The 55,812-nt window shown below is 70.1% G+C and carries 51 protein-coding genes; 21 read left to right on the top strand and 30 right to left on the bottom strand.

The features are described 5' to 3' along the window. The 16 genes from VF647_07340 to VF647_07265 all read right to left on the bottom strand — a co-directional run. The coding region (locus tag VF647_07340) for a hypothetical protein (GenBank protein ID HEX8451892.1) at positions 1-691 on the bottom strand (691 nt) is incomplete at its 3' end. Further along, on the bottom strand, positions 688-1,605 hold the full coding sequence (gnd, locus tag VF647_07335; protein ID HEX8451891.1) for a decarboxylating 6-phosphogluconate dehydrogenase: 918 nt from the start codon (positions 1,603-1,605) through the stop codon (positions 688-690). The genes gnd and VF647_07340, both read right to left, overlap by 4 nt. Before the next feature lie 688 nt (positions 1,606-2,293). Then, positions 2,294-2,482 (bottom strand): hypothetical protein, encoded by a 189-nt coding sequence (locus VF647_07330; protein ID HEX8451890.1) that lies wholly within the window; start codon positions 2,480-2,482, stop codon positions 2,294-2,296. After that, the gene (locus VF647_07325; GenBank protein ID HEX8451889.1) at positions 2,482-3,843 is read right to left on the bottom strand and encodes a sigma-54 dependent transcriptional regulator; all 1,362 of its coding nucleotides are present in this window, start codon (positions 3,841-3,843) and stop codon (positions 2,482-2,484) included. The genes VF647_07330 and VF647_07325 overlap by 1 nt, the downstream gene beginning before the upstream one ends. Before the next feature lie 4 nt (positions 3,844-3,847). Beyond that, positions 3,848-4,471 (bottom strand): hypothetical protein, encoded by a 624-nt coding sequence (locus tag VF647_07320; GenBank protein ID HEX8451888.1) that lies wholly within the window; start codon positions 4,469-4,471, stop codon positions 3,848-3,850. Positions 4,472-4,520: 49 nt separating this feature from the next. Continuing rightward, positions 4,521-5,690: an aminotransferase class V-fold PLP-dependent enzyme gene (locus tag VF647_07315; protein ID HEX8451887.1), complete on the bottom strand. Its 1,170-nt coding sequence runs from the start codon at positions 5,688-5,690 to the stop codon at positions 4,521-4,523. 9 nt (positions 5,691-5,699) lie between these two features. Next, positions 5,700-5,921 carry a hypothetical protein gene (locus VF647_07310; protein ID HEX8451886.1) on the bottom strand — a complete coding sequence of 74 codons (222 nt, stop codon included), beginning with the start codon at positions 5,919-5,921 and terminating at the stop codon, positions 5,700-5,702. Continuing rightward, positions 5,918-6,763: an ATP-dependent sacrificial sulfur transferase LarE gene (larE, locus tag VF647_07305; protein ID HEX8451885.1), complete on the bottom strand. Its 846-nt coding sequence runs from the start codon at positions 6,761-6,763 to the stop codon at positions 5,918-5,920. Before larE ends, VF647_07310 begins: the two co-directional genes overlap by 4 nt. Before the next feature lie 63 nt (positions 6,764-6,826). Beyond that, the gene (locus VF647_07300; GenBank protein HEX8451884.1) at positions 6,827-7,483 is read right to left on the bottom strand and encodes a signal peptidase II; all 657 of its coding nucleotides are present in this window, start codon (positions 7,481-7,483) and stop codon (positions 6,827-6,829) included. Between the two features lie 230 nt (positions 7,484-7,713). Beyond that, positions 7,714-8,190, bottom strand: a complete 477-nt coding sequence (locus VF647_07295) for a hypothetical protein (GenBank protein ID HEX8451883.1) — start codon at positions 8,188-8,190, stop codon at positions 7,714-7,716. A gap of 20 nt (positions 8,191-8,210) precedes the next feature. Continuing rightward, entirely contained in the window at positions 8,211-8,951 is a 741-nt protein-coding gene (locus tag VF647_07290) for a hypothetical protein (protein HEX8451882.1), read from the bottom strand. Positions 8,952-9,038: 87 nt separating this feature from the next. Next, positions 9,039-9,326, bottom strand: a complete 288-nt coding sequence (locus VF647_07285) for a hypothetical protein (GenBank protein HEX8451881.1) — start codon at positions 9,324-9,326, stop codon at positions 9,039-9,041. Between the two features lie 615 nt (positions 9,327-9,941). After that, positions 9,942-10,277 (bottom strand): hypothetical protein, encoded by a 336-nt coding sequence (locus tag VF647_07280; protein ID HEX8451880.1) that lies wholly within the window; start codon positions 10,275-10,277, stop codon positions 9,942-9,944. After that, entirely contained in the window at positions 10,274-10,621 is a 348-nt protein-coding gene (locus VF647_07275; protein ID HEX8451879.1) for a hypothetical protein, read from the bottom strand. The genes VF647_07280 and VF647_07275 overlap by 4 nt, the downstream gene beginning before the upstream one ends. A gap of 335 nt (positions 10,622-10,956) precedes the next feature. Further along, the gene (locus tag VF647_07270) at positions 10,957-11,808 is read right to left on the bottom strand and encodes an RNA-binding domain-containing protein (GenBank protein ID HEX8451878.1); all 852 of its coding nucleotides are present in this window, start codon (positions 11,806-11,808) and stop codon (positions 10,957-10,959) included. Positions 11,809-12,865: 1,057 nt separating this feature from the next. Continuing rightward, entirely contained in the window at positions 12,866-14,458 is a 1,593-nt protein-coding gene (locus VF647_07265) for a YifB family Mg chelatase-like AAA ATPase (protein HEX8451877.1), read from the bottom strand. 310 nt (positions 14,459-14,768) lie between these two features. On the opposite strand from VF647_07265, the gene VF647_07260 reads away from it, so the two are divergent. The 5 genes from VF647_07260 to VF647_07240 are packed head-to-tail and all read left to right on the top strand — an operon-like array spanning position 14,769 to position 22,402. Then, on the top strand, positions 14,769-15,641 hold the full coding sequence (locus VF647_07260) for an ABC transporter ATP-binding protein (protein ID HEX8451876.1): 873 nt from the start codon (positions 14,769-14,771) through the stop codon (positions 15,639-15,641). 7 nt (positions 15,642-15,648) lie between these two features. After that, the gene (locus VF647_07255; GenBank protein ID HEX8451875.1) at positions 15,649-19,182 is read left to right on the top strand and encodes a M1 family aminopeptidase; all 3,534 of its coding nucleotides are present in this window, start codon (positions 15,649-15,651) and stop codon (positions 19,180-19,182) included. 4 nt (positions 19,183-19,186) lie between these two features. After that, complete coding sequence (locus tag VF647_07250) at positions 19,187-21,400, top strand: histidine kinase (protein ID HEX8451874.1); 2,214 nt, start codon at positions 19,187-19,189, stop codon at positions 21,398-21,400. Beyond that, positions 21,397-22,176: a LytTR family DNA-binding domain-containing protein gene (locus VF647_07245; GenBank protein ID HEX8451873.1), complete on the top strand. Its 780-nt coding sequence runs from the start codon at positions 21,397-21,399 to the stop codon at positions 22,174-22,176. The genes VF647_07250 and VF647_07245 overlap by 4 nt, the downstream gene beginning before the upstream one ends. A gap of 52 nt (positions 22,177-22,228) precedes the next feature. Then, complete coding sequence (locus VF647_07240; GenBank protein HEX8451872.1) at positions 22,229-22,402, top strand: hypothetical protein; 174 nt, start codon at positions 22,229-22,231, stop codon at positions 22,400-22,402. 141 nt (positions 22,403-22,543) lie between these two features. On the opposite strand, the gene VF647_07235 is transcribed toward VF647_07240, so the two are convergent. The 3 genes from VF647_07235 to VF647_07225 form a co-directional block, all read right to left on the bottom strand. After that, entirely contained in the window at positions 22,544-23,215 is a 672-nt protein-coding gene (locus VF647_07235; protein ID HEX8451871.1) for a DUF2182 domain-containing protein, read from the bottom strand. A 23-nt stretch (positions 23,216-23,238) separates the two neighbouring features. Beyond that, complete coding sequence (locus tag VF647_07230; protein HEX8451870.1) at positions 23,239-24,678, bottom strand: tyrosinase family protein; 1,440 nt, start codon at positions 24,676-24,678, stop codon at positions 23,239-23,241. A 96-nt stretch (positions 24,679-24,774) separates the two neighbouring features. Then, positions 24,775-25,656, bottom strand: coding sequence for a phosphatase PAP2 family protein (locus VF647_07225; protein HEX8451869.1), 882 nt, complete (start codon positions 25,654-25,656; stop codon positions 24,775-24,777). A 342-nt stretch (positions 25,657-25,998) separates the two neighbouring features. Between VF647_07225 and VF647_07220 the strand changes: the two genes are divergently transcribed. Continuing rightward, complete coding sequence (locus VF647_07220; protein HEX8451868.1) at positions 25,999-26,277, top strand: hypothetical protein; 279 nt, start codon at positions 25,999-26,001, stop codon at positions 26,275-26,277. 555 nt (positions 26,278-26,832) lie between these two features. Here the strand turns inward: VF647_07220 and VF647_07215 are convergent. Further along, positions 26,833-28,119 (bottom strand): aminotransferase class I/II-fold pyridoxal phosphate-dependent enzyme, encoded by a 1,287-nt coding sequence (locus VF647_07215; GenBank protein ID HEX8451867.1) that lies wholly within the window; start codon positions 28,117-28,119, stop codon positions 26,833-26,835. Between the two features lie 341 nt (positions 28,120-28,460). On the opposite strand from VF647_07215, the gene VF647_07210 reads away from it, so the two are divergent. Continuing rightward, complete coding sequence (locus VF647_07210) at positions 28,461-28,775, top strand: hypothetical protein (protein ID HEX8451866.1); 315 nt, start codon at positions 28,461-28,463, stop codon at positions 28,773-28,775. A gap of 159 nt (positions 28,776-28,934) precedes the next feature. Then, complete coding sequence (locus tag VF647_07205; protein ID HEX8451865.1) at positions 28,935-30,155, top strand: ROK family transcriptional regulator; 1,221 nt, start codon at positions 28,935-28,937, stop codon at positions 30,153-30,155. A 232-nt stretch (positions 30,156-30,387) separates the two neighbouring features. On the opposite strand, the gene VF647_07200 is transcribed toward VF647_07205, so the two are convergent. Next, positions 30,388-34,452, bottom strand: coding sequence for an ATP-binding protein (locus VF647_07200; protein HEX8451864.1), 4,065 nt, complete (start codon positions 34,450-34,452; stop codon positions 30,388-30,390). Between VF647_07200 and VF647_07195 the strand changes: the two genes are divergently transcribed. The 11 genes from VF647_07195 to bshB1 all read left to right on the top strand — a co-directional run bounded on the left by VF647_07195 (position 34,451) and on the right by bshB1 (position 46,020). Then, the gene (locus VF647_07195) at positions 34,451-35,203 is read left to right on the top strand and encodes a creatininase family protein (protein ID HEX8451863.1); all 753 of its coding nucleotides are present in this window, start codon (positions 34,451-34,453) and stop codon (positions 35,201-35,203) included. The genes VF647_07200 and VF647_07195 overlap by 2 nt on opposite strands. A gap of 534 nt (positions 35,204-35,737) precedes the next feature. Beyond that, positions 35,738-36,445: a hypothetical protein gene (locus tag VF647_07190; protein HEX8451862.1), complete on the top strand. Its 708-nt coding sequence runs from the start codon at positions 35,738-35,740 to the stop codon at positions 36,443-36,445. Positions 36,446-36,595: 150 nt separating this feature from the next. Next, positions 36,596-37,426 carry a hypothetical protein gene (locus VF647_07185; GenBank protein HEX8451861.1) on the top strand — a complete coding sequence of 277 codons (831 nt, stop codon included), beginning with the start codon at positions 36,596-36,598 and terminating at the stop codon, positions 37,424-37,426. Beyond that, positions 37,426-37,998 carry an RES family NAD+ phosphorylase gene (locus VF647_07180; GenBank protein ID HEX8451860.1) on the top strand — a complete coding sequence of 191 codons (573 nt, stop codon included), beginning with the start codon at positions 37,426-37,428 and terminating at the stop codon, positions 37,996-37,998. The genes VF647_07185 and VF647_07180 overlap by 1 nt, the downstream gene beginning before the upstream one ends. Before the next feature lie 142 nt (positions 37,999-38,140). Further along, positions 38,141-38,860: a YIP1 family protein gene (locus VF647_07175; GenBank protein HEX8451859.1), complete on the top strand. Its 720-nt coding sequence runs from the start codon at positions 38,141-38,143 to the stop codon at positions 38,858-38,860. A gap of 185 nt (positions 38,861-39,045) precedes the next feature. After that, the gene (locus VF647_07170; protein ID HEX8451858.1) at positions 39,046-40,563 is read left to right on the top strand and encodes a TolC family protein; all 1,518 of its coding nucleotides are present in this window, start codon (positions 39,046-39,048) and stop codon (positions 40,561-40,563) included. 38 nt (positions 40,564-40,601) lie between these two features. Beyond that, positions 40,602-41,915 carry an efflux RND transporter periplasmic adaptor subunit gene (locus VF647_07165; protein ID HEX8451857.1) on the top strand — a complete coding sequence of 438 codons (1,314 nt, stop codon included), beginning with the start codon at positions 40,602-40,604 and terminating at the stop codon, positions 41,913-41,915. Beyond that, on the top strand, positions 41,912-42,655 hold the full coding sequence (locus tag VF647_07160) for an ABC transporter ATP-binding protein (GenBank protein HEX8451856.1): 744 nt from the start codon (positions 41,912-41,914) through the stop codon (positions 42,653-42,655). The genes VF647_07165 and VF647_07160 overlap by 4 nt, the downstream gene beginning before the upstream one ends. Continuing rightward, on the top strand, positions 42,655-43,899 hold the full coding sequence (locus tag VF647_07155; protein ID HEX8451855.1) for an ABC transporter permease: 1,245 nt from the start codon (positions 42,655-42,657) through the stop codon (positions 43,897-43,899). The genes VF647_07160 and VF647_07155 overlap by 1 nt, the downstream gene beginning before the upstream one ends. Positions 43,900-43,905: 6 nt before the next feature. Further along, positions 43,906-45,141, top strand: a complete 1,236-nt coding sequence (locus VF647_07150) for an ABC transporter permease (protein ID HEX8451854.1) — start codon at positions 43,906-43,908, stop codon at positions 45,139-45,141. Between the two features lie 138 nt (positions 45,142-45,279). Continuing rightward, a complete protein-coding gene (gene bshB1 / locus VF647_07145) occupies positions 45,280-46,020 on the top strand; it encodes a bacillithiol biosynthesis deacetylase BshB1 (protein ID HEX8451853.1) in 741 nt (246 codons plus the stop codon). 146 nt (positions 46,021-46,166) lie between these two features. Here the strand turns inward: bshB1 and VF647_07140 are convergent, their stop codons facing one another. Together VF647_07140 and VF647_07135 are read right to left on the bottom strand one after the other, a co-directional pair. Further along, on the bottom strand, positions 46,167-46,988 hold the full coding sequence (locus VF647_07140; GenBank protein ID HEX8451852.1) for an alpha/beta hydrolase: 822 nt from the start codon (positions 46,986-46,988) through the stop codon (positions 46,167-46,169). Beyond that, positions 46,985-47,326 (bottom strand): hypothetical protein, encoded by a 342-nt coding sequence (locus VF647_07135; protein HEX8451851.1) that lies wholly within the window; start codon positions 47,324-47,326, stop codon positions 46,985-46,987. Before VF647_07135 ends, VF647_07140 begins: the two co-directional genes overlap by 4 nt. A 132-nt stretch (positions 47,327-47,458) precedes the next feature. On the opposite strand from VF647_07135, the gene VF647_07130 reads away from it, so the two are divergent. Continuing rightward, positions 47,459-48,586 carry a cysteine desulfurase family protein gene (locus VF647_07130; protein HEX8451850.1) on the top strand — a complete coding sequence of 376 codons (1,128 nt, stop codon included), beginning with the start codon at positions 47,459-47,461 and terminating at the stop codon, positions 48,584-48,586. A 4-nt stretch (positions 48,587-48,590) separates the two neighbouring features. On the opposite strand, the gene VF647_07125 is transcribed toward VF647_07130, so the two are convergent. Both VF647_07125 and VF647_07120 read right to left on the bottom strand, forming a co-directional pair. After that, entirely contained in the window at positions 48,591-48,887 is a 297-nt protein-coding gene (locus VF647_07125; protein ID HEX8451849.1) for a type II toxin-antitoxin system RelE/ParE family toxin, read from the bottom strand. Next, on the bottom strand, positions 48,884-49,105 hold the full coding sequence (locus VF647_07120) for an addiction module protein (GenBank protein ID HEX8451848.1): 222 nt from the start codon (positions 49,103-49,105) through the stop codon (positions 48,884-48,886). Before VF647_07120 ends, VF647_07125 begins: the two co-directional genes overlap by 4 nt. Before the next feature lie 148 nt (positions 49,106-49,253). On the opposite strand from VF647_07120, the gene mnmA reads away from it, so the two are divergent. Continuing rightward, positions 49,254-50,339: a tRNA 2-thiouridine(34) synthase MnmA gene (gene mnmA / locus VF647_07115; GenBank protein HEX8451847.1), complete on the top strand. Its 1,086-nt coding sequence runs from the start codon at positions 49,254-49,256 to the stop codon at positions 50,337-50,339. A gap of 27 nt (positions 50,340-50,366) precedes the next feature. Here mnmA and VF647_07110 read toward each other — a convergent pair whose 3' ends face one another. From VF647_07110 to VF647_07090, 5 genes are all read right to left on the bottom strand, one after another. Then, positions 50,367-51,347 (bottom strand): hypothetical protein, encoded by a 981-nt coding sequence (locus VF647_07110; protein HEX8451846.1) that lies wholly within the window; start codon positions 51,345-51,347, stop codon positions 50,367-50,369. Between the two features lie 91 nt (positions 51,348-51,438). Beyond that, positions 51,439-53,178, bottom strand: coding sequence for a glycoside hydrolase family 3 protein (locus VF647_07105; protein ID HEX8451845.1), 1,740 nt, complete (start codon positions 53,176-53,178; stop codon positions 51,439-51,441). 157 nt (positions 53,179-53,335) lie between these two features. After that, entirely contained in the window at positions 53,336-53,572 is a 237-nt protein-coding gene (locus tag VF647_07100) for a hypothetical protein (protein ID HEX8451844.1), read from the bottom strand. Between the two features lie 11 nt (positions 53,573-53,583). After that, entirely contained in the window at positions 53,584-54,714 is a 1,131-nt protein-coding gene (locus VF647_07095) for a J domain-containing protein (GenBank protein HEX8451843.1), read from the bottom strand. 13 nt (positions 54,715-54,727) lie between these two features. Next, positions 54,728-55,270 carry a nucleotide exchange factor GrpE gene (locus VF647_07090; GenBank protein HEX8451842.1) on the bottom strand — a complete coding sequence of 181 codons (543 nt, stop codon included), beginning with the start codon at positions 55,268-55,270 and terminating at the stop codon, positions 54,728-54,730. Positions 55,271-55,812 lie beyond the last annotated feature (542 nt).

Genomic DNA, 55,812 nt, shown 5'->3' with positions numbered 1-55,812 from the left:
GCTCCCACACCGAGTTGCCGAAGCGGAAGACCATCAGGTTCTGCAGCGTCTCCTTCCCCAGATAGTGGTCGATGCGAAAGATCTGCCGCTCGTCGTAGACCTCCAGCAGCGCCTGGTTCAGCTCCTTCGCGGAGGCGAGGTCGCGGCCGAAGGGCTTCTCCACGATGGCTCGCGTCCAGCACGGGCAGCTCGGGGGGCAGATGAGCCCCGCCTTTCCCAGGTCGCGCGAGATCTCGTCCACCACCTGCGGCGGCACGGCGTAATAGAAGAGGCGGTTGCCGGGGATGCCGAACTGCTGATCCACATCCTGGAGCTGCGTCTTGAGACGCTCGAAGCCTTCGTCGTCGTCGAAGACGTGGCTTCCAAAGAAGAGCCGCCGCCCGAAGTCCGCCCACTCCTCCTCCGTCGCGGCCGTGGCGAACTCACCCAGCGCTTCGCGGGCACGGCGGCGGTACTCCTCGTCGTCCATCTGCTCGCGCGCCACGCCGACCACCGCGAACGCCTCGGGCAGAAGCTGCTGCTGCCAGAGGCGAAAGAGCGCGGGGATGAGCTTGCGGCGGGCCAGGTCGCCGGTGCCGCCAAAGATCACCAGCACCAGCGGCTGCGGCACGCGCACACTCGACAGCGCCTTGCGCAGCGGCGACGCGGAGGCGGCGCGCGCGCCCGCCGCGGCGGGAAGTGCGGTGCTCACTTGGACTCTCCGGGCTCAGCGGCCTTGATCGCATGCCCGCCGAACTGGTTTCGGAGCGCGGCCAGCACCTGCGCGCCGTAGCTCTCGTCCTGGCGGCTGGCGAAGCGGGCCATCAGCGACAGGGTGATGACGGGCGCGGGCACGTCCAGGTCGATGGCGGCCTGCACCGTCCAGCGCCCCTCGCCCGAGTCTGCCACCCACCCGCGGATGCGCTCCAGCTCCTGCCCCTCGGCTGCGTAGGCGCGCTCCAGCAGCTCCAGCAGCCACGACCTCACCACGCTTCCGTGCTGCCACAGCCCCGCGATGCGCTGCAGGTCGAGCGGGAACTCGGACTTCTTGAGGATCTCGAAGCCCTCGGCGTACGCCTGCATCAGGCCGTACTCGATGCCGTTGTGCACCATCTTGGTGAAGTGCCCCGCCCCGCTCGGCCCCACGTGCTCGTAGCCGTTCTCCGGCGCCAGCGTGCGAAACGCCGGCTCGCAGATCCTCACCGCCTCGTCCGGACCGCCCACCATCAGGCAGTAGCCGTTCTCCAGCCCCCACACGCCGCCGCTCGTCCCCGCGTCGATCAGGTGGATGCCCCGCGCGCCCAGCTCCGCCGCGCGCCGCTTGGTGTCGTGGAAGTTGGAGTTGCCTCCGTCGATCAGCACGTCGCCGGGCTGCACGAGGTCGGCGAGCGAGCGCAGCGTCTGCTCCGTGGGATCGCCCGCGGGCACCATCACCCACACCACGCGCGGCGCCTGGAGCGCGCCCGCGAGCTCCGCGAGCGAGCCCGCGGGGCTGGCGCCGGCCTCGGCCACCTTTTGCACCGCCTCGGCATTGAGGTCGAACACCGCCACCTCGTGCCCGCCGCGGATGAGGCGCTGCACCATGTTGCCGCCCATCTTCCCGAGCCCCACCATCCCGAGCCGCATCCGCCCCTCCGCGTGTGCTGGTGTACGCCGGCCGCTCGTCGTCGCGCGGCATCGCTGCAAATACGCACCCGCGGCCGGGCGCGGCAAGCTCCGGGCACAAAAACGCCGCCGGGCCGCTCCTGGTGGGGAGGCGGCCCGGCGGGGAGGCGATGTCCGGAGGGGTCCTGGCGGGGAGCGGCGGGGAGCCGCTTCGTCTTGGGTCCGGGGCGCGCCGCCATCCGAGGCGGTCCCGGGGTGCTGCTGTGATTGGGCGGTGCGGAGAGGTGGCGAGCAGGGGACATTCGATGGCATACCCCAGGGCAACCGGTGTGCCGGTCGCGGTCCGTCGGAGCGTCGCGCCGTGATGTCGTTGGGCAGAAACATCTTAGCCCACGTGGAACATTTTCGCCGAGGTAAACAAGTGCGGCACGATTGGGACAGCCGGGGCACACCAGTCGCAGGCAGGTGTCCCAAACCGGATGGGCAGAGGTCGTCGCGACGGCGGGCACGGGCAGCCACATGGGGCGGCCCCTACGAGGTTCGGGTGCGTGAGGCGGAGGTCGGCGCGGGAAAGGGCGGGCGCGATGAATCGCGCCCGTACGGGATGTGGGCACGATGGAGAGAATCTGCGCCACCGCCCCTCCCAAAGGCAGTTTTGCAGCAGTTCGCGAGGAACGAGCGGGGGAGGGGACCCCGCACCGCCCCCGCCTCACACGAACGCCAGCACCAGCACCGCCGCGCCCGAGAGCACGGCGGACCAGAGCGCCCAGAGCTTGTAGAACGCGAGCTCCGGGTGGAGGCGCTTGTAGAGCCAGGCCAGCGCCGCGCCCCCTCCGAACGTCCCGATCATCCAAACCACCGCGATGAGCAGCCAGCCGAGCGCACCCAGACCGCGCATCAGCCTTCGCGCACCAGCTCGTAGCGCTCGATCTTCTTGTAGAGGTTCGAGCGGGGCATGTCCAGGATGCGCGCCGTTTCCGAGACGTTCCAATCGTTCTCGCGCAGCTTCTGGATGATGAATGCGCGCTCGGCCGCTTCCTTGAACTCCGCAAAGGTGTTGCAGGAGAGGAGGTCGCTGGAGAGGCCGCCCCCCTTCATATGGCCGGACACCAGCAGGTCCACGTCGTCCGCGCCGACGGCGGGGCCGGAGCTGAGGATAAGGAGGCGCTCGACGGTGTTGCGCAGCTCGCGCACGTTGCCGGGCCAGTCCATGCGCTGCATGCGGTCCAGCGCGTCGTCGGTGAAGCGGCGCGGCTTGACGGCGCCCTCCTGCGCGTAGCTCTCCGCGAAGTGCTGCACCAGCATGGGGATGTCTTCGCGGCGCTCGCGCAGGGGCGGCACGTGCAGCGGGATCACGTTGAGCCGGTAGAAGAGGTCCTCGCGGAAGCGCCCGCCGCGGATCTCCTCTTCCAGGTCCTTGTTGGTGGCCGCCAGCACCCGTACGTCCACGCGGATCGGCTTGGCGCCGCCCACCCGCGTGACGATCCCCTCTTGCAACGCGCGCAGCACCTTGGCCTGCGCGTTCAGGCTCATGTCGCCGATCTCGTCCAGGAAGAGCGTCCCGCCGTCGGCCACCTCGAACTTGCCGGCGCGGTCCTCGTGGGCGCCGGTGAACGAGCCCTTCATGTGCCCAAAGAGCTCGCTCTCGATCAGTTCGGAAGGGATCGCGGCGCAGTTCAGCTCCACGAACGTCTTCTCCGCGCGCGGCGAAAGGCGGTGGACGGCGCGCGCGATCAGCTCCTTCCCGGTGCCGTTCTCGCCGGTAATGAGGACGCGGGCGTCGGTCGGGGCCACCTTTTCCACGCGGTCCAGCACCTGGCGCAGGGCGAAGGAGCGGCCCACGATGGCGTGCCGGCTCTCCACCTCGCCGCGCAGGCGGGCGTTCTCGGCCATTAGACCGTTCTGCTGCAGCGCGTTGCGCAGCACCAGCAGGGTGCGGTCGGTGTCCAGCGGCTTCTCCAGGAAGTCGAAGGCGCCACGGCGCGTGGCTTCCACGGCGGTGTCGATGGTGCCGTGGCCGCTGATCATCACCACCACGGCCGCCGGGTCCATCTCGCGCAGGTGGGTGAGCGCCTCCAGCCCGTCGGTGCGCGCCATCTTCACGTCCATGAAGGTGACGTCCGGGCGGAATTCGCCGTAGATGCCGTACGCCTCCTGCGCCCCGGCGGCGGTGCGGACCTCGTGGTCCTCGTACTCGAAGAGCTGCGCGAGGACGCGGCGGATCCCGTCCTCGTCGTCTACCACCATGATGCGGGCCATGGATCTACTGGTTGGTCGGCGAAAGGATCAGCTCTCCGCCCTCCACCCGTGCGGATGCCACTCCGGGCGGAAGCGTGAAGGGGTACTCGTTGGGCTCGGTTCCGGGCTCGTTCCTGCGCCCCAGCCGCTCCAGCGCCATCGGATAGTAGCTCGCCGGCACGGGGAAGCGCGCGATCGCCACGTCCTGCACGTTGAGCGCGCCATGGCCGGATCGCAGCGAGCGTAGCGACCCGCTCACCATCACCTCCACCGTGTCCGGCAGGAAGCGGCGCGCCTGCGCCAGCTCGGGCGAGTTGGGGAGGAGGTCCTTGGGGACGCTCCCGGTGAGCTTGAGCGTGTTGTCCACGAAGTCCACCGCGGGCTGCTGGAGCGGCCCGGTGAGTCCCGCCAGGTCGTAGCGCAGCAGCGAGGTGAACTCGACGTCGGTGAGGTGCACCGTGTCCTGGTCCTTGCGCATGCGCGCGAGCTTGGCCTGCGCCTGCGCCGCCGCCTCGGGCGAGACCTTGGTGGCCGCCACGCTTCCGCCGCCGCCCAGCCCCGGAATGCGGTCGCGAAAGAACCAGATCCCCACGCCCAGGAGCGCCACGACCAACAGCAGCCTCAGCGCCCCGCCCCGTCGTCTCGCCATCGTCGCCCTTTCGTGGAGGTGCCGCGCGCTGCCGTTCAGCCTCGCTAACCTACCCCGCGCGAGCGGCCATTGTTTCCGCCGCCAGCGCCGCCACGGCCCCGGCCGCGCGGTCCACCTCCGCCTCCGTCGTCGCCCAGCCGACGGAGAAGCGGACGGCGCCGGTCGCCTCGGTGCCCAGGATGCGGTGCGCCTCGGGGGCACAGTGCAGCCCCGCGCGCGTCATCACCCCGAAGTCGCGGTCCAGCCTCGCCGCCATCCGTGACGGATCGATCCCATCGACAGTCACCGTGACGATCCCCGCCCCCTCCGGCGCCGCCGGGGAGAGGAGACGCAGACCGGGGACGATCGAGAGCCGCTCGCGCAGCCGCGACTTGAGCGCGCTCTGCCGGACGTGGATCGACTCCACCCCGCGCTCCAGCACCCACTCCACGCCAGCCAGCAGCCCCGCGATGCCGGGCCCGTTCTGCGTCCCCGCCTCCAGACGGTCGGGCATCGACTCGGGCATCCCGATCGGGCCGGACTCGCCGCCGGTGCCGCCCGCGAAGATGGGCTCGATCTCGATGCCCTCGCGCACGTACAGGCCGCCGGTGCCCTGCGGCCCCAGCAGCCCCTTGTGCCCGGTGAAGGCGAGGAGGTCGATCCCCATCGCCTCCACGTCCACGGGGATGTGGCCGGCGCTCTGGGATGCATCCACCAGCACCAGCGCGCCGTGCGCGTGTGCCCGCGCCGCGAGCTCGGCCACGGGCGCCACGGTGCCCAGCACGTTGGATGCGTGCGAGAGGACGAGGAGGCGGGCGCCGGCCAGCGCGCGCTCCGCCTCGTTCAGGTCGAAACTCCCATCCGCATCACCGCCAAGCACCGTCTCCGCCACGCCGATGCGCGCCAGGGCGGCCACGGGACGGCGGACGGCGTTGTGGTCGTACGACGTGCGCACCACCCGGTCGCCGGGGCGGAGGACGCCCTGGAGCGCGACGTTGAGCGCGTGGGTGGCGTTGAGCTGGAAGGCGATGCGCCCCGGATCGCCGCGCACGCCGAAGAGGCGCGCCAGGGCCCGGCGGCAGCGGAACGCGACGCGCCCCGCCTCCACCGCGCGGCTGTGCCCCGCGCGCCCGGGTGTAGCGCCCACGTCGCGCAGGTACGCCATCATCGCATCCGCCACCTCGGGCGGGCGGATCGCCGCGGTGGCGGCGTAGTCCAGGTAGATGGGCGCGTCCGCCATCCGGCCGGGCTACGCCGGCGCCAGGTCGAGCGCCACGTAGCGGAAGCCGAGCGCCTTCACCTCGTCAGACACCCGCGCGCCCTCGTCGCCCGCCAGCCGCTCCCACGCGTTCGCCGGCACGCGCACCGCCGCGATCTCGTCCTCGTGCCCCTCCACGGAGACGCGCGCTCCCGCGAAGCCGCGCGCGGCCAGCAGGCGCTCGGCGTGTAGCACCCGCTCGTCCGCGCTCACGCCGCGCTCCCGATCTGCACCAGGCGCACCATCTCGCCCTCGCCGAGCCCCTCATTGAGGGCGCCGCGGCGGTACCCCTGCAGGTCGAGCAACGCCCGCCGGAACCCCGCGTCTCGCACCGCCTCGTCGATCCTCGCGCGCTCCGCGGCCACGCGTCCGGCCTCGGCGGGGTGCACCTCCAGCCGCGCGACCTCGCCGTGGTGCCGCACGCGGAAGTCGCGGAAGCCGAGCGCGCGCAGCGCCACCTCCGCCTCCTCCACCTGGTGGAGGCGGCGGGGCGTGACGGCCAGGCCGTACGGAAGGCGCGACGCCAGGCAGGGCGCGGCGGGCTGGTCCCAGGTGGGGAGCCCCAGCTCGCGCGACCAGGCGCGGATCTCGTCCTTGGTGAGACCCGCCTCCAGCAGCGGCGAGCGCACGGCATTCTCGCCCGCGGCGACGGCGCCGGGACGGTGGTCGCCCACGTCGTCGGCGTTGGAGCCGTCCAGCACCGTCGCGAAGCCGCGCTCCCGGGCAACCTCCCCAAGCCGGCCCCACAGCTCGCTCTTGCAGAAGTAGCAGCGGTTGCTGGGGTTGGCGGCGTAGCGGGGGTCGTCCATCTCCCGCGTCTCCACCTCCAGCCAGGGGATGCCGAAGCGCCCGGCGACCTCGCGCGCGGTGTCCTCCATCCACGACGCGATGCTGTCGCTCTTTCCCGTGACCGCCAGCACGCGATCGGGGCCGAGCAGCTCCACCGCCACCGTGGCGAGGAAGACCGAATCGACCCCTCCGCTGTACCCGATCACCACCGAGCCGCACTCGCGGAGGATCTCCGCCAGCCGCTCGCGCTTCGCACTCGCGATCATCCCTCTTCCCGTGAACCCTGTGGATGGCACCAAGATAGGGCCCACGCGGCACCCGCCGCCAGCTTACTGCCGGGAGAGCACGGCCTCGTGGCGCGCCGGGTGGGCGGACGCGGCACCGCGCCGCGCCCGCCCTTGCAGTTCGAACACGATTACCGGCACCGCCATCGGGATCGCGAGAAAGAGCGCCACGTCCGCCACGTTGCCGGGCGGAAGCCAGTACGGCGCCCAGTGGAACGACAGGTAGTCCGTGACGCCCCAGTGCACCACCCGCTCGCCCAGGTTCCCCAGCATCCCGCCCAGCACCGTCCCCACGAACACCGACGCGTACGTCCGCTGCGCCCTGGGAAGCCGGTGCCCGCGCCCGAGGATCTGGAGGATGACCAGCGTCGCGACGAGCGACGCCACCAGCGCGATCGACTTGCGCGTGCCGAGCGCGAGGTTGTCGTACAGCCCCAGGATCATCGCCTCGTTGCGGACGTGCCAGACGGCCAGGCGGCCAGGAATGACCTCGCGGAACGCCCCCACCGGCACCATCCACGCGATCGCGGCCTTGGTGCCCCAATCCAGCAGCGCGATCGCCGCGGCCACGGCCAGCGCGGGGCGCCATCCGCGCACCGGCTCGTGGTCGGACGCGCGCCGCCCCGGCGCCGCATCAGGACGCCGGACGACGCGGCGGAAGCCCATCATGCGGAGCAGCCAGGGTGCGAGACGTTCTTTCATTTCGCGCGCGGAGACGGTGCGGGTGACGGGAAGGGCACTGCGAGGCGGCGGTGTCCGCTGCCCCAATCTAACGCCGCTTCTTCAAAATGCAGGCCCGCCGGATCGGGGGCAAAAACGGAACATTCTGTTCCACCCAACAACGCCCGATTCGTCCGTCTCTGGTGCCAATCGACACGAGGCCGGCGGAACGTTCCGCCGGCCTCTTCCACGCCGTACGATGGCAGGATTGCTCAGGTGCGAGGAGCGGCCCGGCCCCGGCCCTGCCGCGGAAGCCAGATCTCCACGGCGCGAACTCGGCCGACTCCGTGGATCTCGCGCGGCGATGCGCGGCGGAGGTCGTTCAGAACGCGCTGCGCCCAGGGAAATGCCGGCCGCGCAACCGCTGCCGTGCGCGACTGCGGGCGAACCCTGAACGTCGCCGCCGCATCCGGGAAGTCGCCGTTGGCCTGCCGTGCGGTGAGCAGCCCGCGTATCGCGTCCGAGAGCTCGGCGGCGCTGATGCCGGAACGCACCAGGATCAGGTCCGCCGGCGTGGCGCCGGGGCGGCGGACGACCACGAACGGCGCACCCGGCTGTGCGATCGAGTCCAGGAGCACGATCGTGGCGGCGACACGGCGGGCCTGCCCGGCGCCGGGCTGCTGTGCAATCGTGGCCGGCGCGCTGGAGCCGAGCGCGACCAGGCATAGAATAAAAGTTGCCAGTTTCATCGGATTGGATTGGTTGGAGTTCAGCAGGTTGTCGCGTAGCCGCAGTCCCACTCGACCCAGCCGGCCTCCTCGTCCCACACGTCGATGCAGACGTACTCGACCACCGCGAGCGAACCGCAGACGCTCGTTCCCCCGTTCCCCACGCCGCCGCTCCACGTCACCGTTTCGCCACCCGTCGCTTGGCCGGGCTGGAACTGTGTTCCGCTGGCCTGCCCTCCCGTGCCGTCACCGCAGCCATCTCCGTTCGGATCGCTGGGATCGTAGCCGGGGTCGGACGGTCCCGTGACGACCGAGTTTCCGCCGGTGCCGCCCTCGCAGGCGGCGTTTACGTCTTCCACGGTTCCCAGGTGCCCTTCCCACCTGGCCCACCAGATGTGGATCGGTCCCACGCTCGAGTCCCAGCACGAGGCATTCGCTCTCGCGTCGGTCCACACCTTGGTGCCCGACATGTCTACAACCCGACGCCCCCTGGTGGAAGAGTAGATCCCTGTATGTTGGCTCGTCCACCTGGACAGGGTGAAGGGATTCGCGTCAAAGAAGTATCCGTCGACATCGACGTTTCCGATGGACCTGTAGTCCCACCAGAAGGCCTGGCCGGGGCATGCCGCCGGCTTCTGGCCCTCCACGTTTCCGGGATCTACGACGATCTGCTGAGCGCTCAGCGAGTGGACGGTCAGTTGTGGGATGAGCAGCGCGAACATGAAGAACAACAACTTCCAGTGACGTCGCCTCGGCCGTGGCAGAAAAGGCGTTCTGAGCATGGTGCGCTCCTCCGAATCAAGGGGTGGGAAATCATTGTCGTGTAGCAGGTATAAAGCTTTTGCGAAGCTTCTATGTGGAGCGACGACTCAGGGATTGACGTCCCGCTGCGTCGTGCTGTCGGGCGCCACCGGACGATCCGCCCGCTTCCAGAGACGGCGGGCGATCTGAGCCAGCTCGGGATGTGAAGCGTCGACGGAGATGATCGGCACGGAATTGCCTCGCTTCCCCACCTCCTGGAGGAGTGCGATGGTCGGCGCCCGGTGCTCGGGCCGTACCCACGACAGGAGCTCCTGTACCGCGTCACCGTCGAGCGCTGCGGGGAGCGCCCGCAGCTCCGCGCCGGACATCCGGAAGTTCGCTTCCGCTCTGGGCAACAGGAGCTCGCTGGGTGTCGGAGTGGATCGCATCTTACCCGCTTCCGTTGTGGTTTCACACGCCGCGGTGAGGCCCAGCAGTAGAACCATCAGGAACGATCTGCGCATGATTCCTCCTGTCAGTATCAAGTAAAAGGTCCCTGCTTTTTCGTGCTACGTGGTACTCCGCGCGATCCAGAGTTTGGACTCGCGGCCCCGCATCGTTGGCGTATCACTATTTTCCGGCCCGCTGCGGCCAGGACTCGCCGAAAAAGAGTATTTGTCTCCGTGGCTTTCCCCCTCCTTTGCTCTGCGGGTGAGTTAGGAACACCCTGCGGCCCAGTGTAGGGCACCGCAGGAGACGAGCAGGCACGCCGCTGCCGCGCCAGAACCTATCTTCGATAATGTCGCGTGTGGATCGGTGTCAATGGGTTTCACGATGAAAAGAGTCCCAAAATTTGAGCCCCGCCCATCTGCGGCCTCCGCGTCGTGCATTTTAGAGTGTCGGACCCGCGTCCATGTTTTCGCAGGTTACCAGGCGATCGCGCGCGGGTTGTTGGACAACACTGGTCCTTCAATGCGGAAGTGCGTCTATTTGGATCGCATGTTCGCTCCCCGATGCGGTGGAACTACTCATCAGTGCGATAGGCGCTTCCCGGACCAGGGTGTTTGAGGGTCCGCTGCTTGGGCGCGGACCCGCAGCACCCACACCATGTCGGCGTGGATCTCGTACAGCAACCGGTACCCGCGCGCGAACAGGGTGACTCGAACCTTTCGGCCCCAGATCTTGTGTTCGGGCGCGAGAGGATGGATCAGCGCGTCCTGTCGCAGAGCCAAGATTGCCACTTCGGCTTCCGCGAACCAGATGTCGTGGCGGCGTGGGGATGCGATGTGCCGGGAAGCGAGGTGCTTCAGTCTCTCGTAGTGACGCTCGACGTCGCGGTTCGCGGATGGCGAGGTGAGGACGATCACCGTACTACTGGACGGACGCCTAGCTTCTCGCGCAGCCGTGCGAACGCCTCCGGCGCGGGCGTGCCCTCCCCTCGCTCCATCTCCGCTACCGCCTCCATGACCCCATCGAAATCGTTTTCCGGCTCGCCGGCATCCTGATCGTCAGTCAGGAGGTCGATCGTTGCCTGAAGCCCGGCCACCAGATCTAACAGCGCCCTGTACGCGGGCGCGCTCTGCACGACAACCGCGGCATCGCCGTCGAGGGTGAGGATCTCTGGCTCGCCCGACTCGCACAGGTGCCGTGCATGTTCCTCCGGATGTCGCACGAACTCGCTGAGCGGACGCTCGTCCAGGATCTTGCTCATCGGGGAGATCTCCACGCGTGCGGCGTTCGTGCTGGGCCGTATCAAACCACCCGTCATATCGAACCGCTCCGACGCGGTGGCCCGACTCTTCTCGCGATGTGCCGGGTGTATGAATGTATTCTATAGTCAGATCGCAATCGGCGATCAGGTCCCTAGCATTCCGCACGCAGCAAGGTCGGGGAGGACCTGTTTCCAGTTCTGCCTTACGAGGGGCACCCTCTGATTTTTGTTCCCTCCCGGCCTTGGGCATAACATCTAAATCGCTCCTTCTACCCTCGATTGGGGCTTGAGTGGGGGCGGGTGGCACACATTGCCCAGCGTTGATATATCGGCGGTCACATGGCAGGTCCAAGCTGCTGGTTGGCGTCAACGGTATAGCCAGCCGTAAAGCTTTGCCCACCGCTGGTGGGGCTCGTCCACGTTACAACCGCTAAAAAAGCGGCGTTGTACATGGAATCGAAAGTGCCGAGCGGGACCACGAACGGGTATTGCCGGTCCACCAACGGAACACGCTTTGGAAAGCCGCTCGGGTTGAATCCCAATTCACGCCCGCCCACCGGGTGCACCTCGATGGTCACATCTATCGCGGGTACCTCATTTGTCGCGACAAGGTGGAGGTCCACCGCCCACCCCGTTGAGCGTTCTCGTGGGCGCATCCGAAGTAGACACGTGAGGTGTGCCGCAATGGGCGCGGCTCGATTTGCCCGGATCGCTTCAATGATGAAATGGGCAGCGGGAACCGTATGGGCGCCAGCGCGGAAGTAATACTTGTGGTCCGGCGCCATGTGCGGGCCAAGGCGGCTTTCGCCAAACGCGACGAGGAGAATCCCCGTGCCAACGGTTCGTTCAGACCCACCTCGGCGCCCATCCTCGATAACCCGCACAGCGTACCTCCCAGGAGGCACTACCCGGTGAAGGCGAGCGTCCACCCAATCGCGCAAGCTCTGCTTCCCGACCTTCACCGGGATACCCACATCAGGCCGGCCGCGATCGCCCACTCCCACCACAAAGAGCCCGCCGCCGCTGTTCCAGAACGCGGACGCGGCACGCTCTAGCTTTTCCGCCAAGTGTGCGAACGGCGTACTCCCTGACTTGTACTCGAAAATTTCGGATTCTTCGCTCGGAAGACCGTGGAGATCGTCTAGCGTCCAGGCTTCAATCGCGGCGGGGTTTGTCGGGTCGTACATAAGGGCTCGCCTGTTTACTGGAAGGGGGAAACCACGTGTCGGTTCTCGACTGCGAGCGGAAACCGCTGATGACGTGAATCTTCACGAGGCCCGTTTCGGCCGCACATACGCGTCCGGCAGCACTCGATCCACGAACGCCCAAAACGTTCGGAAGGTTGGATAAACGGCTCATGTAAGACGATGCCCGGCCTGGGCGTGGCGCTGCTCGCGACGGTGGGGCCTGCGACTCGGGCCGGCAGGAGATCTCGGCCTTCGGGTCCAGCCTTCCCGCGGTTTCACCCTCTGAGAACGTGGTGACCATCCGTGTGTTCCCAAACGGGAAGTACGGCGTCAATGAGGCCAGGAACCTGGGCGTGAACGACCTGAAGGGCGTGTTCGCGAAGCTCTATGGGCAAAGGTCTGGAACGCGCGTTGTGCGCGTGCTCGGCTCCCCGGAGTGACTGGTACGACGTGGTCACGGCGGTGAACGCGGCGCGTGCCGCCGCGACGGTGTCGCGAACTACTCCGAGGACAGGTCAAGACGTATGGATCGAGCCGCTCAAGCCGCTTCCCGCCTCGGAGGCCACGGACACCGCCCGGCACTGAGACCCGCGTGGCTAGACGGGGGCAGAGACACAGTAGCGGAATCCGAGGCCACAGGGAACATCATCATTCCCTGTGGCTTTCCCGTGGAATCGCGCGGCTCCAAGCTCCGCCCGGGACCTCGCGCCGCCGGCTGCGGGACTTCCCGTTTCCCTTGTGTGCCCGCAGGCGCTGGCGCGGCTGCGGGGCGGCGCTCGACCTCCACCCTGCCTTCCTCGTCCCCTCAGTCAACGAGGTCACGAACACCGGAGCGTGCCCACTCCAGGGGAGGTCCGACCGGGCGCCATGTCATGGAAGAGTGCGCACCCCGGCTGCTCCACGACCGAGCGGGAATGCAACTTGTGTGATGTACCCACCATCAATCCTGGCCTGACTCTCCTCGCCTCGCGGCTTGCCGTTTCCCGTGGATGCGGGGTCATTCCTCGTGTTGGCGAATGAGGGAGAGCTAACTTCCGCCCGCGGGAGTGGGAGATTGTTATCCCGCAGCCCCGCGATCCAGCGACCGGTACTGGATCGCCTCCGACACGTGCGCGGTGCCGATCTCGGCCGCGCCTTCGAGGTCGGCGATGGTGCGGGCGATCTTGAGGACGCGGTGATAGGCGCGGGCGGAGAGGCCCAGCTTGGCGATGGCCGTGCGCAGGAGCGCGTCGCCCGCGTCGCCGATGCGGCAGAACTGGCGCAGGTCGCGCGGGGTCATGTGAGCGTTGGCGTGCACGTCCAACCGCTTCGTGAAGCGCTCGAGCTGGATCTGGCGCGCACGCCGCACCCGCTCACGGATCGCTTCGGAGGGCTCGCCCGCGCGGCCGTCGACCATGTCCTTGTAGCGCACGGCGGGGACCTCCACGTGCAGGTCGATGCGGTCCAGCAGCGGCCCGCTCACCCGCGCCATGTACCGTTGCACCGCCTGCGGTGAGCAGGTGCAGCGGTGCTGCATGTCGCCATGGTGGCCACAGGGACAGGGATTCATCGCGGCCGCGAGCATGAACGTGGCAGGATACGTGAGCGAGATGGCGGCGCGGGCGAGCGTGATCTCTCGATCCTCAAGCGGCTGGCGGAGAACTTCCAGCACGTTGCGGCGGAACTCGGGAAGCTCGTCCATGAAGAGGACGCCGTGATGGGCCAGCGACACCTCGCCGGGGCGCGGGTTGGAGCCGCCGCCGATCAGCCCCGCGTCGGAGATGGTGTGGTGCGGCGCGCGGAACGGTCGCGTCGCCACGAGCGAGCGCCCGGAGCCGAGCAGCCCGGCGACGGAGTGGATCTTCGTGGTCTCCAGCGCCTCGTCCAGCGTCAGCGGGGGGAGGATGCCGGGGATGCGGCGGGCCAGCATCGTCTTGCCCGAGCCGGGCGGCCCAACCATCAAGATGTTGTGCGCGCCCGCCGCGGCCACTTCCAGCGCGCGCTTGACGTGCTCCTGGCCCCTGACGTCCGCGAAGTCCGTGTCGTAGGTGGAGGCGGTGCGAAAGAGCGCTTCGCGGTCGAGGGTCGCGGGAGGGAGCTGGCCCTCGCCTTCGAGGAAGCGCACGACCTGGAGGAGGGTGCGGGCACCGCGCACTTCCACGCCCTCCACCACCGCCGCCTCGGCCACGTTCTCGTCGGGCAGGATCAGGCCCATGAGCCCCGCCTCCCGCGCGGCGATGGCGATGGGGAGGGCGCCGCGCACCGGCCGCAATCCGCCGTCCAGCCCCAGCTCGCCCACGAGCATGAAGTGCTTCAGGCGGTGCCGGGAGCGCATCTGGCCGGTGCTGGCCAGGATGCCCATCGCGATGGGAAGATCGAAGGCGCTGCCGTCCTTTTTTATGTCGGCCGGCGCAAGGTTGATGGTGATACGCCTCGGGGGGACGACGTGGCCGCTGTTCTGGACGGCGGCGATCACGCGCTCGCGGCCCTCCTTGACCGCACCCTGCGGCAGCCCGACGGTGTTGAACGAGGGGATGCCGCTCGCCACGTCCGCCTCGACGGTGACGAGGTAGGCGTGGATGCCGAGGACGGCGCCGGACAGGGCACGAGCGAGCACGGTTTGGGGCAGCAGGAGGAAGGTCGCCGCGGGGTGCGGTGGAGCAACCTTCACGGCGCTCGCGAACAGTGTCAAGCCACGGCCTGAAAAGGGTTTGCGAGCTGGCGCGTTCCGCTCTTTGACCGATCTTTGGCGGACAGCCGCGGGGCAGCCGACCCGCGGCTTTGGCGCGTTCCGGCTGGTCTGGCGGCGCACTTCCCCGCCCCTCTCCGATCGCTGAATCCTCTCCGGACTGCCACACGCGGCGCCGTTTACACCAGGAAGAATCCCGCTCACAAGGCAAGGCCTTCCAGCCTCGGCGCGGGGACGGGTAGCTTCGTCCGCCGGCAAGGATTCGCGCTGGGGACCACGCACCCGATCAATTATGCTCACGATCCGCGCACTGACGAAGACCTACCCGAACGGCGTACATGCGTTGCGGGGGATCGACCTCGACATCGGGCGGGGGCTCTTTGGGCTGCTGGGGCCGAACGGCGCCGGGAAGAGCTCGCTGATGCGGACGCTGGCGACGCTCCAGGAGCCGGACGCGGGGAGCATCGAGTTCGACGGGCTGGATGTGCTCGCGCAACCGGAGGCGCACCGCAGGCAGCTCGGCTATTTGCCGCAGCAGTTTGGGGTGTATCCAAGGGTGCCGGCGCTGGAGCTGCTGGACCACCTGGCGGTGCTCAAGGGGCTCGCGGAGCGGCGGTCGCGGAAGGAGCAGGTGGAGGCGCTCCTGCACCAGGTCAACCTGTGGGAGCACCGGAAGAAAGCGGTGAGCGGGTTCAGCGGGGGGATGCGCCAGCGCTTCGGGATCGCGCAGGCGCTGCTCGGCGACCCGCGCCTCATCATCGTCGACGAGCCGACCGCGGGGCTCGATCCCGAGGAGCGAAACCGCTTCCACAACCTGCTGGCGGAGGTGGCGGAGCAGGTCATCGTCATCCTCTCGACCCACATCGTGGAAGACGTGCGCCAGCTCTGCCCGCGGATGGCGATCCTGGCGGAGGGGCGCATCCTGCGCGAAGGGGCGCCGCGCGAGCTGGTGGCGGAGCTGGATGGGCGCGTGTGGGCCACGGTCGCCACCCAGGCCGCGGTGGAGGAGTACCGGGCGTCGATGCGGGTGCTCTCCACCCAGCTGTTCGAGGGGAAGACGCGGGTGCACGTGCTCGCGGACCATCGTCCCGAGCAGGGATTCGAGGCGGTGCAGCCGGGGCTGGAGGACGTGTACTTCAGCGTCCTCCAGGCGCGTGCGGCGTAGGGGGACGATGTTTCCGCTCCTGCGCTTCGAGTGGCGCCTCCAGACGCGCCAGCCCGCGTTCGCCGTCGCCGCGCTCCTCTTCCTGCTCCTGGGCGTCGGGCTGGTCGCTAGCGGCTACGGGCCAGAATCCGCCAACGTCAACTCGCCCTTCGTCGCCGCCCAGGTGATGGGCCTCCTCTCGCTGCCGGCCATTTTCCTGGCGACGGTCTTCTGCACCGCGGCCGCGCTGCGCGATGCGGAGCACGGGATGGAGGAGATCGTGCGCGGCACTCCGGTCGGGCGGTCGCGCTACCTACTCGGGCGCTTCGGGGGCGCGGTGCTGGCGGGCGCGTCGGTATTGGGGCTGGCGGCGCTCGGGATGTCACTGGCGCCCGTGCTGGCCGTCATCGAACCGGAGCGGCTGGGCCCCGCCGACCCCGCCGCGCCGTTCTGGGCGCTGGCGGTGATCGGCATCCCGAACCTGCTCCTCCTGGCCGCGACCGTCTTCACCGTGGCGGTGCTGACGCGGAGCGCGCTCGCCGGCTACGTGGGAGCCCTGGCGCTGTATGCGGGGTATTTCCTTGTAGCCTATCTGCTCGCGTCGCCGCTCATCGCCGGCGCGGCGCCCGCGTCGGCGGAGACGCTGGCGCGGGCGGCGATCCTGGACCCGTTCGGGATCTCGGCGGTGTTCGAGCAGGCGCGCTCGTGGACGCCACACGACCAGAACTCGCGCTACGTCGCGCTCCGGGGGGCGCTACTCGCCAACCGGCTCCTGTGGCTGGCCGTCGCGGCCGGGGCGCTGGCGCTCGCGCGGTGGCGCAACGACGGCTTGCGGGCGCCCCGGCAGCGCGCGGTCCGAGCGCCCGCGGAGGTGAGGCCGGCCGTGATCCCCGCGTACCGGCCCGTGGCGGCCAGCGCGCGGGGCACGGGGCGGGCGGCGTTCCTGTCGACGGTGCGCGCGCAGACGGCGTACGTGCTGACCAGCCGGCCCTTTCTGGCGCTGATGGCGCTCTGGGTGATCGTGCTGTGGGCGAACCTCTCGGGCGGAGAGGCGGCGGAGTACGGGTCGCGCGCCTATCCCACGACGGGGCTGCTGCTCGGCATCGCCGCGCGGCTCCTGTCGGATCTCGGGATGGCGGTGGTCGTCTTCTTCAGCGCGGAGCTGGTCTGGCGGGAGCGCTCGGCGGGGATCGCGGAGCTGGTGGACGCGACGCCGGCCCGGAGCGCGGTCTTCTACCTGGCGCGGCTGGGGACGCTGTTGGTGGTGATCGCGGTGCTCTGCGCGGCAACGGGGGTGACGGTCGTGGCGATGCAGGGATCGCGCGGCTACACGCACTTCGAGCCGATGCTGCACCGGCGGCTGCTGGCGGCGGCGGGCGTCCCGCTCGTCCTCTTCGCCGTGGCGGCGCTTCTGGCGCAGACTCTGAGCCCCAACCGCTCCGCGGGGATCCTGCTGGCGGCGCTCACCGCCATGATCACGCTGCACGGCGAGGCGCTCGGGCTCGGCCCGCTCCTCCGCTACGGCGCCATCCCGCCCGTCCCGCACTCGGACATGGCGGGTGATGGGCAGCCGGGCGCGGCGGCGCGGTGGTTCATGCTGTACTGGGGGTTGTGCGCGGCGCTGCTCGCCCAGGTCACGTACGGACTCTGGCGGCGCGGCACCGCGGGGTCGCTGCGGGCGCGAATCCGGGCGCTTCCGGCGCGGCTTGGGCGGCGAGGGGTGGCCGGCGCGCTGTCGTGTGCCGTCCTCGTGCTGGTCACGGCGGGGTTCCTCTTCCACAACACGCACCGGCTGAACTCCTCCGAAACGGAGGACGAGGCCGCGCGCTGGAGGGCGGGCTACGAGCGCGCGTACAAGCGCGTGGAGTCAGCGCCGATGCCGAGCATCGTGGCGGTGCGAGCGGACGTGGAGATCTTCCCCGAGCAGCGGCGTTTCGCGGCGCGCGGCGTCTACCGGCTGCGCAACGAAACTGCGCGGACGATCGACACCGTATGGGTCACGGTCGGGCGGCAGACGGACGGGGTGCGGCTGTGGGTGGAGGGCGCGGACCCGGTGGTGCGCGATGCGCGGTTCGGGATGTACGCGTTCCGGTTGCGGCGCCCGCTCATGCCCGGCGCGGAGGCGCGCATGGGCTATCACCTGGAAGAAGCGCAGCGGGGAATCCGGGCGTCGGGGTTCGACCTGTCCATCGCCGACAACGGCACCATGCTCGCCCACCACGCCGCCTTCCCGACGCTCGGCTACCGCGGCAGCCAGGAGCTCACCCGGCCCGCGGACCGTCGCGAGTACGGCCTGCCGCCGCGGCCCGAGCAGACAGTGGAGGAGGAGGACGGGCCGGCGCTCGACCGCGCGTCATTCGAGACGACGGTCTCCACGAGCGCGGACCAGATCGCGGTGGCGCCGGGGGAGCTGACCGGAGAATGGCGTCGGGGAGGGCGGCGCTTCTTCCGCTACCGCACGGCTGGCCCCGTCAACGCGCGCTTCGGCTACGTCTCGGCGCGCTACGAGGTGCGGCGCGTGGTGCGCAACGGCGTGGCGATCGAGGTCTACTTCCACCCGGCGCACGCCACCAACGTGGACCGTATGCTGCGCACGGCCGCGGCGTCGATGGAGCTGTTCACGCGCGCCTTCGGCCCCTATCCGCATCGCACGCTGCGCATCGTGGAGGTGCCCGGCTACTGGAACTTCGGTGCGTACGCGCTGCCGGGGATGGTCTACTTCCCCGAGAATCGCGGCTTCCTGACCGACGCGCGCGACCCGCGGCAGATCGACCTGATCGGGCGGCGTGTGGCGCACGAGGTGTCGCACCAGTGGTGGGGGCACCAGGTGAACGCCGGCGCGGGGCCGGGCGCCGCCACCCTCACCGAGTCGCTCGCCAAGTACTCGGAGCAGATCGTGCTGGAGCGGCTCCATGGCCGCGCGCACGTCGCCAGGATCGTGGAGGCCGATCTGGAGCGGTACGCGCAGGGCCGAACCCGCGAGCGCGACCCGGAGCCGCCGCTCTCGCGGATCGTGGACCAGTCGCACCTCTACTATGGAAAGGGCGCGGTCGTCATGAACGGTCTTCGCGATCTGGTGGGGGAGGATCCGATGAACCGCGCGCTGCGGCGTCTGGTGGCGGATCACGGCGGCGCTCGCTCGCGGCCGCAGGTACGCGACCTTGTCCGGCTGCTCCAGGATGGCGCGGGCCCGGAGCGGAGCGCCCTGATCGCCGAATGGCTGGAGGGGGTGGTGCTGTACGACATGTCGGCCGATTCCGCCCGCTACCGTCCGCTCGGCGACGGGCGGTACGAGGTGACCGCCATCATCCAGGCCCGCAAGCGCGCACTCCGCGCGGACGGTGAGGCCGAGGTGCCGCTCGACGAGCTGATCGACCTCGGGATTGCGCCGGCGGAGGGTGGTTCGCCTGCAGTCTCCCGGCACCGGCTGCGCTCGGGCCGCAACCTCGTGCGGGTGGTCGTGCGCGGGCGTCCCGGCGATGTCACCGTCGACCCCCACGTGCTGCGGGTGGAGGTTGAGCGGCGCGACAACAGGGTGGTCGCGACCGAGGCACCTTTGTGAGCCAATGCTCGTTCCCGCCGCGGTGATGGCGAGCACCGGTTCGCGCACGCTGCGTCTGGCCGCGTGGATGGCGTTCGGGTTCGCGGCCGGGTTGGTCCTTCAGCAGGTCCGGGGCGGCAGCGACTGGATGGCCGCCGTCCCGTTCGCGCTGGTGCTGGCGGTTGCAAGCGGCGTGAGCTCCTGGCGCGCGGGCGTCTCCGTCCCTGGGCGCGCCTGGCACGAGCTGCCGTGGTTCGCGTGCGTGGTGCTCGGCTCGGGGTTGCTGGCCGTCACCTCGCACCGGTTCGTCCGAGCTGGGACGTCAGCTTTCGACGGGGGCGGCGACTTGTTGGCGTTCGCGTGGATGGCGGCGGCATCGGCGGCGGTCGCGCTGCTGGCGCATGCGGTGGAGTACGCGCGGCGGCACCGGGAACGGCAGATGGTGGAGCTGCGGCTTCAGGCGGAGCTTGCGCGCGCCGAGCTGGAGCGCACCTCCGCAGAGCTGCGCGCGCTCACGATGCAGCTCGACCCCCGGTTCCTCTTCGACGCTCTTCACACGGCGGCCGGCCTCCTTCGCGGCGCCCCCGCGAAGGCCGAGCAGATGATCGTGCGCCTGGCGGACCTGCTTCGCCACGCCATGACCGGCGCGGCACGCCCGGAGGTCGCGCTCGAAGAGGAGATCCGCACGCTGCAGCACTTCGTGGAGATCGAACGGCTGCGGGGCCGGCTGCAAGTCGAGTGGGCGGTGGATGAGGATGCGCTCGACGCCTTCCTCCCCTGCATGACGCTGCAGCCGTTGGTGGAGAGCGCGATGATGCACGGCATCGCGCCCGCCGGAGAGAGACGGCTGCGCATCGCGGCACGCCGAGCGGAGAGCTGGCTCGAGGTGGAGGTCAGCGACGGCGGCGCGGTCGGCGCAGTGGCGGGCGGGGCGCTCGGGGCTGGCGACGGCAGGGACTTCGGCAACATACGGCAGCGGCTGGCGCAGCTCTACGGCTCGGAACAGGCCTTGGATGTTCTCCCCCACGCCACGGGTGGCATCACGGCGCGCCTCCGCATTCCGTGGCACGAGGAGGAGACGGTCCCGACGCCCGCGCCGGGGCCGACGGAGCGCCAGATCGCGGAGCAGGTGGGGGGCGCACGGACGCCGCCACTGCTCGTCTGGCTGCTGCTGACGGGCGGGCTCGTGTTCCTCTGGTGGGGCGAGTACGCCGATCTGGTCGGCGCCCGGCGGGCGGGGGGCGGCATCGTCACGGCCACGGAGGCGTTCGGTTGCCTGCTGATGACCACGGCCGTCATCGTCCACCTGGTGTACCGCGCGTTCCGGGCGAGCGCCGCGCGTACCTTTCCGGACGGCGGCTGGCGCTCGAGAGTGCGGCCGCACCTCCTGCCGGGGCTGGGCTCCGCGGCGCTGCTCCTGGCCAGCGACGTGGTCTCGGGCGCCGTGCTGCGCGGGTGGAACCGTACCGTGCCCGAAGTGGCGGGGCCGATTTTCCTCGCATCTCTCGTCGCCTACGTCGCGCTGTACGCCGCCATCGCCGTCGCCGCCGACGCGATGGAGTACGCGAGGCGGCACCGGGAGCGGCAGAGGGTGGAGCTGCGGCTGCAGGCCGAGCTCGCGCGCGCCGAGCTGGAGCGCACTTCGGCCGAGCTGCGTGCGCTGACGATGCAGCTCAACCCGCACTTCCTCTTCAACGCCCTTCACGCCGCTACCGGCCTGCTGCGAGGCGCGCCCGCCACGGCCGAGATGATGATCGCGCGCCTGGCCGGCCTCCTACACCACGCCATGAGCGGCGCCGGACGCCAGGAGGTCACTTTGAGCGAAGAAATCGAGACGCTGCGGCACTTCGTCGATGTCGAGCGGCTGCGGCTGCAGGAGCGGCTCCAGGTGGAGTGGGCCCTGGACGACGACGCGCTCGGCGCCTTCCTCCCGCACATGTCGCTGCAGCCGCTGGTGGAGAACGCGGTGAAGCACGCCATCGCTCCCGCCGGCGAGGGGCGGCTGCGGATCGCGGCGCGGCGGGCGGGGCGCTGGCTGGAGGTGGAGGTCAGCGACGATGGCCCGGGCGCGGCGGCGGGAGATGCGCCGGGCGCCGGAATCGGCCTAAGCAACACGCGGGCGCGGCTGGCGCAGCTCTACGGCGCCGACCAGTCGCTCGACCTGTTGCCGCGCGCCGCGGGCGGCACCACCGCGCGCCTCCGCGTTCCCTGGCACGAAGCGACGATCATGGACCGATGAGCACCCCCATCCGCACGCTGATCGTGGACGACGACGCCATCGCGCGGGGCCGCATCGCCGCGCTCGTCGCCGCCGACGCCGAGCTGACGGTGGCTGGAGAGTGCGCCAACGGGGCGGACGCGATCCGCCAGCTCCGCGACTCGCCGCCCGACCTGGTCTTCCTCGACGTGCAGATGCCCGGCGTGGACGGCTTCGGCGTGGTGGAGGCGATCGGCGCGGCGAGCATGCCGGTGACGGTCTTCGTCTCCGCGCACGTGGAGTTCGCGCTCCGCGCCTTCGAGGCGTACGCCCTCGACTACCTGCTCAAGCCGTTCGACGAGGAGCGCTTCCGCACCGCGGTGGAGCGGGCCAAGGAGGCCGTCCGTTCCAGGCGCACCCTGGAGGACCCGCGCATCGCGGCACTCATCTCCTTCATGCACGCCCCCGAGAGCCCGCGCTACCCGGAGACGCTCGCCATCAAGGTCGGCTCCCAGCACCGGTTCATCCCCGTGGCGGAGATCGACTACCTGGAGGCGGACGGCAACCACATCGTCATCCACAGCGGCACCACGCGGCGCACGCTGCACAAGTCGCTCACCGCCCTCGAGCAGCGCGTCCTCGATCCCGACCGCTTCGTGCGCATCCACCGCTCCACAATCGTCAACCTCGCCCGGATCGCGTTCGTGGAGCCGCTCCTCCACGGCGACCTGACCGTCACCCTGAAAGACGGTACCCGCCTCCCCTGCAGCCGCCGCTTCCGCGCGCGTCTGCAGGAAAAGGTGCACTTCGCGAGCTAAAGTCTCCGCCGCCATCGCCACCGCCGAGCCCCTCGCGTCTGGCGGCTGGCGCGTGACGCTCGACGTGCAGGCCCGCAAAGTCGTCCACACTGCGGGCGCGGAGACCGGGGTGCCGATGAACCTCCAGATCGGCGTCTTCGCCCGCGGCGCGCCGCTCTACGTGCGCATGCACCGCATCCCGCAGGCCGGCAGCGCATCACCGTCATCGATTCGCGCAACCCGCTGATCGACACCACGCCGGATGACAACGTGGCGCAGGCGAAGTAACACAAGGCCTCACACAGAGCCACAGAGGGGACAGCAAGAACAGAAAAGGGTTTCCGTTCTCCTTTCCGTCTACCTCTGTGGCTCTGTGTGAGGCCAGCAGTTAGGCCGCCAGCGACGCCACGCAGACCCCCAGCACGGCCAACGCCGTCATCGCGGGGGATGGGTCGTGACGGTAGCGGCCGGTGAGCTGCACGCCAAAGAGCACGGCCATCACGGGCAGGCTGTGCGCGAATACGACGCACACGGCCATCAGCGCCCAGCAGACCGAGACGCAGCTCGCGCCCGCCATCGCGCCGAAGCGTGCGCAGTCCGCGTCCGCGCGCCAGCCGCGCGGCGCGAGCGGCATCGTGCGCCCGCAGCGGCGCAGCATCCGCCTGCGGAAGGGCGCGACCTCCCACAACACCGCCGCCGCCGTCGCGACGCCCGCCACCACCGTCGACCCCGCGACGCGGCCACCGATGCCGAGTGCAGCCACGATCGCCGTCATCGCGAGCATCCACACCGCGAGGTAGCCGGCCAGGAACCCCGCGACGCCGCGATGCCGCCGCCGCCTCAGGCTCGATCGCGCGACGTGCCGCACGTGCGGGATGGTCAGCGGCAGCATCATCGCGGCCACCATCGTCATCGTCCAGCGCAGGTCCGCGCCCGACGCGGCCTGCGCGTGCGCGTGTGGATGCGGCACGGCGAGCATCCACGCCCACGCACCCGCGGCGGCCGCGAGCACCCACCACTCCGGGTGCCGCCATCCGAAGCGGCGCGCGCGGTGCAGCACGCCAGGCGCAGCAGCAGACGCCCTCATGTGTAGAAGAGGCTCACGCGCCCCGCGCTGACGCCGCCCTCGCGCGGGTCCGCATCGGCGTCCAAAGAGCGTCGCACGGGAGTGAACGTCACCCGCAGCCGCGCGGGGTCCCAATCGCCGGCGTCCTCCAGCCCGCGCGCGATGGCGGTGATCTCGAACGAAAAGGTGAGCCCGCCGCCGCCGTGCCGCTCGTCGCCGCGGGACGCCTCCGCCACGCCAAACATGGAGATCTGGCCGGCGCGGCGCTCGGGGTGGTCGGCGGCAGCGGCGCCTGGCGGCAGGTTGACGTGCACCATGTACGACGACGCCGCGAGCTCGCTCCCCTCCACGTTCTCGATCTTGAGGTACACGCGCCGCAGTTCCTCCTCGATGTCCGACAGGAACTTGAGCGCGGGCCCGGTGGGTGCCGACACGACAACGACGGCATCACTGGGACCGGCGCCGAGCGGGGTGCGCTTCTCCGTCGCGCCCACCATCTCCGGCTGCACGTCTTCGACGATCGGCTTCAGCGGCCGCCGGGCGGACTTCAGCGAGGGGTGCGCCCCCGGCAGCGAGAGGCTCTCGTAGCGATAGCCCAGCGGCTGCGCCCTCGTGTCGACCACGTCCCCCACCTCCAGCGTCACCGCCGCGTCGCCGCTCCCGATGGTGAACCGCATCGCGCGCCACTTCGCGCCGGTGGGGTTCGCCCGCCGGACGTCCGTCTGCGCGAGCCACGCATCCCAGAGCCGGTCCAGGTTGCAGTGGTGCAGCCAGAAGACGGGATCGAGGCCGGCGGTCCGGAACCGGCTCATCCACCCGAGCGGGTTCCTCCCCCCGACCCCCATGTGGACGCCGCCGTGCGGAACGTTCTCCAGGCTCCCCACCACCCCGCCCGCATCGTTCCACCCCGTCACCGCGCCGCCGAATCCCCCTGTGTTCGGATCGGCGAACACCTTTTCGCGCATGGCGTCGTCCACCAGCACCGCGCTGGCCGGCAGCTTCGCGCCATCGTTCATCCCGGGCGCGCGCTGGTCCGTGTACAGCGGGTTGGGCTCGCCGGAGGGCATCGTCGGCTGACGGAAGGCGGGCGGCAGCATGCGCACGTCGCTCCGCGTGGGATCGCTGTAGTCCCAGTACGGCAGCGCCCAGTCGCCCGGCCCGCCGAGCCCGGCAACCGCGGCGCGCACGACGGTTTCGAAGTAGTGCAGGTAGATGCGGTGCCAGGGAAGGAAGTACCAGCTCGCGTGCTGGCACGCGTTCCACGTGGCGCCCCGGGGCCAGCGGCTGCGCGGGATGTCGGTGCCGTGCACCGCGGCCAGGTAGCCCCAGCTCGTGGGATCAGCGAAGTGCTCCCCGTTCCGCGACCGCAGCTCGTCGACTGCCCGCGCGTACCACTGGAGGGTGGGGTGCCAGGGATCTTCCCCGCTCAGCTTCCAGACGTCGCGCCGCTCGAACATTCGGTGGTCCCATGGGAAGCGTGATGGAGAACGCCTGCACCATAGGACGGACTGCGCCCGCGGAATTCCCTGCGCCGAGGAGTCAACCCACCTCGGTCACGCCGATGCGCGCGCGGCGACGGGCCCACGAACCCCGCGCAGGATCAGGGAAACGACGAGCACCGACCACAGCATCGCGGCCGCGATCAGCACCAGCCCCGCCCAGTGCGCATCTCCCAGCCGGTGGATCAGCGCGAGCGGGACGATCCCCGCGAGCACCATCGCCACACCCAGTGGTCGGCGCACGGGCGCGTCTCGCACGAACCGGTACTCCAGCAGCAGCGCCGGCACCCCGCCGAGCACGACCCCCAGCGCCTCCCGCTCGTACTCGCCCTTCCCCACCGCCCCGGCCACCAGCCCGACGACGATGGCGGCCATCCCGAGCATCCCCACCACCACGAAGCCCCTGAACGGCCGCCTCGCCAGCGACCCCTCCAGCCGCCGCCACGCCGGCCCGTACGCCGCCAGCAGCAGCGTCCCGGCGACGACGGAGCCCAGCACGTCCCCCAGGAAGTGCACCCCCAGGTACAGCCGCGAGACTCCAACCAGCACCGTCACCGCCGCGGGCACCCACAGCGGCACGCGCTCGCGCACGTACAGCACGCCCCACAGCAGCAGCGCAAGCAGCACGTGCCCGGAAGGAAAGCTCCCGATCCCGATGATCTCGTAGCGGACGATGGAAGGATCGTTGGGCCGGGGCGTGCTGAAGAGCTGGTTGAGCGCCAGGCTCGCGAGCGCGTTCACCACCACGACCCCGCCCACGGCGTACGCATCCCTGCGCCCCCACAGCAGCAGCGCGAGCGCCACCACCAGCACCACCCCCCACGGCGTCCCCAACTCCGACACCACCCAGAACCACACCGGGTGCCCGAGCCCAAACAATCGCTGCACCCACGCGATGGTCTCGTGCCTGAACAGCTCGCTGACGATGGGCGGCAAGGCTTTCCTCGCAAACGTTCATGGCGGCCGGCGCACATCGGCGACTGTATCGCAAGCCATGTGTGGATGCGAGGTGTGGGCCAGCGGAGAAGGCGCGCGTTCGCAAAGTCGAACCCAGCAGCGACCTGATCCGAACATTGGCCGACTTTATGCATCGCACCCGTAATAGGTGGCGCATGCCGCGACACCGGTCCACCCTCTCAAGTGAGGCCCAATGTTCCGCAACAAAGCATCTCCCCGAGACCCCGCTCCGCCCGGCCCGGCGCGTGCACTGAGGAGAACGCACGATGTCGGTACCGATCGCATCTCATTCGATATGGTTTTCGAATGCGGGTGCGATCCATGCCGATCTTAAGCGCTCTTGTCAGCTCGACCCCGCACTGGGTCGTCGTTATTTTAACAGGGATGGCTAGCTACATACTTCTTGTCCGCGGGACTGCCGCTATCTGTCAGGTCACCATCGTTTCCTTCACAAGAATCGTGGTGACGTACCACACCTCGAAGAAGGCAATCAGGTTGGCTCGCGAGAGCCAATTGCCGGAGATGATTCAGGCAGGCTCGGAAGATGACGGCAATCACGAGCAGGACGCCGGCAAACCCAAGAAAAAGCCCGGCAAGTAAGTGGACCCATCCGTGCCGCTCTGGTGTTCATCACCAGAGCGTTTTTACATGGGGGCTCTAAGACGACCCACCTACAAATCGTCCAGACTTCCGCTGGGAAAGGCGGGCTCGCCGTAGAGCACGCGGCCAATTCAGTACGGTCAACTCAAATCCAGCATCTGGGAAGCCTACCGTTCAGCCCCAGCTTGCAACAGAAAACACTACCTTTGATCTGTGGGGGGGCCTCACCCCGGCCTACCTCTTCTTTTTGCACACCTAGTACCCACCACCCCAATCTTTAGTCTCAAGGCGCGGTTGGCCCTCTCCAGCAGAGCGAACGCGGTACGGACACGTCGTATCCGTTGCGTGGGCTAGTTCGTGACGGGTGGTACGCCGAGTAGATGCTTTCGACCTTGCTCCGTCGAACTTCGCGCTCAATCACCTAGCCGACCCGCTTCGGGCGACCTTGACCACTAGCTTCAGCTGGCCTGATGATGAGCCGAACCTCTCCTTCGCCCACTGAGGGGACGTCTCCGCGAACTGATCAAAGTTGTTCAGTTAGGCTTTGGATCTCAGTCACCCCGGCTGCAGCACCTCCGCCGGCTGTAGCTGCCCGATCGCCTGCTCCAGCCGCACCAGCACGCCCTGGATCGCCTCGACCGAAGCGGCGCCGACGGAGAGGCGGAACCAGCCGGTGTCGTCGTGGAAGCCAAAGGATTGGAAGGGGATGACGGCGGCGCCCGCGCTCTCCAGCAGGAAGCGGCGGATGTCGACGTCGGTGTCAAGGGTGTGGCCGGCGGGGGTGCGGTAGCCACTGAGGGCGAAGCGGACGCTGAGGTAGATGGCGCCCTCGGGGGCGATGGCGTCCACGGGGAGGCCGCGGTCGCGCAGGGCGGCTATGCCGGCGTACAGCAGCTGCAGCCGCTCGTTCAGGGCGGCGCGGAAGCCGTCCAGGTACTCGTCCATCGCCGCGTCGTCGGCCAGGAAGCGGGCGACGGCCACCTGCTCGGCGCGCGGAGCCCAGGCGCCCACGTGGCCCAGCAGGCTCGCCATGCGCCGCGTCACGTCCGCGGGCGCCACCACCCAGCCCACGCGCAGCCCGGTGGAGGCGAATGCCTTCGAGGTGCCGTCCACGAAGATGGTGAAGTCGGCCATCGCGGGGCGCAGCGACACGGGGTTGACGTGCCGCACCCCGCCGAAGGTGAGCATCCAGTACACCTGGTCGTACAGCAGATAGAGCGGGCGCTCGCCCGGCCCGCGCCGCGCGTTCTCCTCCAGCACCAGATCGCAGATCCCGCCCAGCGCATCGGCGTCGAAGGCGGTGCCGGTGGGGTTGAGCGGTGAGTTGATGACGAGGAGGCGCGCGCCGCGGACGGCGTCCTCCAGCGCATCACGGGTGGGGAGGAAGCCGCTCTCCGGCCCACACACCACCGGCCGGCCGCGCGCGCTGGCGAGGTGGACGTAGTGGTTGTTGTTCCACGAGGGGACCGGGTAGACCACGATGTCGCCCGGGTCCACCACGGCGCCGTACGCGCCGTAGAGGCCGGGGCGCGAGCCGCCCGTGATCAGCACGCTCTCCACCGGGTACTCCAGTCCAAGCCGCCGGCGGAAAAGCTCCACCACGGCGCCGCGCAGCGCCGGCATCCCGTCCGAGGGCGGGTAGTTGGTCTCGCCCGCCCGCAACGCTTCGGTGATGCCCTGTAGAAGCGGCGCTGGGATGGGGAACTGCGACGAGTCGAAGTCGCCGACGGTCAGGTTGCACACGTCGGCCCCGGCGGCGACCATCGCCCGCACCTCCGCGGCGATGCGGAGGATCTCGGAGCCGACCAGGTGAGCCGCCCTCTCGGAGACGCGCAGGTCCATCGTGTTCTCTCCCTTGGTCCGATGCTCGCGGGCCGGTGCGGCCTGCGCTGGGCGCTGAGGATAACCGCCGCGAAGGGTCGTCCGCAACACGGGGCGGGGTGGGTCGCGGATGCCGCAACGGCGGGGCTCACGCGGAGGCGCGGAGACGCAGAGAGAGGTGCGAGCGAACAGGCGGCCGGCGGCGGCGGCTTGACAATATCGTCAGGATCTCTAACAATGAAACAAGCGGGAGGTCCGGCGGTATCAAGGTAGGGAACGCGGCCGCGCCTGGGCGGCCGAATCTGCCGACATGAATTTGGAAGCACGGCTTCCAATATAGGATTTCGACTCGATCGATCGTTTTGCTCGACGGCGTAAGCGCCACGCTCGCAACCCTCATCCCGGTTATCGTCATGGAGCTGACCCACGCGGACCTGGCAGGCGCGATGTTCACCACGCTCAAGGAGCTGAGGCACCTGGCGGAGCAGCAGTACGGGCAGCTCTTCGTCCCCACCGAGGTGCTGTCGAAGACCACGCTGCGCATGGTCGTGGAGCTGCGGCTGGAGGCGCTGGGGCGCGTGGTGCTGCACGCCGAGCGCGCGCGCCACTGGCAGCCCTACCGCGTCACCCGCATCGAAAACGCGAGCGAGGCCCGCGTCCTGCGCATCGCCATCTGAGGACCGCCGTCTCGAACGGAGACACGGAAAAGACACGGGGCAAGCGGCGAGATCCTCCTTTCGTTCTCGCCGTTTCCTCCGTGTCGCTGTGTGACGCCGCGGTTCGTTGTTCGTCAGCGTTCCGACGTCGCCGGCTCTCCCCGCGAGGCAATCCAGTGCATGCGTAAGATCGACACCCGCAACTTCAGCCGCGCCACCCGCACCACGCCCAAGGAGATCAACCGGCAGATCGCGCTCAACCTGGTCCGCGAGCACCAGCCGATCTCGCGCGCGGACCTGGCCCGGCACATGGGCGTGGCGCGCGGGATGGTGACGCCGCTGGTGAACGATCTGCTGGCCGAGGGGCTGATCTACGAAGGAACCACCGGGAACCCGCCGCGCGGCCGCAAGCCCACGCTCCTGCACGTGCGCTCGCACGACCGCCTCGCCATCGCCATCGACGTGCGGCTCAGCCAGACGCACGTGATGCTGTGCGACTTCAGCGGGCAGATGATCGCGCTGGAGCGCTTCGCCACGCCCGTCACGCCCGCCGAGTTGGTAGCCGAGATGGCGCGCCGAACGGAGCGGATGCTGGCGGACAATCGCGAGGCCGGGGAGTGCGAGGGGATCGGCCTGGTGGTGCCGGGGATGGTGGACCGCGTCACGGGCACGCTGGTGCACGCCCCCACGCTGGGCTGGCGCGACGTGGACCTGCGCGGCGAGCTGAGCCGCGCCACGGGGATGACGGTGCACATCGAGCGCGACGCCATCGCCTGCGCCCTGGCCAAGATGTGGCTCGGCCCGGCGGACGGAGGCGCGCAGGACAGCTTCGTCTATCTCACGGTGTCGGACGGTGTGGGCGCGGGGCTGGTGGTGAACGGCGAGGTGTTCCGCGGCCACCGCGACGCCGCGGGGGAGTTCGGGCACGTCCCGCTGGCGCTGGAGGGGCCCTTCTGCCTGTGCGGCTCGCGCGGGTGCCTGGAGGCGCACACCTCCACCTCGGCGACGATCGCGCGCTACCTGGGCCGCCCGCTCGAAGGGCGCGACAGCTACGCCGAGATCCGCGCCACGGGCCTTACCGTGAGCGACTTGGTGGCGCGCGCACGCGGCGGCGACGGGCGCGCCCTGGCCGCGCTGGAGGAGAGCGGGCGCTTCCTGGGGGTGGGGATCGCGGTGATCGTGAACGCGCTGAACCCGGCGCGCATCATCGTGGGCGGGGAGCTGCTGGCGGGCTGGGACCTGATCTCCCCCACGATGCACGCCGCCATGAAGGAGCGCACCCTCACCCTGGGCGCCGCCGCCACCCCCGTCATCCCCGAGCCCGCCGACGAACAGACCCGCCTCCGCGGTGCCGCGGCGCTCATCGTGGCGCCGATGTTCGCGGCGGCGGATGTGGGGTGAGGGGGGCGGGGGGATGAAGGGGGGGACCCCTGCTCGCCCGGCGGTTGAAACCGCTGCAACAACCGCGGGAAGCCTGCCTTCGCAGGCTCCGGGGGGGCGAGGCCGGCGCCCGGTCGCCGGGGGCTAAAGCCCCCGGCTGGAACTACGGGAAGACCGCTGAAGCGGTCTCGTGCAGCCAGGCATCAGAGCCCGAGTCCGCGAAGGCGGACTTTGTGCTTTTGTTGCAGCGAGTTCACTCGCCCGGCTCGCTCACCCGCAGCCGCAGGTGCACCGTCGTGCCCTCGCCGGGGGTGGAGTCGACCGTCACCTCGCCGCCCCACGACTCCACCAGGCGCCGCACGATGGCCAGGCCAAGGCCGGTGCCGCTGCTGCGGGTCGAGAACTGGGGCTCGAAGATGCGCGGCAGGAGCTCGGGGGGGATGCCTTCGCCCGTGTCGGCGACGTCCAGGTGCAGCCATTCGCCACCGCCGACCGGCGCGGCGGTGATGCGGATCTCGCCGCCGGAGCCGTCCATGGCGCCGCGGGCGTTCTCCAGCAGGTTGATGAGCACCTCCTTCAGCTCGCCCACACGCGAACGCACGCGGGGAGCGTCGGGCGGCACGTCGAGGGAGTAGAGCACCCCCTCCGCGCCGCCACCGCCGCGGTAGAGGGCGAGCGTCTCGCCGGCCACGCGGCCCACGTCCACCGCCTCCACACCCGCTGCAGTCTCGGCGGGGGTGCCGAAGCGCGCGAAGGCACGCGCGATCTCGCCCAGCCGGTCGATCTCGCCGAGGACGGAGTCGGCGTTGCGCTCCAGGATGGCGCCGAAGTCGCCGCGCCCGTCGGCGTAGGCGCGGCGAAGGTGCTGCACGGCCAGCTTCATGGGGGTGAGCGGGTTCTTGATCTCGTGCGCCACCTGCCGCGCCATCTCACCCCACGCCAGCACCCGCGCCGTGCGGATCTCGGCCGTCACGTCCTCCAGCACCACCACGGCGCCGGGACGCCCGCTGCGCACCGGGAGCGGACGCAGCCGCAGCCGGATCACGCGCCCCTCCACCTCCCGCTCCTCGCTCCACTCGCCCGTCGTCGCGGCGAGGTCGCTGTCCAGGAAGTTGCGCACCGCCTGCGCGACGGCCGCGGGAAGCGGACGGTCGTCGGGGATCGGCTCGCCGGGCTGCGGCATGGCGCCCAGGATCTGCCCGGCGCGCGGGTTGATCAGCGCCACCCGCCCACCCGCGTCCAGCGCGATTACCCCGGTTGCCGCCTCGGCGACGATGGCCTCGGTGCGACGCTTCTCGCCCACCAGCTCCGCCTGCGTCTCGCGGAGGCCGTGCACCATCTCGTTGAAGGCGTGGAAGAGGCGCCCGAACTCGTCGCTCCTTTCCTCGGGGAGGCGCACGGAGAGGTCGCCCTCGCCCACGCGCGCGGCGGCGAGGCTCATCCCCTCGATGGGCCGCGAGAGGGCGCGCCCCACGCCCAGCGCCAGGATCACGGAGAGCACGGCGCCCAGGAGGCCTGCCAGCAGCACCACGTCGGTCAGCTCGCGCTGGCGCCGCGCGATCTCGCCCGCGGCCAGCGGCGTGGGCGATGCCAGCACGTCCGACGCGGCCAGACGGCGGTACGCCACCAGGTACGGCTGCCCGGCGAGGCGCCGCTCCTCGCGCTCCTCCACCGACTCGCTCACGGCGAATGCGAGGTAGGTGGACGGCGCGAGCCAGGTGTGGTAGAGCCCCAGGTCTATCACCTCGGGCGACGCGGCCTCGGCCAGGACGCCGTGGTGGTAGAGGAGGAGGTCGATGCCGATGTGCTGCGACACCTCGGCCAGCGTGGAGCCCTGCACCTCGGCCACGGCCTGCGTGAGGCCGCGCTCCGCCACCGCCGCAGCCGTCCTCACCACCTCGCGCGAGAGGGCGCGGTACGCCGTGCCACCGAACGCGGCCATGGGGAGGAGGAAGAAGGCGAAGAGCGCGATCGTGAGCTGCCCGCGGAAGCTCCACACGCGCCGCCACTGGCCCGATGCGAGCCCCAGCGGTTCGCCGCAGAGCGTGCGCGCGGCGGCCCAGAGCGCCACCAGCACGCCCAGGATCAGCACCTGCGCCAGCAGCGCCCTCGCCGCCAGGATCTCCGTGGAGGGCGAGGGCACCAGCAGATGCGCGTGCTGCGCCCCGCTGGGGAAGCTGACCGCGGCCTCGCTTCGCCACCCCTGCTCCGCGCGCACCCACCGCATCCGGCCGGGCGGAATCGCGGGGCGGCCGGCGGCGGGAGCCAGCGAGAGCGCCACCGCGTCACCGGCGCCGGCCTCCTCCTCCGGATCGAGGAAGCGGGCCAGCGCGGTGGAGCGCCCCAGGTGCCGGCGCGGCGGCACCGCCACCGACACCGTCTGGCCGCCCGGCAGCGTCACCGCCAGCAGGTACTGGAGCTGGTCCGATCCGGTGAAGCGCTGCACCAGCGGCTCCTCCGCCTCGCGCGCGGCGCGGAGCACCTCGGCGATGCGATCGGCGGGGATCTGCGCGTCGCTCAGCCGCAGCTCGGCCGCGGGGCTCTCCCCCGTCCACAGCGTGACGCGCGCCTCGTAGCCCTCCTTCGCCAGCCCGCTTTCGACCCAGGATTGGTAGAGGAGGCTCACCCCCTGGCGCCCTTCGGCCGCGAAGAAGAGGACACGCTCCGCGAACTGGCGCAGTAGGAAGTCGAGGAAAGGATCGGCCTGCGTCCCCAGCCGCCCAAGGTTGCTCTCGGCCTCGGCGAGGCGGGCGTTCTGGTGCATGAGCCAGAGGTGCGGAAGCGCCACCGACCCCGCGATCCACCCCGCTAGCGCCCAGGGAAGGAGCGCCCCCCGCCCCGCCCCGCGCCGTCCCACGCCCGCCGCGGCCAGCGCAAATGGGACGGCCCAGAGCGCCGCCGTCCAAGGCGGGAGCTCGCGGCCCGGCCGCCACCAGAGCACCACCGCCGCCCCGAGCGCCACCGACAGCACCGCCGCCCCCACCACCAGCCCGCCGCGCCATCGCGGCGACTCGCGCCCCTCGCCCTCGCCCAGCAGCGCGCGCAGCGGGAGCGCGGCCAGGAGCGCGGTCGCGGCCACGAGCGCCAGCCCGCCTGCGGGGTGCGCGGCCAGCGCCCCCGCCGCCGCCGACGCGCGCACGAGCGCGATCGCGCCCACCAGCGCACCCGCGGCCACCAGCGCCCGCGCGGCCAGCGGCACCCGGTCCGCCAGCGGCAGCGACCGCGAGCGGGAGAGGAGCCACACCGCCAGCGCAGCCAGCACCACCAGGAGCTGCCCCAGCGTGGGATCGCCGGGGAGCGGGATGACGAAACCGAGCGGGGAGAAGAGGTCGCCCGTCGCACCCATCGCCCCCCACGGAAGCACGTAGAGGGCGGCGGCGACGGCGGCCAGGGGCACGCCCCAGCCGCGGTCCCCGCGCGCCCAGGCGATCCCCAGCAGGGCGACGGCCGCCAGCCAGGCCAGCGCCACCGCCCAGCGCCCGCGCAGCACGATGCGCTCCCGCCACGTCTCCTGCGTCAGCGTGGCGAAGACGACGCTCAGGATGGGCCCCTGGTACCCCGTCCAGTCCCACGCCGAGTCCTGCGGCGCGAACTCGGGCGTGGTGAAGCGCGGCGCCACGCCGTACCGGCGCGCGAAGGTCTCCGCGTACGGCGGCGTCCCCTCGCCCACCTCCACGTGCGCCTCCAGCAGCTGCGCCGCCACCGCCACGCGCCCGTTGGCGAGGCGGTTGGTGAAGTACAGGTAGCCGAAGAGCGGCCCCGCGGAGTACGAGTAGAAGTGGAGCCCCGCGCGCACCGAGTCCGGCACGGTGCCGCGATGCTCCCCCGCCCACACCAGCGGCGACCCGTCCGGCTCGTACACGGCCAGCGCGGTCACGTTGCGCTCGCGCCGGATGCGCTCCATGCGGGCGAAGAGGGCCGTGTTCGCCGCCCGCACGCCACCCGCCGCGCGCGCCGCCTCCGCCACGGCGAGGGTGTCGCGGTCGAACATGTCGTCCAGACCCTGCTTGACCTCCGCGCCCACGCGGTTCTCGGCGGCGAAGCGCACGCGATCCCAACTGCGCGCCCCTTCCCCCAGGCGCAACTGGAACGATGCCCCTATACTGACGCCCAGCGCGAGCGCCATCGCCACGCTCCAGCGCCAGCGGGGAGCCACCTCGCGCGCCAGCGCGGCCCAGAGAATGCCCCCAGCGGCGGCGGCGGCGAGCCACACCGGCGACAGCAGGAGGATCCACGCGGCCAGCGCCAGCGTGGCGCCCCACGCCGCGGCCCAGGCGAGCGCCTGCGGGCGCCGCACCCTTTCAGCCCAGCGCAGCATGACCCCCGATCCCCGTCCCGCGCATCCGGCCTACGCCCTCGACGACCTCCCATGGAGCGAGGTGGCCGCGCGCGTGGCCACCGAGCGGCGGCTGATCCTTCCCATCGGCGTGTGCGACCAGTACGGCCCGCACCTGCCGCTGGGCGCCGGCACCCGCGTGGTGGAGGCGCTGGCGGACGACCTGGCGCGGGAGTTCGGCGTCTTGCGCGCGCCGGTCTTCCCCTTCGGCGTCAACGTCCCCGCCGAGGCGGACTACGCGGGCACGGCGGCATTGCGCGCGAAGACGCTGCACCGCGCGCTCAACGAGGTGGCGGCGGCGTGGGCGGCGCACGGCTTCAACGAGTTCATCGCCATTACCGCCTCGCCGCATGACCCGCACGTGGAGGCCATCGCCACCATCCGGGCGCCTCACGCGCGGGTCCGCGTGGTGGACGCGCTCTCCGTGGATCTGTCTCAATTCGTGGAGGGGTCGGGGGGGCCCGAGCACGGGGGCGAGGCGCTGACCTCGATCCTCCTGCACCTGCACCCCGAGCGGGTGCGGATGGAGGACGCCAAGGACTTCCGCATGGGCGTGGACGAGTTCCGCCGCTTCACCCGCGGCCAGTTGAAGCGCCTCCCCGCCGGCTGCCCCGGCTCCGTGGGCGAGCCCACCCGTGCCACGGCGGAGAAAGGGCGGCGCATGTACGAACATATCCTTCAGAAGATACGTCACAAGGTCTTTATCGCGCCGCCGCGGGATGAGGAGGAGTGAGGAAGTGCGTGAGTGCGTGAGTGCGTTAGTGCGGGGAATGGGGAATGGGGAATGGGAATGGGGAATGGGGCCGGCGCTGGAACGCCTGCATCCAACGCCGGGGGATGAATCCCCCGGCTGGAACCACGCGAAGCCCGCTGAAGCGGGCTGTTGAGAGCCAATTTTGTCATCCTGAGCGACGCGCCTCTCTGACCCTGCCCCGTCTCCAACGCTTGGCGCGGAGGGAAGGATCTACTGCGCGTACCGAGGGCCACGTCCCCGCTCACCGTCCCCTTGCCTCGCCGGCTAGATCCTTCATTCGCCGCAGAAGTGCAGTGCGCCGCAGATGTTAGGGCAGGTGGCTCGCTCAGGATGACATAAGAGGGGGAAGCCACGGCCCCACGCACTCACGCACTCACGCACTCACGCACTTCCGCCCGGAGCCCGCCCCTTGCATGGGGAAACACCACACTCCCCTGCGGGGTACGACGTTACGGAACCCGCACGGGCGGGACCTCACATGACGGGGCGCCGCGGCGTCCCCGGGAGAAGATGATGAACAAGCAGAGTACGAAGCTCGTCCGGATCGCGCTCGCGGTACTCGCGGGGCTGGCGCCGGTTTCCGCCGGGGCACAGGCCGGCGCGTCGGACCAGGGGACCTTTCGCGTCTACGTGGGCGACCGCGAGGTGGGGACCGAGGAGTTCACCATCCGCCAGATCGGCAGCGGCGAGACCTCCGAGTTCACCGCCAACGGCCGCGTCTCGCTGCGCCTGGAGACGGGTACGCTGGAGCTGACTCCGCGCCTCCGCGCGCGCGGGCTCTCCGCCGATCCCGCCTCGTACCAGGTGGACGTCGGCGGCGACTCGCCCCGGAAGATCGTCGGGAACGTGGGCGGCGGCCGCTTCAGCGCCCGCATCGTGACCGCGGCCGGCGAGCAACTCCGCGAGTACGCCGCCAGCACCGGCGCGCTCGTGCTCGACGAGGGGGTCGCGCACCACTACTTCTTCCTGGCGCAGCGGCTCCGCTCGGGGCGTGTCCCCATCATCGTGCCCCGCGAGAACCGCCAGGTGATGGCCACCGTCACCTCGCGCGGCGAGGAGCGCGTGGACATCAACGGCACGCAGGTGAGCCTCTACCACCTCGTGGTGCAGCCCGCTGGCGCCGGCGTGCAGCACGTCTGGGTGGACGCCCTCAACCGCGTCATCCGCGTCGAGATCCCCGACCGCGGCTACCGCGCCGTCCGCACCGAGATCCCGCGGTAACGATCTCGGTCCTCCGCGAATGCCGTCGAACAGCGTCCGTGCAAACTCCTGCACGGGCGCTGTTTCTTTAGGGTTGCTCGACGGGAGTTCAGCGCGTAACTTGTAGATGTGCATCTCCAGTGGGTACACAACAACTGCAAGGCGGGGCGGATGGCGCGCAAGGGATACGGTGCAAAGGTGCCCGATTCAAGCAAGGGCAAGGGCTCTGCTTCGGAGCCGGTGCCGGGGTCGCGTGGCGAGGCTGCGTACACGTATGGCGTCCCGCGTGGAACGAAGCGCGTTGCTGTACGCGAGAAGCAGACGGATGCGTTCAAGATGTTCCAGGGGCAGCAGGGCACACAGGTATTCTACCAGGATGCCGGAGTGGGCTCGGCGCGCGCAAAGGAGAAGCGAGTTTCCGCGAAGTCGTTTCGTGAGGGGATCGAGCAGTCGCTGCAAAGCCGGGCGCTGGAGGTCTTCCGCGCCGCCCTCGAGCGCATGACGCCGGAGCAGCTTCAGCATGCGGTAGGAGCTTCGACGGCCGCGGGAACGATCGTCGAGGTCCTGAGTGCGTCTCCAGACGTCGGGCTGCGCAAGGAGACGGCAATGACACGGGCGCTGGCCCGCGGGGCAGTCGCCAAGCAGGAGATGATCCAGGAGTCGGGTGGCTGCTTCTCGTCCAGCCAGGTCGCGAAGCTGCTCGGCATCACGCAGTCCGGCGTGAACCTCCGCCGCAGCCGGAGCGGGATACTCGCCGTTCCGCTCTCGGGCGGCGAGTGGGGCTTTCCCGCACGACAGTTCCAGGATGGAGATCTGCGCCCCGGCCTCGCCGAAGTGCTGCGCGCGGCCAGCGCCATGAGCCCGTGGGTTCTTCTTTCGATCCTGCTCGATCCCGTTCCCGGTTCCGAGGATACGGTCATCCTCGACGCGCTGGACCGGCCCGAGGTGCTCGAGGACGTCCATAACAGGATAGCCACGTACGGTCAGCAAGGCGGGTCCTGATGGCGATCCCGGTGCCGCGAGAGCCTCCTCTGGTCAGCGTCCCGGTGTCGAGGACACTCTGGCGTGTCCACTGGAGCGATCTAGGGCCCATCTGGTACGGGCCGGGCGAAAAGGCTACCCACCGTTTCGACGATCCGGCGCTCCACTATGGCGTGCTCTACCTGGCGGAGACCCCCGGAGTGGCCGTGCTGGAGACGCTGGTACGCGGCTCGTCGTGGTGCACGGTGGATCGGCGGGAGTGGAAGAGCCGCTCGATTGCCCGCGTGCGGCTGAGGGAGACGCTCCGGGTGCTCCAGTTCGAGGGGAGGCGCCTCCCCGAGTTCGGGATCGGAGCGGATCGAGCACACGCGGGATCGTACGTCGAGTGCCAGGCGCTCTCCGCTGAGGTGCACGCGACGTTGCCGAACGTCGATGGGATTCAGTTCCGTTCACGCTGGGACCCGAGCTGCCTCTGCTGGGCGGTGTTCGACCGCGCGGCGCACAAGATCGCCGGAGCGGAGCCCCCGGAGCCGCTGCACGGAAGCGCGATCGGCGATGAGGTGCTGGACACATACCCGATCTTCGTAGCCTGAGCGACCCCACCCTCCGCGGCTCCGCGTGAAACATTAGGGATGCCCGGCCACGTACCGGACGCCGAGGGAATTACGTTCGGCGCACATAAGCATTAGATTGTGGCTTCCCTCCGCATCGCCCCAAACTCCTCCTCATACGATCATGTCCTCCATCGAAGCCCACGCACCCGTCCACTCCGAGGTGGAGGCCGCGGGCCCCGGCTCGCTCGGACGCCGCATCCTGGACACTTTCGTCTCCCCGGGCGAGCTGTTCTCGCGCCTGGGGCCAACGCCGCCCTGGCTCGACGTGCTCATGGTGGCGGCGGTGGTCACCACCCTGGTTATGATCCTGATCCCGAGCGAGGTGTGGGTGGCATCCTCGCGCGAGGCGTGGAACAACCTGGAGCCCGCGCAGCGAAAGGCGATGACGCCGGAGGCGATGGCCCGCATCGCCCGCATCACGGGACCGATCGGCGCGTTCATCGGCACCTTGATCATGGCCTTCATCGTGGCCGGGCTGCTGAAGCTGGTGTTCGGGGTGATGATGGGCGGCGAGGCGACGTTCGCGCAGTACCGAAGCGTCGTCTCGCACGCGGCGCTGATCAGCGCGCTGGGGATCGCGGTGACGCTCCCGATCTGGATGATGACGGGGGACATGAACACGCAGCTCAACGCGGCCCTGCTGGCGCCCGACCTTCCCAAGGGAGTGGTGCACTCGCTGCTGCAGGCGCTGGCCGTCTTCAACATCTGGTGGCTGGTGGTGCTGGCGCTGGGCGTGGCCGCCGTCAACCGCGGCAAGGTGTCGATGGCCGCCGCCGCGGGGGTGATCTTTGGAGTGTTCTTCGCCATAGCCGCCGTAGGGGGGCTGATCGCGGGGCGCTGAAAAGTTTGGAAATGAGGCCGTAAACCGTTATACTTCAATGCAGTAACGCCCGGCGTCCACGGGGGTCCTTCCCCCGGGCGCCGGCGCGCGCGACCCGCTGAAACTTCTCTCTCCGGCACCCCGTAGGGGCGCCATCCGCGGTGCACTCGCACGCGCAGCATCCGCACTTCACCGGCAACACTCCTATGCACAGCCACCGCCGCCACACGGGCGCCCTGGTCTTCGCGGCCCTGGCCGTCCTCGCCTCGCCGCTCGCAGCGCAGCAGCCCACCGGCCAGCCCGCACGGCAGCAGGACGGGCTCACCCTCGAAGAGGCCGTGAACACGGCCCGCGCGGGCAACCCGGACCTGCTGGCCCAGCGCAACGACCAGCGCGGTACCCGCGCCGCCGTCCGCGCCGCCCGCGCCGACCTCTACTTCCCCTCCGCCAACGCCCAGGCCGACTTCGGCTACACGGGGAGCGGCGTGCAGCGCTTCGGGAGCGAGGTGTTCGGCGTGCGGCCGCAGTACTACTCCTCCGGCTACTACGTGGGAATCGGGTACGAGCTGAGCGGCGCCAAGCTGATGCAGCCCCGCATCGCGCGGGCGCAGGAGAACGCGACGGCGCGGCGGGTGGAAGGGTTCGAGGCCAACATGGTGAGCCAGGTGGCGCAGCAGTACCTCACCGCCCTGCAGGCCGGCGAGATCGCCGCGCAGGCGGAGCGCGAGGTGGCGCGCACGGTGGAGCACGAGCGGCTCGCCAAGGCCCGCCTGGAGGTGGGCGCGGGGACGCCGCTGGACGTGCGCCGCGCCGAGGTGCAGCGCGGCCAGGCGGAAGTGGCGCTCCTGCAGCAGCGGAACGCGCACGCCACCGAGGTGCTGCGGCTGGGGCTGGCGATGGGCCGCTCCATCCCCGCGGACACGCGCCTGACCTCCAACTTCACCCTGTTCGAGCCGCGCTGGACGGCGGAAGAGCTGGTGGCGATGGCGCAGGCGAACAACCCCAACCTTGCTTCGGCGCGCGCCAACGTCTCGGCGGCGCGCACGGGGATCCGGGCGGCGCGCTCGCAGTACCTGCCCACGCTCAGCTTCAGCGCGGGGTTCCGCGGGTCGGTGTACAGCGCCGGCAACCTGAACCCGCTGTACGACGACGCGCTCGGCAACACCGGCGCGCGCTACGAGGGGTGCCTGCAGGGGAACCAGCTCGCCACGCTGCTGGGCCAGCCGCAGCGGCCCTGCGGCCAGTACGACGTGAACAACCCGGCGGTGGCGGACAGCGTGCGCAGCGCCGTCAAGGACGCCAACCCGCGCTTCCCCTTCGGCTACGAGCGCCAGCCGCTCTCCGCCGGCCTCAGCTTCTCCCTCCCCATCTTCAACGGCCTGCAGCGCGAGCGGCGGATCGAGGAGGCACGGGTGAGCGCGCAGGACGCCGAGCTCCAGGTGCGCATGCAGGAGCTGCAGCTTCGCACCAACGTGGAGACGGCGCTCCTTACGCTGCGCACGGCGTACGGCGCCGCCCAGCTCCAGGAGCAGGTGGTGCAGCGCGCCGGCGAGGAGCTGCGGCTGGCGCAGGAGCGCTTCCGCTTCGGCGCCACCAGCTCCGTGGAGGTCACCGACGCGCTGACCTCGCTTCGTGAGGCCGAGCGCGCCCGCATCGATGCCGTGTACAACTTCCACAAGTCGCTGGCCGCGCTCGAGGCGCTGGTCGGACGCTCCCTTCGCTGAGGCACCGGCTCCCTGCCGGTAGAGGATAAAGAGTGACGATGTCGAGCAAGAAGATCATCATCGGGGTGGCGATCCTGGCTTCCGTGGGCGGGCTGGCCGGGGTGGCGGTGGCCAAGCGCGGCCCCAGCGGCGCGCTGGTGCGCACCGAGGTGGTGGCGCGGCGCGACCTGATCTCGGTCGTGACGGCCAGCGGCAAGATCGAGCCGAAGCGCAAGGTGGACATCTCGGCCGACATCCCGGGGCGCGTGATCCGGGTGGCGGTGGAGGAAGGGCAGTGGGTGGACCGCGGCGCGCTCCTCATCAGCATCGACCCAAGCCAGTACCAGAGCGCGGTGCGCCGCGCCGAGGCGGCGGTGGCGCAGTCGCGTGCCCGCGAGGCGCAGGCCCGCGCGCAGCTCCTGAAGGCGCAGAACGACGCGCGCCGCGCGGAGATGCTGTCGCAGGGCCGGGACCAGCTCATCTCCGCCCAGGACCTGGACCAGGCGCGCACGCAGGGGAACGTGGCCGGGGCCGAGCTGCAGGCCGCCCGCTTCGCCGTGGCGCAGGCGCAGGCCGCCCTCAGCGAGGCGCGCGACAACCTCTCCAAGACCACCATCGTGGCGCCGATGAGCGGCCGCGTCACCCGCCTCAACATCGAGGAAGGGGAGACGGCGGTGGTGGGGACGATGAACAACCCGGGGTCGCTGCTGCTGACCGTGGCGGACCTGAGCGTGATGGAGGCCAAGATCAAGGTCGACGAGACCGAGGTCCCCAACGTGAGCATCGGCGACAGCGCGGCGGTGCGCATCGACGCCTTCCCGGACCAGAGCTTCAGCGGCCGCGTGACCCGCATCGGCAACAGCGCGGTGCAGACCGCAGCCGGGCAGGCGGGCGCCAGCGACCAGCAGTCGGTGGACTTCGAGGTGGTGATCACCCTCGACCACCCGCCCGCCTCGCTGCGCCCCGACCTCTCCGCCACGGCCGACGTGGTGACGGAGGCGCGCCGCAACGTCCTCTCGGTGCCCATCATCGCCCTGACGGTGCGCGACCGCGAGGGGAAGAAGTTCTCGCAGGACTCGGACGACGACGGCGACGCGGAGCAGCCCGCCGCGCAGGTGGAGGCCGACAAGCGCTCGCGCCGCGCCAACGAGGTGATGGGCGTCTTCGTGATGCGCGACGGCAAGGCGGACTGGGTGCCGGTGGAGATCGGCATCGCCGGCGACCGCTACTTCGAGATCCGCAAGGGCCTCCGTGGCGGCGAGACGGTGGTATCCGGCAGCTACCAGGCCGTGCGCGACCTGCAGGACGACGACGCGGTGCGGGTGGAGACGCCCAAGGAAGGGGAGCAGGCGAAGGCGAAGGGGGCGAAGTGACCTCCGCGCTGATCGAGGTCCGCGGGCTCCAGAAGCAGTACGTGATGGGCGCGGAGACGGTGCGCGCCCTCCGCGGAGTGGACCTGGTGATCGAGCGAAACGAGTACGTGGCCATCATGGGCCCGTCCGGCTCGGGCAAGTCCACCTTCATGAACCTCATCGGCTGCCTGGACACGCCATCGGCCGGCGAGTACGTGCTCAACGGCCAGCGCGTGGCGGGGATGAAGGACGACGACCTGGCGCGCATCCGCAACCGCGAGATCGGCTTCGTGTTCCAGACCTTCAACCTCCTTCCCCGCTCCACCGCGCTGGAGAACGTGGAGCTGCCGCTGGTCTACGCCGGCGTGGGGAAGGCGGAGCGGAAGGAGCGCGCCGCCGGGGCCCTGGCCGCCGTGGAGCTCGGCGACCGCATGGACCACCGCCCCAACGAGCTCTCGGGCGGGCAGCGGCAGCGCGTGGCGATCGCGCGGGCGCTGGTGACGCGCCCCTCCATCATCCTGGCCGACGAGCCCACGGGAAACCTGGACTCGCGCACGTCGGAGGAGATCATGGCGCTCTTCCACCGGCTGCACGCGGAGGGGCAGACCATCATCATGGTGACGCACGAGCCTGACATCGCGGCGCACGCGGACCGCGTGGTGATGCTCAAGGACGGCGTCATCGCCAGCGACCGCAGGCAGACGCGCGTGCCGGTGGGCGTGCTGGCCGCGCGCCCCGAAAGCGCGCTCGCGGAGGCCTGATGAACGCCCGCGAGGCGGTGCGGATCGCGCTCTCCATGATCCGCGCCAACAAGCTGCGCGCCTTCTTCACCGTGCTCGGCACGGTGGTGGGCGTCACCTTCCTGATCGCCGTCATCACCCTGATCACGGGGATGAACGCGTACATGAAGGAGGAGTTCGCGGGCAAGATCCTGGGCTTCAACACCATCAACGTGCGCCGCCTTCCCTCGGTGGGCGGCGGGCCGGTGGACGAGGCGCAGTGGCGCGAGTGGCAGCGGCGCCCCCGCCTGACCCACGACGACGCGCGCTTCCTGGAGGAGCGCGTGCAGACGCCCGGCCTCCTGTCGTACGCGTACGACGAGGACGGCAAGGTGGGCGACGGGCGCGGCAAGGTGGTGCAGGGAGTGAACATCATCGGCGCGTCGGCCAACTTCTTCAACGTGCGCGATCTCAAGATCGCGCGCGGCCGCACCTACACCGAGAGTGAGGCCGACCGCGGCGTTCCCGTGGTGGTGCTGGGCGAGGAGGTGGCGAAGAAGCTCTTTGAAGGCCTGCCCGTGCTGGGGAAGGAGGTGCGCATCCAGGGCACCCCCTTTCGGGTCATCGGCGTGATGGAGGAGCAGGGATCGCTCTTCGGGATGTCGATGGACCGCATGGTGGTGGCGCCGATCCGCTCGCCGCTCAATGGGTCGCTCTTCCGCAACAACGTCGCGGAAGACATCTACTTCCGCGTGCCGGACGCGAGCCTGATGGCGCGCGGCCAGAGCGAGCTGGAGGGGCTGATGCGGGTTCGCCACCGCCTGCGCCCCGGCGCCGACAACGACTTCATGCTGGAGACGGCCGACGAGGCGCTCGGCTTCTGGGACAAGATCTCCACCTTTCTGCTGATGGCGCTGCCGCTGCTGGTGGCGGTGTCGCTGGTGGTGGGCGCGGTGGTCATCATGAACATCATGCTCGTCTCCGTCAGCGAGCGCACCCGTGAGATCGGGGTGCGCAAGTCGCTGGGCGCGCGCCGCAAGGACATCCTCCTCCAGTTCCTGGTGGAGGCCGGCACCCTCTCCGGCGCGGGCGGCGTGCTCGGGATCGCCTCGGGGATCGCGCTGGCGTACGCCGTGTCGGCCATCTCGCCGATCCCGGCGCGGGTGTCGCCCGGCTCCATCCTTCTGGCGATCCTGCTGGGGATCGGGGTGGGGCTCATGGCGGGGGTGTACCCGGCCTACCGCGCCTCGCGGCTGGACCCCATCGTCGCCCTGCGGGCGGACTGAGGAGCGATGAACATCACTTCGACGCGCGAGGGGATCGGCATCGCCCTCGACGCACTGCGCTCCAACAAGGTCCGCGCCTTCCTCACCACGCTCGGCATCGTGATCGGCGTGGCGACGGTGATGACGATGGCCGCCGCCATCACCGGCTTCCGCGCCATGGTGATGGAGGGGATCGAGTCGATCGGCCCCAACAACTTCATCGCCTCGCGCTTCGACCCCACGGCGCTCACCTTCAGCGACGACGGCAAGGACCCCACGGAGGGGAAGCCGCCGCTGACCTTTGCCGACGCGGAGATGCTGGAAGCGCTCCCGGCGGTGCGGACGGTCGCCACCTCGATCGACGCGGGCGGCGAGGTGCGCATGGGATCGCGCGCCGTGAGCGGCGTGCAGATCATGGGGCGCTCGTCGGACTGGGTGGAGTACTCCAAGGGCGACTTCCTGCGGGGGAACAACTTCCTTTCGGTGCACGACCAGCGCGCCTCCAACATCGCGGTGCTGTCGCCGGACCTGGCGGAGCAGCTCTTCCCCGCCACGGACCCGGTGGGGCGCTCGGTGCGCATTCAGGGGCGCGAGTTCCGGGTGGCGGGGGTCTACAAGCTCAAGGACAACATCTTCGCCTCGGCGATGAAGAACTGGGTGGTCGTCCCCTCCACCACCGCCATCAAGGAGCTGGGCGCCAACAAGGAGTGGATGGACTTCCTGGTGGTCACCGAGCGCGGCTTCACGCAGGAGCGCGCCATGGACGACGTGACCGCCGCCCTGCGCAGCGCGCGCGGCCTGCGCCCGGCCGAGGAGAACAACTTCGCGCTGATCCGGCAGGAGGCGTTCAAGAAGATGTTCGACCGCCTCACCGGCGTCTTCTTCATCGTGATGGTGGTGCTCTCGTCGATCGGCCTGATCGTGGGCGGCGTGGGCGTGGTGGGGATCATGATGATCTCGGTGACGGAGCGGACGCGCGAGATCGGCGTGCGCAAGGCGCTGGGCGCCAAGGCGAGCGAGATCCTCTGGCAGTTCCTGGTGGAGTCGGTCACGGTGACGGTGATCGGCGGCGCCATCGGCCTGGCGGTGGCCACCGCGTTCGCCGGGCTGATCACGGCCCTGACCCCGGTCAACGCCACCATCCCGCTGTGGGCGATCGTCGCGTCGATCATGGCTTCGGGCGGCGCGGGGATCGTGTTCGGGCTGTACCCGGCCAACAAGGCCGCGCGGCTGGACCCGGTGGAGGCGCTGCGGCACGAGTAGGGGGCCCCCTCCCCCGCTCGTTCCTCGCGGCCCCTCCCCCAAAACTACCTGGGGGAGGGGCTGTTTGCGTTTGGGCCCGGGCTGCGGCATCTTCGGAGGGTCGATGACGTAACTGTTCCCCGGACGTGATCTGGATTCGTGAGCGAAGCTTCTGAAGAGACGGCGGTGGACCTGCTGGCCATCGCGGCGCACCGCGACGACGTGGAGCTGCTGGCGGGGGGGACGATCGCCCGCGCCGCGTCGCAGGGGTACCGCGTGGGTATCCTGGACCTGACGGCGGGGGAGACGGGGACGGACGGGAGCGCCGCACTGCGCGGGCAGGAGGCGGAGGCGGCGGCGCGGGTGCTGGGGGTGGCCGTGCGGCGCAACGCCGGGCTCCCCGACGCCGGGCTTCAGAACACGCCGGAGACGCGGCGCGTCGTGGTGGGGCTAGTGCGGGCGTTTCGGCCGCGCGTGGTGATCCTCCCCTACCCCAACGGGCGCCACCCCGACCATCGCATCGCGTCGCAGCTCGGCTACGATGCGTGCTTCCTGGCGGGCCTCCGCCGCTTCGACGCGCCCGGCGAGCCGCACCGCCCCCACAAGCTCCTCTACGCTCTCGCCTTCCGCGAGGACGCCGTCAAGCCGAGCTTCGTAGTGGACGTCACCGCGCAGATGGACACCAAGATGGAGGCCATCCGCTGCTACGCCTCGCAGTTCGACGGCAAGACGTGGGGCGGCGAGGTCTTCCCCGGCGGCGACCGCCCGCTCTACGACCAGGTCCGCATGCACGCCGCGCGCTACGGTTCCCTGATCCGCACCGAATACGGCGAGCCCTTTTACATCGCCGAAACGATGGAGGTCGAGGACGTGGTGGGGCTGTCGGTGCGGAGTATCTAGGAGGCCCACCGCCGCAGAATCTCGTAGGGGCAGACCTGCGTGTCTGCCCACCCTTTCCCCGGCCCCAACCTCCGCCTTCCGCACCCGAACCTCGTAGGGGCAGCCCCACGTGGCTGCCCGTGCCCTGCCGTGCGCCGCACCCCGCTTCAGGCAGCGCGTTCCAGAAAATCGAGAATGACGGAGGCGTAGCCCTCCGGGTCCAGGATCGCGGCGGCATGGCCGGTGCCACGGAAGGTGTGCACGTCCGCATCCGGATATAGGTCACGCACCGCCTGCTGGCGTGCCTCGGGAAAGAGCGGGTCGTGATCGGCGTCGAGGATGAGGACGCGGCCGGGCCAGTCGTCCAGGTCGTGCGGGCCGTAGCGCTCCTCCGCGAAGTCCAGGGCGACGCGCACGCGGCTCAGGAAGTCGGCTCGGCCCAGGCGCGCGGTGGTCTCGTCGAAATAGCGCGTCCAGAACGGGTCCGCCGCGGCGAAGCTCCCGCGCAGGCGCTTGCGAAAGAGCGCGCGAAGCAGGCCGCCCGGGAGGACGGCGAGCGGGAGCGTCGCGAGACGTTGCACGCGCGAGCCCCCCTCCGGAGCGCCGGTGTGCGAGAGCACGAGCGAGCGCACGCGCTCCGGGTGCCTGCGGACGAGCGCCTGCGCCGCCATCCCGCCGAACGAGCCGGCGACGACGTGCACGCGCGACGCGGCCTCGGCGTCCAGCAGGCTGACGATCCCATTGACCAAGTCGTCCAGCGACGACACCGGCGGGTAGTCGGGGATCAGGACGCGGTATCGCCGCTCGAAGGCCGCGATCTGCTGGAACGCGAAGTCGCCCGCGCCCAGCACGCCGGTGAGGAGGAGGACCACGTCGGCGCCATCACCGCCACGGCGGAAGTGCCAGGTGTGACCCGCGTGCGAATGGCGGATGAGGGGATGTGCCGCGCGGAAGCGGGCGAGTTGTTCGTCGAGCGGGGCGACGGTCATGCCTCGTCCGGCCCGGCGCAATGCACCTCGATGACGAGGCGCTTCCAGCTCGGCACGTCGGGCCCGTGGACGCGGAGGGCCCGGGCCGTGGCCTTGCCGCCGCGCAGCAGCCAGACGGCGAGCCACTGGTTGATCTCGGGAGGAAGGTGGCCGACGGGGTCGCCGCTCGCGCGGTGGACCCACACCATCGGGTCGTCCTCCATCGGCGGGTCGGGGATCAGGAGGAGCGGGTCGCCCTCCACCACGGCGTCGAGCTGCGCGGCGCGCTCGGCGAAGATGGTGCCGTGCACCGTGGTGCGAAATGTGGCCGGCTGCGCATCAGGAAGCGGCGGGATCATGGCGGTGGCGGCAGGGCGGATCGACGGTTCCTTTCGGGAATGTACCCGCGCCGGTAGCCGGGTCAAGGCGCGCCACGCGCGAAACCAAATGGCGAGTGGCGTTTATCAACCGTGCCCCGCACCCCTGGAAGCATGGACACGCCCGTTTACCTCGACTACGCCGCCACCGCGCCCCTCCGCCCGGAGGCGCGCCGCGCGCTGCTGGAGGTGCTCGACGGCGCGTGGGGGAACCCGTCCAGCGTGCACCGCTGGGGCCGCCAGAGCCGCGCCATCCTGGACGACGCGCGCGCACGGCTAGCCCGCTTGATCGGCGCATCGCCGGCGGAGATCGTCTTCACCCGGGCCGGCACCGAGGCGGACAACCTGGCCGTCCTGGGCCGCGCGCGGACGCTCCCCGGCGCTCCCCTCGTCTGCTCGGCCGTGGAGCACAGGGCCGTGCTCGCGGCCGTGAGCGAGGCGGGCGCCCCGGCAGTGATCCTCCCGGTGGACGAGCACGGAGTCGTCCGCCTGGAGGCGCTGGATGAGGCGCTCGCGGCGGGGCCGGCGGTGGTGTCGGTGATGTGGGCGAACAACGAGACAGGGGTCGTGCAGCCCGTTGCCGAGATCGCGGAGCGGTGCGCGGCGGCGGGCGTCGCGTTCCACTCGGACGCGGTGCCGGCGCTGGGGCGGCTCCCGGTGCGCGCGGACCAGGTGCCGGCGGCGATGCTGTCGTTCAGCGCGCACAAGGTGGGTGGCCCCAAGGGGATCGGTGCTCTCTTCGTGCGCCGCGGCACCCAACTCGCGCCGATGGTGCACGGCGGCGGCCAGGAGCGCGGCCTGCGCCCCGGCACCGAGGATGTGGCGGGCGCCCTCGCCTTCGCCGCCGCCGCGGAGGCCGCTGAGGCGGAGCGCGAGACGTCGGTGCGGCGCCTGGGGGCCCTGCGCGACCGTCTGGAAATCGGGCTGCGCGAGCGCGTCCCCCGCATCCAGGTCAACGGCGTGGGCGCGGAGCGGCTCGCGAACGTGAGCAACCTCTCCGTCCCCGACGCGGACCCGGAGATGCTGCTTGTGGGGCTGGACCTGGAGGGGATCGCCGCATCGTCAGGCTCCGCCTGCTCCAGCGGCGCCGTGCAGCCCTCGCACGTCCTGCTGGCGATGGGGATTGCGCCGGAGCTGGCGGGGCCGTCCGTGCGGTTTTCGCTCGGGTGGGGTACGTTGGAGGCGGAGGTGGAGCGGGTGCTGGAGGTGTTTCCCGCGGTGGCGGAACGAGTGCGGAGCTAATCCGTCAAATTCGTGATCGCCAGCGCCGCGGATGCCGCCTTGTATGCGTGCACGCCACGACGTGGATTACGTCGCCCTCCTCTACGTAGTATATGGCGTACGGAAAACCCCGGAGCAGTGCCCGGTGCACGTCTTGGTACACCTTCGGATAGATCCCGGGGTTCCTCTCGATCGTGCCGAGTAAGGCCCGTACTACGCGCAGGAAGTAGGTGCCGCGATCACGGCTCTTCCTCTGGTACCAGCGATACGCGGATTCGACGTCCTCTTCTGCCTCGGGGCGAACGATGACGGAGTAGCTCACCCCGATGCAAGGAGGCGGGCCTCGATCTCGGCCCAGGGGCGACCCGCGCCCGGATCTGCCTTCAGCGCCTCCAGGCGACGGTCCAGTTCGTGACGGAGGTCGTCGGTCATTTCGACGAACTCGGGCTCAGCGGCGAGGCTGTCCCAGATGAGCTCGATGAGCTCCATGCGCTCATTCACGCTGAGCTGCATGATTTCGGAAAGCGGGATCTTGTTCATGGGTCAACAGTAGGGGAAGTGACGGACACGGACAAGCTTACGATAAGGCCCGGAGGCAAATCGGTCCGCTCGATGTCCGCAGAGGAGTGAGGGCGCTACCGAACCGACCCATGTACTCGGTGGCGTGAACTTTCAGCAGGAACGTACGATGGAGAAGCGGACGGTTCTGGTGGCGATGTCGGGGGGGGTGGATTCGTCGGTGGCGGCGGCGCTGCTTGTGGAGCAGGGGCACCGCGTGATCGGCGTGACCATGAAGACCTTCTGCTATTCGGAGGCGGAAGGGAACGGCCCCGGCAAGAGCTGCTGCGGGCTGGACGGGATCATGGACGCGCGGAGCGTGGCGGACCGGCTCGGGATTCCCCATTACGTCTTCGACGTGGAGCGGGAGTTCACGCGCGACGTGATCGACGACTTCGTGCAGGAGTACGCCGCCGGGCGCACTCCCAACCCCTGCGTGCGCTGCAACGGCAACACCAAGTTCCGCGACCTCCTTCGCCGCGGCGCCATGCTCGGCTGCGACGCCATCGCCACCGGCCACTACGCGCGCATGGGCACCGGCGCGGATGGCCGGGCCGTGCTGCTGCGCGGGGTGGATGCCAAAAAGGATCAGAGCTACTTCCTTTGGGCCCTGCCGCCGGAGATCCTTCCGAAGCTGATGTTCCCGCTGGGCGAGCTCACCAAGCCCGAGGTGCGTGAGAAGGCACGCGAGCTGGGGCTCACGACCGCGGAGAAGCCGGAGAGCATGGAGATCTGCTTCGTGCCGACGGGCGACTACGTGGACGTGCTGGAGAAGCGGCTGGTGCCCGGCCACGCCGCCCTCGCGCCGGGGAAGCTGGTGACCACGAGCGGTGAGCTGATCGGCGAGCACTCCGGCTACGCGCGCTATACCGTCGGGCAGCGGAAGGGGCTCCCCGGCGGGCGCGGGCTCCCGCTCTACGTCCTCGGCTCGCGCCCGGACACGCGCGAGGTGGTCGTGGGCTCGCTGGCGGAGCTGGAGCGGGACGACGTGGTCATTGCGGAGCTGAACTGGCTCGCGCGGGCGCCGGAGGTGGGGGCCGGCATCCAGGTGCAGATCCGCAGCCGCGCATCCGCCGTCCCCGCTACGGTGCGCGCGCTCGCGGACGGCGCCATCGAGCTTGCCCTCGTCCTGCCGCAGCGCGCGGTGACGCCGGGGCAGTCGGCGGTGCTGTTCGATGGGGAGGTGGTGCTGGGAGGCGGGCGGATCGCGTCCTGAGTACAACAATGAAACCCCCGACTGCCGCTATTCGTCCGTTCTTCCGTCAGGTATCGCTAACATTTTCTCATAGCGCTCCACCAGTTCCTGCAGAGTAAAGAACGCTACATAGTTGCTTGCGAACTGAGCGTCTATCTCTACCTTTCCGAGCAGCGGGGGAGGGGTGTCGCTTGACATCAATTTGCCTAAGATCGCCCCAAACACGACGACTTCATCGCTCATGGAGTACAGGAGGTACGGAGACGCTGAACTGACGTGGCCGAACGGCGCAATTCTGAACCAGCCGGGCCGTGCGAGTGAGGGCACAAGGAAAGACCGGAACGCAGAGTGTATCGAACCGTGAGCAGCGCCGGAAAGCACCAGCTTCAGCTTTGCGCGTCTTTCCAGGAACTCCGTCGTCTCTAATTCCGTCAGACCCGCACTTGTGAGCACTTCGAGAAGGCGCTTGTTCAATCTGCCGAATCCGATCTGTTGCTTCCAGAATTCATTGATGTCGTAGTCGTGTGGTTCGCGATCATACTGATCAGCAAATTCACGGTCTACAAGTGTGACAAGAGCAAGGTCGAGAGTCTCCAGCAATGATCTCAGAACTGGACGTGCCGCGTCTTCCAAGCCGTCAGCTACGAGACGGCGTACCGCCACGGACAATGCAGATACACGCGCTACAAGCATCAGAAAGGCGCGCCCTTCCGCTTTCTCTTCAAGCCTCTCGAAGCAGCTAGAGACAAACCGGAAAAGGTGATGTAAGTAGTGGAGCGTCTCGTCTGCAAGAGTTATCCAGACACCGAGATGATTGCTCGTATCTGCAATGCATCTACGACGCACCTTCGTTAGTTCGCTCTTTATGTCGACACGCCGCGCGTTAGCTAGATCGCCAGTAGCGAACCCACTCCAGATTAGCTCGACTTCGCTTTCCATATCGTTTTTTCTTGGCATGAAGTCGCTCTTTTTCGGTGACTTAGGGATACTGCCTAGCCCGCCCAGCGATTCACCTTGGAACGCTTTCAAAGAGTTCAGACGATTGCTCTATGCTCTCTGGCATCTGTGTGTCGTCATCCAGCGCCGCTCACGCGCAAAGGTCCAGCAGCCTTCCTCCACTCTAGTAGGTAAGGCCATAGCCGAGGGGGAAGAGCGGTACGGCGCCGCCCGCGCCGAGGGGGAGCTGATCCATGGAGCGGGGCCAGGTGTAGGGGAGGCGGCCGGTGGGGGCGTAGTCGCCGAAGAGGACGTCCGCGACGCCGTCGCCTTCGGTGCCGGGTAGCCAGGCAGCGAGGAAGGCGTCGGCCCGGTCGAGGGCACGGCCCAGGATCAGGGGGCGGCCGGAGACCAGGACCACGACCACGGGAATCCCAGAGGCGCGCGCGTTGGCGACGGCGGTGAGGTCCGCTTCGTCGAGGGCGAGATACTGCCGGTCGCCCTTCATCTCCGCGTACGGCGTCTCGCCGATCACCACGACGACGGCGTCGGCGCCGGCGGCTCCGCTGGCGTCGAGGGAGTAGGTGATCTCGGCGGCGGGGGCGGCGCGGCGGAGGGCGGCGAGGATGGTGGTGCCGCCCGGGGTCACGGGGCCAGACTTCCCCTGCCAGGTGATCGTCCACCCGCCGGACTGGTTGCCGATGTCGTCCGCGCTCTTGCCGGCGACATGGATGCGGCGCGCGGACTTCGACAGCGGGAGGACGCGGTTGGCGTTCTTGAGGAGCACCATCGACTCGCGCACCGCCTGCCTCGCCACCGCCCGGTGCTCCGCGCCGCCGAAGCTCTGCTCCAGCGCACGGTCCGCGCGGAAGTCGTAGCCGGGCTCCATCAGCCCCATCGCCAGCTTCACGCGCAGGATGCGCACGACCGCGTCGTCGATGCGCGATGTCGGCACGCGGCGCTCATTCACCAGCTCGGTGAGCAGGCCGATGAACTCGCGGTAGCGTGCGGGGACCATCACCATGTCGATTCCGGCGTTGATCGAGATCGCGATCGCAGTCTTGTAGTCGGAGTGCACCTGGTCGATGGCGTCGTAGTCGGAGATCAGGAAGCCGTCGAAGCCCATCTCCTCCTTCAGAATCTCGGTCAGCAGGCGGCGGTCGCCGGTGACCTTGATGCCGTTCCAACTGCTGTAGGAGGGCATGATGGCGGCCGCGCCCGCGTCAATCGCGGCACGGTACGGGTACAGGTGCACGCGCCGGAGCGTCTCCTCGTCCACGCGCGTGTCGCCCTGATCGAGGCCCTTTTCCACGCCCGTACCCGCCAGCGTGCCGCCATCGCCCACGAAGTGCTTGGGGGTGGCGGCGACACGAAGCGGGCCGCGCAGCGTGCTCCCCTGATAGCCGCGGACCGCGGCCGCGCCAAGGAGGGAGACGATCTCCGGATCTTCCGAGTAACCCTCGTAGCTGCGCCCCCAGCGTATGTCCTGCGGCACGCAGATGCAGGGCGCGAACGTCCAATTCACGCCGATGGCGCGCGTCTCGGCGGCGGTGATCTCGGCGACGCGCTGGACGAGGCGCGGGTTGCGGGTGGCACCCAGGCCGACGTTGTGGGGGAAGATGACCGCGCCCAGCACGTTGCTGTTGCCGTGCACGGCGTCGATGCCGTGGAGGAGCGGGATGCGCAGGCGGGTGCGGCGGGTGCGCTCCTGGAGCGACTCGTAGCGGTCACGCCACGCCTCCAGCGTGTTTCCAGCTGGCGGATCCGAATCGCCGCCGCTCAGGACGGAGCCGAGGAAGAGGTTCTCGACGTCGGCCGGGTCGCGGATGAACTGCTGGTCCGCCTGCGTCATCTGGCCCACCTTCTCGGCCAGCGTCATCCGCTTCACCAACGCGCGGGCGCGGGCGTCGAAGCGCATCAGCATGGAAGGCGGCGTGATGGGCTCCGCCGGGCGCGCGGCGAGCGTCGCGAGGACGGCGAGGGCCAGGAGCGCGGGGCGAAAAAAGGAACGCGCGACCGCTCTCCCCGCGTCATCCGGGGGAAGGGGTCGCGCGCTCGCGGCCGTAGCGGGGCGGATGGCGCTACTCCAGCTCGCGCGACTCGCGGAGCATCTTCCGGAGAGTCTCCTCCGGGTACTCGTGGACCATCTCCTCGGCCTGCGCCTCGTCCGAGCCGCTGAGCTCCACGTAGCGGGGGCGGCGGGCGGGGTCGGAAAGGCAGTTGAAGACCACCTTGGGGCTCGTGGGGAGGCCGAAGCGGCCGCCCGACGCGTATGCTTCCCAGGTGATCAGGTTCTCGTCGGTGAAAGTCGCGCTCATCGTTCCTCAGGTCAGTGCTTGAGCCCGGCCGTATCGGCGAACTCCTCGAACTTGCGCCGCTGCTCGTCCGTCAGCTCCTCCGGCAGGTCCACCATCACGCGGATGTACTGGTCGCCACGCCGCCCGCCCTTTTCGATCCCCTGCCCCTTGATGCGGATGCGCTTTCCATGCTGCGTCCCGCCCGGGATCTTGACGACGACGGGGTTCTCGTCGAGCGTGCGCACCCGAACCCTGGAGCCCAGCATGGCCTGGGCCAGGTTCACGTGGATGTCGCAGCTCACGTCCAGCCCGTCGCGCGTGAAGAACTTGTCCGGCTGCACGCGGAAGGTGAGGACCAGGTCGCCCGCCGGGCCGCCGGCGGCGCCCTTCTCCCCCTGCCCCGCCAGCCGCACCCGCGAGTTGTTGTCCACGCCAGCGGGCACGGTGACGTTCACCGGCCGCACCTCGCGCACCTGCCCCTGGCCGCCGCAGCGCGTGCACGGGTCCGCGGGGACCTTGCCCTTCCCCATGCAGTTGGGGCACGGCCGGGTGACGCCGAAGCTCCCGCCGCCGAAGGTGATGGTACCGCTCCCCTTGCACTCCGGGCAGGGGTTGACCGGCGTCCCGGGCTTTCCCCCGCTGCCGTGGCACACCGTGCACTCCTCCGTAACCTGCAGCTGCACGGTGATCTTTCCGCCGCGCGCCGCCGTGCGGAACGGGATGTCGACCGCGTACTCGATGTTCTCGCCGCGCTGCGGGCCAGGGCGCCCGGCGCCGCGCTTCTTTGAGCCGCCGAAGTCGAACATCGAGCCGAAGATGTCGCCCAGCCCGCCGACGTCCAGGTCTTCGAAGGAGAAGGTCTGGCTCGTGGCGCCGCCCGCCCCCGGACGCGAAGCACCGGGCCGGAAGCCGCCCCCGCCGGTGAAGCCGCCCAGCCCGCCGAACTTGCGCATCTGGTCGTACTGCTTGCGCTTTGCCTCGTCGGAGAGCACGGAGTACGCTTCGGAGACTTCCTTGAAGCGCTCCGCGGCGGCCGCGTCGTTGGGGTTCGCGTCCGGGTGGTACTGCTTGGCGAGCTTGCGGTACGACTTCTTGATCTCGTCCGGGGTGGCGTTGTCCGCCACGCCCAGGATGCGGTAGAAGTCCTTGGTCTGTGTGGCCATGGGGCCGCCCGCGTCAGCCGTTGAACTTGCGGACGACCACCCGGGCGGGGCGAAGGAGCAGCCCCTTGAAGCGGTACCCCTTCTGGAACACCTGCGCCACCGTGTCGTCGTCCTCGGCCGCCGCGGCGGGGACGGTGGTCAGCGCCTCGTGGATGGCGGGGTCGAAGTCCTTCCCCTCCGCCTCCACGATCTCCAGCCCCGCGGACTCCATGGCGCGCAGGAACTTGCGCTCCACCATCTCGGCGCCCTCGTGCAGCGCGGAGGAGGCGGTGGTGGCGGGGTCGAAGTCGGCGATGCGCTGCAGGTCGTCGAGCGGCTCCAGCAGGCGCTCCAGCAGCTGCGCCTGGGCGCGCACGAACGCCTCGGTGCGCTCGCGCTCCACGCGCTTGCGGTAGTTGTCGAACTCCGCCGCCAGCCGCAGGTGCCGGTCGCGCAGCGAGCTGAGCTCGGGGTCGCCCGCGGGCTGCGCGGGCGCCTCGGCCTCGGCGGGCTGCGCGTCGGCGTTCTCGGCGACCGGCTGTGCTTCGGCGGCGTCGTGCTCGGTATGGTCGGTCATAAGGCGGTCTTATCCGCAGTGCAAAACGAGATCAGGGCCGCGGCGGCGCTCCTGCCGCGGCGCGAAACGGCATCGGTGCGGGTGGGATGCCCGCGCCCCGGGTTGAGCAATCGTGGTGCCATGCGTGTGCGCCGAAATGGCAGGGGGCCCTCACCCCCGCTCGTTCCTCGCTGCCCCCTCTCCCGATAACAGGAGAGGGCTGCGCCCTCGCCGTTATCGAGAGAGGGGGCGGACGTGCGGTGCCAGGCGGCGGGTTTGGTGCCGCGCGGAGGGCCCCCTCCCCCCGGCCCCCTCCCCCGCCTGCGGGGGCGCAGGGCGGGTGAGGGGGAGAACTCCGCGCGCGCAGCACCGCCCCTTCTTCGCCCTCCGCTGTTCCGCGAAAATCGTAGGGGCAGACCTGCGTTTCTGCCCAACCTCGCCTCCGCCCCGCCCCCCGCCCCCGGCCCCCAATCCGTAGGGGCGGCCCCGCGTGGCCGCCCGTGCCCGCCCCGGCACCACCCTCCGCCCCGCTGGCCGACAAACTCCCCCCTCTCTCGATAACA

This window comes from Longimicrobium sp., assembly GCA_036387335.1.
Lineage (GTDB): Bacteria > Gemmatimonadota > Gemmatimonadetes > Longimicrobiales > Longimicrobiaceae > Longimicrobium.
This window is presented reverse-complemented; position numbering and strand designations above follow the sequence as displayed.

Coding starts and splice junctions, on each gene's coding strand:
- gnd (HEX8451891.1), bottom strand. CDS start 1,605: ATGCGGCTCGGGATGGTGGGGCTCGGGAAGATGGGCGGCAACATGGTG.
- VF647_07330 (HEX8451890.1), bottom strand. CDS start 2,482: ATGCGCGGTCTGGGTGCGCTCGGCTGGCTGCTCATCGCGGTGGTTTGG.
- VF647_07325 (HEX8451889.1), bottom strand. CDS start 3,843: ATGGCCCGCATCATGGTGGTAGACGACGAGGACGGGATCCGCCGCGTC.
- VF647_07320 (HEX8451888.1), bottom strand. CDS start 4,471: ATGGCGAGACGACGGGGCGGGGCGCTGAGGCTGCTGTTGGTCGTGGCG.
- VF647_07315 (HEX8451887.1), bottom strand. CDS start 5,690: ATGGCGGACGCGCCCATCTACCTGGACTACGCCGCCACCGCGGCGATC.
- larE (HEX8451885.1), bottom strand. CDS start 6,763: ATGATCGCGAGTGCGAAGCGCGAGCGGCTGGCGGAGATCCTCCGCGAG.
- VF647_07300 (HEX8451884.1), bottom strand. CDS start 7,483: ATGAAAGAACGTCTCGCACCCTGGCTGCTCCGCATGATGGGCTTCCGC.
- VF647_07295 (HEX8451883.1), bottom strand. CDS start 8,190: ATGAAACTGGCAACTTTTATTCTATGCCTGGTCGCGCTCGGCTCCAGC.
- VF647_07290 (HEX8451882.1), bottom strand. CDS start 8,951: ATGCTCAGAACGCCTTTTCTGCCACGGCCGAGGCGACGTCACTGGAAG.
- VF647_07275 (HEX8451879.1), bottom strand. CDS start 10,621: ATGAGCAAGATCCTGGACGAGCGTCCGCTCAGCGAGTTCGTGCGACAT.
- VF647_07270 (HEX8451878.1), bottom strand. CDS start 11,808: ATGTACGACCCGACAAACCCCGCCGCGATTGAAGCCTGGACGCTAGAC.
- VF647_07260 (HEX8451876.1), top strand. CDS start 14,769: ATGCTCACGATCCGCGCACTGACGAAGACCTACCCGAACGGCGTACAT.
- VF647_07255 (HEX8451875.1), top strand. CDS start 15,649: ATGTTTCCGCTCCTGCGCTTCGAGTGGCGCCTCCAGACGCGCCAGCCC.
- VF647_07250 (HEX8451874.1), top strand. CDS start 19,187: ATGCTCGTTCCCGCCGCGGTGATGGCGAGCACCGGTTCGCGCACGCTG.
- VF647_07245 (HEX8451873.1), top strand. CDS start 21,397: ATGAGCACCCCCATCCGCACGCTGATCGTGGACGACGACGCCATCGCG.
- VF647_07230 (HEX8451870.1), bottom strand. CDS start 24,678: ATGTTCGAGCGGCGCGACGTCTGGAAGCTGAGCGGGGAAGATCCCTGG.
- VF647_07220 (HEX8451868.1), top strand. CDS start 25,999: ATGCCGATCTTAAGCGCTCTTGTCAGCTCGACCCCGCACTGGGTCGTC.
- VF647_07215 (HEX8451867.1), bottom strand. CDS start 28,119: ATGGACCTGCGCGTCTCCGAGAGGGCGGCTCACCTGGTCGGCTCCGAG.
- VF647_07205 (HEX8451865.1), top strand. CDS start 28,935: ATGCGTAAGATCGACACCCGCAACTTCAGCCGCGCCACCCGCACCACG.
- VF647_07195 (HEX8451863.1), top strand. CDS start 34,451: ATGACCCCCGATCCCCGTCCCGCGCATCCGGCCTACGCCCTCGACGAC.
- VF647_07200 (HEX8451864.1), bottom strand. CDS start 34,452: ATGCTGCGCTGGGCTGAAAGGGTGCGGCGCCCGCAGGCGCTCGCCTGG.
- VF647_07190 (HEX8451862.1), top strand. CDS start 35,738: ATGAACAAGCAGAGTACGAAGCTCGTCCGGATCGCGCTCGCGGTACTC.
- VF647_07185 (HEX8451861.1), top strand. CDS start 36,596: ATGGCGCGCAAGGGATACGGTGCAAAGGTGCCCGATTCAAGCAAGGGC.
- VF647_07180 (HEX8451860.1), top strand. CDS start 37,426: ATGGCGATCCCGGTGCCGCGAGAGCCTCCTCTGGTCAGCGTCCCGGTG.
- VF647_07175 (HEX8451859.1), top strand. CDS start 38,141: ATGTCCTCCATCGAAGCCCACGCACCCGTCCACTCCGAGGTGGAGGCC.
- VF647_07170 (HEX8451858.1), top strand. CDS start 39,046: ATGCACAGCCACCGCCGCCACACGGGCGCCCTGGTCTTCGCGGCCCTG.
- VF647_07165 (HEX8451857.1), top strand. CDS start 40,602: ATGTCGAGCAAGAAGATCATCATCGGGGTGGCGATCCTGGCTTCCGTG.
- VF647_07155 (HEX8451855.1), top strand. CDS start 42,655: ATGAACGCCCGCGAGGCGGTGCGGATCGCGCTCTCCATGATCCGCGCC.
- VF647_07150 (HEX8451854.1), top strand. CDS start 43,906: ATGAACATCACTTCGACGCGCGAGGGGATCGGCATCGCCCTCGACGCA.
- VF647_07140 (HEX8451852.1), bottom strand. CDS start 46,988: ATGACCGTCGCCCCGCTCGACGAACAACTCGCCCGCTTCCGCGCGGCA.
- VF647_07135 (HEX8451851.1), bottom strand. CDS start 47,326: ATGATCCCGCCGCTTCCTGATGCGCAGCCGGCCACATTTCGCACCACG.
- VF647_07130 (HEX8451850.1), top strand. CDS start 47,459: ATGGACACGCCCGTTTACCTCGACTACGCCGCCACCGCGCCCCTCCGC.
- VF647_07120 (HEX8451848.1), bottom strand. CDS start 49,105: ATGAACAAGATCCCGCTTTCCGAAATCATGCAGCTCAGCGTGAATGAG.
- mnmA (HEX8451847.1), top strand. CDS start 49,254: ATGGAGAAGCGGACGGTTCTGGTGGCGATGTCGGGGGGGGTGGATTCG.
- VF647_07105 (HEX8451845.1), bottom strand. CDS start 53,178: ATGCTGATGCGCTTCGACGCCCGCGCCCGCGCGTTGGTGAAGCGGATG.
- VF647_07100 (HEX8451844.1), bottom strand. CDS start 53,572: ATGAGCGCGACTTTCACCGACGAGAACCTGATCACCTGGGAAGCATAC.
- VF647_07095 (HEX8451843.1), bottom strand. CDS start 54,714: ATGGCCACACAGACCAAGGACTTCTACCGCATCCTGGGCGTGGCGGAC.
- VF647_07090 (HEX8451842.1), bottom strand. CDS start 55,270: ATGACCGACCATACCGAGCACGACGCCGCCGAAGCACAGCCGGTCGCC.